Raw genomic sequence first — 56,101 nt, 5'->3', positions numbered from 1 at the left:
AACAGTGCCGCCGGCCGGGTGCACGCAGAATACCGGCGTCCGGCCGCCGCCGGCTTCCAGTGTCAGCAGCGGCGTCCATTCGTCCTGCGGCGCGCGCATGGAGTCGAGATGCTTCGAGATCTGCCGGACGGTGGGCCCGGACAACATGGTGGCCAGGGGCAGTCCGGTTCCGAGCCGAGTCCTGAGCGCCGCGATCAGGCGGACGGCGGCAAGCGAGTGGCCGCCCAGCCTGAAGAAGTCCGCGTCGATATCGTCCACGTCATGGCCCAGCACCTCCTTCCAGACTTCCGCGACATGCTTTTCGGTGCTGGTGCTCGGCGCACTGACCTTTGCTTTCTTCGGCATTGCGCGGAAATCGGGTAACGGCAAGGCACGGCTATCGATCTTTCCTGTCACCGTAAGCGGGAACTCGCGCAGGACGACGATGGCGGAAGGCACCATGTAGCGCGGAAGCCGCGCCTCGAGCGATGCGAGCAGCGCATCGGTATCGAGCGGCATCCCGTTGGGCGACAGCACGTAGGCCAACAAGGTTTCGCCGCGCTGAGGGACGTCGCGAACGGCCACGCGGCTGTCGACGACGCCGTCGAGGCCGTCGAGCGCCGCTTCGATCTCGCCGAGCTCGACCCGTTGCCCGCGAATTTTGACCTGGCCGTCCTTGCGGCCGACGAATGCGATCCGGCCGTCCGCAAGGCGGCGCACCATGTCGCCGGTTTTATACAAGCGGCCGGCCGGATCGAGCGGATCGGCGACGAAGCTCGCCGCGGTCAGATCGGGGCGTTGCCAGTAGCCGGCCGCCACGCCTGCTCCGCCGATATACAGCTCGCCGATCACACCGGGAGGGACCGGCATGCGGTTCGCGTCGAACACATGGCACTCGACGTTGTCGAGCGGGCGGCCGATCGTGATCTGCCGGTCGCCCGGCGCGCAGAGCGCCGCGGTCGCGGTGACCGTGGCCTCGGTCGGCCCATAGCAGTTCAGGAAGCGCCGTCCGCGCCCCCAGCGCTCCACGAGCGCCGGCGTGCAGCGCTCCCCGCCCGAGATGACGCAGCGCAGCTCGGGCAGGCCCTCGTGCGGCATGAGCGTCAACGCCGACGGAGTCAGGTTGGCGTGCGTGATCGCATGATCGCGGATGAACGCCGAGAGATCGGAGCCCGGCACGACGTCATGCGTGGAGACCGGGAACACGGTGCCTCCGTGGCACAGCGTGGTCACGATTTGCTCGATCGATGGGTCGAAGCTGAACGACGTGAACTGCAATACACGGCTGCGCGAATCGATGGCATGCGTCGCCGCCGCGGCGAATGCCAGGTTGGTCACGCTTCGATGCCTGACCATCACGCCTTTGGGTTTGCCGGTGGTGCCCGAGGTGTAGAGGATATAGGCGAGCGATTCCGTCGTTCGCGGCAGCGGATGCGCGTACAGCGGCGACTGGGCTTCGATGGCGGCCCACGATTCGTCCAGCACGATCGTCCGGGTCTTCTCGCCGGCCAGCGCGGCGGCCGACGGCGAGCCGGTCAGCAGGACGGTCATCCCGGTATCGTCGATCAAGTAGCGCACGCGTTCGTCCGGCAACGCGGGATCGATCGGCACGTAGACGGCGCCGGCCTTCCAGATGGCGAACAGCGCCATCACCGCGAGCGCCGATTTCTCCAGGTGCAGCCCGACCCGGGCGCCGGGTTCCAGCCCGGTCTGCGCGAGGAAGTTGGCGATCCTGTTGATCGTCGCCAGGGCATCGCCGTACGACACCCGCTGCTCCTTGCAGACGATCGCTTCGTGTGCCGGTGCGCGCGCCGCCTGGCGCTCGAACAAGTCGAATACGAATTCGTGCTGCGGATGGTTCACGCGGTGCGCCGCCATCATGGCGGACCGCTCGCGCTCGCTTGTCAGCGGCAGTGCGCCGATCACTTCGTCGGGGCGCTCCACGATGGACTGCAGCAGCGCAACGTATTGCGAGACGAAGCGCTTGATCGTGGCTGCCTCGTACAGGTCGGCGTCGTATTCGCAGTGGCCGGACAGTGCGCCGTTCGCGCAGCGGGTCATCGAAAGCGTCAGGTCGAACTTGGCGTACCCCAGGTGCCTGGGGCCGCGCACCTCGGCTTCGAGGCCGGCGAGCGCGAGACGCCGCGTGGCGGGCTGCATCACGAACATGACCTGCGTCAGGGGCATGGCCAGGCCGACCCGCTCGGGCTTGATGCGCTCGACGATCTGGTCGAACGGAACGTGCTGGTGCTCGAATGCCTCGAGTATCGAATGCCTGACGACTCCGAGCACTTGGCGAAAGCTGCCTGCCGCCTCCAGCTCCGACCGGATCACGAGCGTATTCGCAAACAGGCCGAACACGCGTTCGAGGTCCGGATGCGGCCGGTTGGCGACGGGCGTGGCGACTGCCAGATCCGTTTCGTCCGTATACCTGGTAAGCAGTATCTTGAACGCAGCAAACAGCGCCATGTACAGCGTCGCGCCTTCCGAGCCCGCGAGCTGCGAAAGCTGCCGGCCCAACTGCGGCGGCACTTCGAAATGTTCGACGCCGCCTCGAAAGCCCGGCGTTTCCTGGCGCTCGTGGTCCGGCGGCACCGTCTTGCGTCCGCTCAAGCCGGCTAGCTTTGCTTCCCAGACATCGAGCGACTTGCTGCAATTGCCGCTGCGCTGCCAGCGCGCCAGGCAGCGCGCGTAGTCGAGGTAGCCGATCGGCTGCGGCGGCAGCTGCGCAGGCGCGCCGCTCACCCGCCCGTTGTAGAGCGTGGTGAGCTCGTCGTAAAGAATCGCCATCGACGACCCGTCCATCACGATGTGATGAAGTGTCATCAGCAGCAGATGGTTCTCCGGCGCGAGCCGGAGCAGCCGGAGCCGGACCAGCGGCTCGCGCGCGAGCTCGAAACGCCGGCGCCCCTCTTCCAGCGACACGGCGTCCACGGCCTGCGCGAGGTCGCCGCCGGTGTACGTCGACAGGTCTTCCAGCACGATCGGCACGGTGGCGGCTTGCGCCGTTTCCAGGACGACAAGGCCCTCCGCATCCTGCACGAAGCGCGATCGCAATGCCTGATGGCGCGACACGAGCGCGTCGAACGCCCGCTGCAGCGCATCGGTGTCGAGCGCACCATGCAGCGCGATTTCCAGCTGCTCGTTGTACGGGCAGCGCTCGCCCAGCACCTGCTCCAGATACCAGAGGCGTGCCTGCGTGCTCGATGCGGCCCCGGAGGGCGCATCCGAAGGGAGCGCCGCATCGATGAGCGCGGATAGCGTGCTGTCGCCGCGAGCCTCTCGTTCGAGCCACTCCAGGAGTGCTGCCTTGTGGTCGGACAGAATCGTGCGGAACTCGCCGTCCAGACGTTGGCTGCCGGTGGGCTTCGCAAACAGGCGTCCCTCTTTGGCCGATAGCGCGATGCCGCGCGCCTCGGCCAGCGCCAGGATTTCCCGCAGCTTCATCAGAGGATCTCCTCCTCGATGCCGAAGTCTTCGTCCACCTGGGGCGTGCCGCCGGGCGGCCCGGCGTGCTCGACTCGATGTGCGAGCGGGCTGCGGGCAGCGGTCAGCACATCGGCGATGCGGACGTCGGCCGGCCCCGAAACCAGTGCTGCAAGCGCGCCTTCAAAGGCGCTCAGCAGATGCTCGGGCGCTTGCGCCGAGTGGTCCGAGAGGCGGCACGAACAGTCGACGGCAAACCGGTCCGCGTATTCGGTCACGTGGAACTCGAGGCCGTACCATTGGCGGCGTCTCCGGTTCAGCGTGTATTCCGCCTGCAGCCCCGCGAATGCGTAATCGGCGGGCCTGAGCCGTTTGGTATGGACGAACGCGGCATCGGGGGCGGCCTTGGGGCCGCTTGCAGGCCGGCGTGGCGCGAAGCAGCTTTCCTGCGCATCGAGCAAGGCCCGCTGCAGTTTCCGCAGAAAGGCACGGACCCCTTCGCTCGCGTCGAGCGGCTGGCTGACGGTGACCCAGTTCGTGCACTGTCCGACTAGGGTGGGCAGATTGTGCAAGCTTTGCCCGGCGATCGGAATGTCGATGGCGGACGGCTGGCGATCGCGCCACGAAGCCAGTGCGAGCTGGGCCGCGGCCAGCAGCAGCGTAAAGGGGCTGCATTGATGCTTTGTGCTGGCCGCGCGGATCTGCTGGGCCTGTGGCGGTGAAATGCCGATGGTTCGATGAATCGACTCGAATGCATCGGCGGCCGGGCCGGCATTGTCATGCGTCGCGGCTGCGCCGATATCGGACGAAGGCGGCTCGCGCCGCGCGTGCGCCGCTTGCGCTCCGTCCGCATCCGCCGCGAGCCGTTGCGCCATGTAGTCCCGCCATTGCGATGGCGTCGCGGCGGTATCCGGTTTCGCAGACAGATTGGCGTTGTAGCGTTTGGCGAGCTGTTCGATCAAGACGTCGAGCGACCAGCCATCGCATACCGCGGCGTGAGCGGCAATCAGGACCGCCAGCCGGGCATCGCCCAGTGTCACGACGCTGAAGCGGACCAAGGGTCCCGCGTCGAGGGAAAACGGCGTTCGCGCGTCTTCCTCGACGATGGCGTCGAGTGCTTGGCCGCGTCCCTCGATCCATCGGATGGCGGCGGATGTCGCCGGCTCGGCGGCGATCGACATCCGCGCCGGATCGCCCCCGAACGTTGCGCGCAGCGCGTCGTGCCGGACAGGTAGATCGTGAATCGCCCGAACCAGTGCGTCCTTGTCGACGGGGCCGGTCAACATGACGGTCGCGGATTCATGATGCGCCAGCGAAGCAGCCGTTGACCGCATCGAGCGCTCGAAGACGATGCGCTGCGCGGGTTGCAGCTCGAGCCCGTCCGCGTCGCTGTTTCCGGACGATCCGCTGGAAGCGGATGGCTGGTTCGCATCGGCCGGCTTCACCGCAGCGTGTTCGCCGATATGGTCGACGATCGATTCCAGCGTCGACAAGTCGCTCAGCAGCTGCCGGAACGTGACGGTCACGCCGAACATTTCCTTGAGCTTGTAGGTGAGGGGTGTCAGCAGCAGGGAATCCAGGCCGAGTTCGAACAGCGATGCCGCCGGAGATACATCGTCATAGCTTTCGCCGGAAATGCTCTCCAGGATCCGCTTGAGCTCGCCGAGCAGGCCGGCTTTCGATGTTGCTGGCCGTTTGCCGGGCGTCTCGCGGATTGCGGGCGGCAAGCACGCTTCTGCATCGGCTGCGCTCGGCGTGGGCTGTCCGGCGTGCCGCTCGCCGGCTGGACGCGTTTGCGCCGGATCGATCCAATAGCGCTTGCGCTCGAACGGATACGCCGGAAGCTCGACGCGGCGGCTCGCGCGGCCGTAGTAAGCCTGCCAATCGAGTTCGAAGCCGGCGAGCCACAGATGGCCGAGCGCGCGTGCGAGCGAGAGCGCCTCCTCGTCATCCCGTGCCGAATCGTTCAACGTGGAGATCGCAAACTGCCGCGATTCGCGCTTGAACTGCATCGATGCCAGCGAGCACAGCGTGGTCCTCGGCCCGACTTCGAGCAGCACGACGTTGTCTTCCATGCACAGCGTGCCGACGGCTTCGGCAAAGCGCACGGGCAGGCGCAAATGGTTTGCCCAATAGAGCGGACTCGTTGCATCGTGATCGGTCATCGGCTGGCCGGTCGCCGTCGACACGATCGGAATGCGGGGCGCGTGCAGTTCCATGCGGCGCACGATCTCGAGAAACGGTTCGACAGCCGCATCCATCATCGACGAATGGAATGCGTGCGAGGTGTGCAGCAGCTGCGAACGCACGCCGCGTTCATCGAGCGTCTGCTTGAGCGCGTCGATCCGGTCGCGAGGGCCGGCTGCCACGCACAGGCCAGGGCCGTTGATCGCCGCAATCGAGAGGGACGCGTCGAGATCGCCTGCCAGCTGCTCATGCGGCAACCGCACGGACAGCATGCCGCCTTCAGGCAGCTCGCTCATCAGCCGTCCGCGCGCGGCAATCAGCTCGAGCGCATCCGGCAGCGAGAACACGCCGGCCAGCGTGGCGGCGACGAATTCGCCGATGCTGTGGCCCACGAACGATTCCGCTTCCAGCCCCCAGCTCATCAACGTTTTGGCGAGTGCGTATTCGACGCAGAAAACAGCGGGCTGCGTGAAGCGGGTGTTGTTCAGCCTCGCCTGGAACGCGTCGGGATCGACGCCCGCGGACGGAAACAGCACGCTGCGAATGTCTTCGCCGAGATGTTTTCGCAGGATGGCTGCGCATTCGTCGAGGGCTGCGCGGAACGCGGGTTCTTGCCGGTAGAGGTTCGAGCCCATGTCGACGTACTGCGACCCTTGGCCCGGGAAAGCGAATACCAGCTTCGGTTTGGCAGTGCGGTTGGCGCCGCGCCGGATGACGTATTGGGTATCCGGCGTAAAGCGCTCATCCGCATGTCGGTTTTCCCGATCCAGGATGCCGAAGCCCCGGTGCCTGAGCCGCCTGCGCCCGACCGCAAGCGTGTAGCCGATGTCGGCCGCGGCGTGCGCTGCCTGCGCTTGGACGCGCGACGCCAGTGCTTTGAGCGCGCTTTCGCTGCTGGCCGAATAGGGCAGCAGCGTGTAGGGACGGTTGCACGGCTCCTCGGCCGCTATCGGGCGAGAGGGGGCTTCCTCGACGATGAGGTGCGCGTTCGTGCCGCAAAAGCCGAACGAGCTGATGGCGGCCCGTCGAGGCGCGGGGCCGGCTGGCCAGTCGCGCAGATCGGTATTCACATAGAACGGACTGTTCTCGATGTCGATGTTCGGATTGATGCGGCTGAAATTGACCAGCGGCGGGATTTTCCGGTTGGTCAATGCAAGGCAGACCTTGATCAGCCCGACCACGCCCGCCGCGGTCGTCGGGTGGCCGAGGTTGCCCTTGACGGATCCCAGCGCGCAGAAGTTCTTTTTGGCGGTGCCGGCCTCGAACACGTTTTTCAGCGCTTCGAACTCGATGGGATCGCCGACGGGCGTCGCCGTGCCGTGCGCTTCCATGTACGTGATCGACTCGGGCGAAATCTCCGCGCGCTCCTGCGCTGTCGCGATCACGTCCATCTGGCCTTGGATGCTCGGCGCGAGATAGCTCTTCTTGTGCATGCCGTCGTGATTGACCGCGGACCCGATGATGACGCCGTGTATGACGTCGCCATCCGCGATCGCGTCGCTCAGGCGCTTGAGCACCACTGCGCCCGCGCCGTCCGAGAACATGGTCCCGCTTGCATCGTCCGAGAACGGACGGCACTTGCCGTCGCGCGTGAAGATGCCGCCCGGCTCGTGGACTTGTCCGCTCATTTGCGGCGTGCGCAATTCGATCGCGCCGGCCAGCGCCATGTCGCACTGGTGGCTCAAGAGGCTGTGTACCGCGCTGTCGATGGCAACCAGGCCTGTCGAGCAGGCGGTATTGATGCTGAGGCTCGGCCCCGTCAGATTCAGCTTGTGCGAGACGAGCGTGGCGATGTGATCCTTCTCGCGGCCGACTTCGACCTGGACCTCGCCGACCATCTCGATCAGGTCGGGATGGGTCGACACGTTGTAGTGGTAGTAGAAGTTGTTGCCCATGCCGGCGTACACGCCCACCAGGCCGTCGAATCGATCGGCATCGTAACCGGCCGATTCCATCGCCTCCCACGCCACTTCGAGGAATACGCGTTGCTGCGGGTCCATCACGATCGCGTCGTTCGGGCTGATGCCGAAATGCGAAGCATCGAAGAGGTCCGCGCCCTTGATCATCCCGCGGGCGCGCACGTAGTTCTCGTTATTGGCGATGTCGCCGGTGATGCCCGGATCGTCTTCGGCGCGCGAGAAACGCGTGATGGTGTCGCGTCCGGATGCGAGGATGTCCCACAATTGGCCGACTGAGTCCGCGCCCGGGAACCGTCCCGCCATCCCGATCACGGCAATTCGCTCGTCGTCCGCGCCAGCGCGCCGCTTGCGCCGGCGAGGCGCGGACTTCGGCGCAGCCGCGCCGGAGGCGTCGGCGGCCGCACGCTGCTCGACGTAGGCGTGAAATCCATCCAGAGTCGGATGCTCGAAGAGCGCCGCGACGCTGACCTTGATGCCGGAATGCTTGGCCAGCATCGCGACGAGGCGATTGGCCTGGAGCGAATCGAGGCCGAGATCGAAGAGGCTGACATCGGTGGCCACCGTTTTCTCGCCGAGCAGGTGTTGAACGATCTTGACGATCAGTTCCTTGCGCGTCTCGTAGACCAGCGTATCGGGATCGCCCGCGGTGTCGTCTTCCAGACGAAGGGCCTTGAGCGACGCGCGGTCGATCTTGCCGTTCGGGGTCAGCGGCAGCGAACGCACGAGCAGCAGCTTTGCCGGAATCATGTATTCCGGCACGCGAGCAGCGAGCGCCGCCTTGATCGACTCCGGTGTGACATGCCGATCGCGGGATGGGACCACGAAGCCAGCCAGGCTCGTTACGCCATCCGCGTTCGTCGCTGCGATGACGGCGGCCTGCTCCACCCCGGCTATCTGCAGCAGGTTTTCCTGCACGTCGTTGAGCTCGATGCGAAAGCCTTTGACCTTCACCTGGTCGTCCGCACGTCCTTTCAGTACGAGCGTGCCATCTGCCGTGCGATACGCCAGGTCGCCGGTCCGGTACAGGCGCGCTTGCGGATCGTGGGAGAAGGGGTCCTTCAGGAAGCGCGCCCGGGTCAGCGCGTCGTCGGTGTATCCCAGCGCCACCCCTGCGCCGCCGATATACAGCTCGCCGGTTTCGCCATCCTCGACCGGATCGAGCTGCGGGCCGAGAACATGCAAGGTCGTGTTATCGATGGGAGCGCCGGCCGGAATCGGCTGCTCGCCGGGAGCGACGCGATGGCACGTCGACCAGACGGTCGTTTCAGTGGGGCCGTACATGTTCCACAGGCTGCCCGTCGCCTGCAAGAGTTGATTCGCAAGCGCGGTGTCCAGCGCTTCCCCGCCGCACAATGCCTTGAGGCCCGGCGCCCCCCGCCAGCCCGCAATGAACAGCATTCGCCAGGTGGCGGGCGTCGCCTGCATGACGGTGACCGCATGCTGCTCGATCAACTCCGCGAGCCGGCCGCCGTCGGCGACTTCATCACGCGATGCCAGGACGATCTTGCCGCCGACGAGCAGCGGAAGGAACAGCTCCAGCACGGAGATATCGAACGACGGCGTGGTCACGGCCAGCAAGGTGTCCGATGCGCCCATGCCGGGCCGGGCGCGCATGCTGTGCAGAAAATTGGCGACCGCGCCGTGATGGACCTTCACCCCTTTGGGCCGCCCCGTCGACCCCGAGGTGTAGATCACATAAGCGACATCCTCATAGGCAACCGGCACCGCCTCGACGGGCTCCACCGCATCGCTTGCGCGGAACCATGCGCCGCTCAAGTCGATGCAGTGCCTTACGGGCTCGTCGATATTCAATACCTGGTCGTAGACCAGGCATTGCAAGCCGGAGTCGCGGACGATGTAGTTCTGCCGCTCGCGTGGATAAGCCGGATCGAGCGGCACGTACGCTGCGCCGACGCGGTGAATGGCCAGCATCGCCACCAGCATGTTCACCGAGCGCTCGACGTGCAATGCGACGAGATCGCCGCGCCGCATGCCGGCTTCAATGAGTTTCGCCGCAATGCGGTTTACGTCTCGATCTATATCGAGGTAAGTAAAATCGACTTCCTTGAAGGTAATGGCAGTCCGATTCGGAAATTGTTTCCGAGTGGCTTGAACGAGAATTGGGAGTGAGTCGAATTGGGCCGGTTTCATGGAAATGCTCATATTCTCAAGCGTCGCGTTCGGATTGTCGGCTTCAGGAGTGAGTGTCAAGTCTTGCGGCGAATCTATGCGTAGCGGCCCGGCGTCCTGCGCGATCTGCCGGACTGTCTGCGCGTGCCGTTGCCTTCCCGTGGAGAGTCGGCTTGAAGAAACGCGTTTCGGAATTCTCGCAGGCTGCGGGTATTGGCTTTTGCCGTGCTCTTACTAATTCTTTCTCTTTCGCTCGAAAAAGTTAGCTGCGGCTGATTAGAGATTTAGCGCAGTTTGGATATCGAACGTAATTTCGAATACGGCAGAGAGATTATCGATAGTGAGTAACGACGAAAAGCGATTAATATGCTAGGGTATCGAGGAGTTAAAGTATCCGGTTGATTGACTGATGCAAATCCCGTCTTTGCGTAATCTTCAAGTCTTCGAGGCCGCGGCTCGCCATGAGAGTTTCCGGGAAGCAGCCGAGTCGCTGTTCCTGACTCCCGGAGCCGTCGGGCGGCAGGTAAGAGCGCTCGAAGCCGAACTGGGCGTCGTGCTGTTCGCTCGCGTAGGGCGGCGTGTCGTGCTGACGCCGCAGGGCCGGGAGTTGCAGGAGGCAATGACCGGAGCCCTGAAGTTGCTCGCCGATTCGACTACCCGGCTGCGGCGCCAGCCAATCCAGCAAGCAGGCCGCATTTCGGTGACGGTGGTTCCGTCTTTCTCGTCGCGTTGGTTGGGGCCGCGCCTGAAAGGCTTTCAGGCGTCGCATCCGGATATCGGCGTGGACGTGATCGCGACGATCGCGACGCTCAATTTGGTGGCCAAGCGAATTTCGCTGGGGATCCGCTTCGGGAACGGGAAGTGGGAAGGGCTCGTTGCGGAATTGCTGGCCGACGAGACGCTTTTCCCGGTTGCTGCGGCCAAGGGCGTCAACGGGTGCTCGGGGTTGCCGTCTTCCCCGCACCATATTTTGCGGTACCCGCTGCTCAACCCCTACGACGAATGGGGAGAGTGGTTCAAGCGCGCGGGTGTCGTCGGCCGCATTCCCGACGAAGGCGTGACCTGCGAGGATTCGCTGGCGTTGCTTCAGGCCGCGGAACGGGGCGACGGCATCGCGTTGGCGCGTGGATGGCTCGTCGGCGATGCATTGAAGTCCGGAGCGCTCGTCCGTCTTCCGGGTCCGGCGATTAGCGCGCGTCGCGGCTACTACCTTGTGTACCCGGAAGGCCAGTCTTTATCCGTGTCGGCCAGCAAGTTTATTTCCTGGTTGAAGAAAGAAATTCGCGCCGCCCAGGCGGAACAAACGAGCTAGCTGCCGTTCGGGCCGGTTGAACACAAACGATTTCAGCGCCAGCTGCTGCGCCGTTTCAAGCGCAGTTGGATTGCGCTGTTTTTGTCGAGTAAGTGAGCAGTAAGCCTACCGCTCCTACAGTCGGTTCCGTTTTCCCCGCCCCCCCAGGAACCCCACTGTGAAGAACACTCGCCACCGCGAACGCCAGTTGTTGCTCATCCTTGCTCCGGTCCTGCTCTCTTCCGGCACCGCCTGGGCAGACGGAGCCAATGCCGATCAGCCGTACGCCGACGCATCAGGTCTAACCATCTTGAGCAATGCCACGAACGTGACGCATTGGGGCCTTGGCGCGGGAGTCAGTGTCGAGGGGTCGCCATACAAGCACTACGGCTCCAAGGTGTCGCCGGTTCCGCTTGTCTCTTTCGACGACAAGTGGGTGCGCCTGTTCGGCACGACGGTTGATCTGAAGATTGGCAACTGGAGCGGGCTGAGCGTCGCGCTGCGCGGACAGTTTGCGCTGTTCGACGGATACAAGGGCTCGGACGCAGCGATCCTGAACGGGATGCAGAACCGCAAGGGCGCATTCTGGTACGGCCCGGCGCTCGCGTGGCGCACGGCATTCGGCACGCTGTCGGGCGACTACCTGCTGGGCGGCAACAAGGGCGAGCGAGCCAAGATCGAATACGGCAAGTCCTTCGAGCTGGCGGCATTCTCGATCGAACCGCACATCGGTGCGCAATGGCTGAGCAATAAATACGTCGACTACTATTACGGCGTCAGACCTTCGGAAGTGCGCGCCGGCCGCCCCCAGTACAACGGCACGTCGACCTGGAACGAGTCGGTCGGCGCGCGCGTCACCTACAAGTTCACTGAACATCAGCGGATCATTTTCGACGCCGGCGTATCGCATCTTGGCAGCGGCATTACCGATAGCCCGCTGGTCGGCAAGCGATACATTCCCGAGGCCATGATCGTCTATTTCTATCAATTCAAGTGAGCGCTGGGCCATGTCGCGAGTTGCCATTGTCGAAGACCACGAACGCCTTGCAGGCATGGTGCGCCAAGCGCTCGCGGGCGCCGGAATCGAGGCCGATCTCTTTCGCAGCATCTCGGAGGCGACCTATGGCGTGAGCCGGGGGCGCTATGCGGTGCTCATCGTCGACCGTGGCCTGCCCGACGGCGATGGGCTGACTTTCCTGCGCGCGTTGCGCGCGGCGGGGCAGACGGCGCCGTGCCTGATGCTCACCGCTCGCGACGCGCTGCACGACCGCGTGGATGGACTCGAAAGCGGCGCGGACGACTATGTGACCAAGCCGTTCGCGATGAGCGAGCTGATCGCCCGCGTGCGCACGCTGATGCGGCGGCCCGTCGTGCTGACCACGCTCGCCGCGTCGTTTGCGGACGTCACGATCGATCCCGAAGCGCGTGCGATGTGTTGCGGCACTCAGTCGGTCACGCTCGCGCCGGCTGAGTTGCAGATCATGCTGTGCCTCATCGAGGCCGCCGGCCGAACGGTCCGGCACGCGGCCCTCGAGCATGCCGCCTGGGGCCTCGGTGATGCCGTGACCCCCAATGCGCTGGAAGTGACCGTTCATCGCTTGCGCAAGAAGCTCGCAGCGATCAGCGCCACGACGCGCCTGACGAATGTGCGGGGCGCAGGCTTCGCGCTGCAAGAGGCTCAGGAGAAGGACGGTGCGGCGGCACGGCGAGGGAGGGATGCATGAACATGAAGCCGTTGATTCTGATCGTCCATGCCGAGCCCGCCAGCCGCGACGCGTTGCGCACGGTTCTGCAGGGCAGCGGCTTCGACGTAGCGGTCCTGTACGAGCCGGGCAAGGTGTTGCTGCGGCTCGAAAAAGAACGTCCGGACCTCATCGTCATGGCGTGCGGAGCAGACGCCGACATCGCATTCGCGGTACTGAATGCGCTTCGGCGCCGACGCGACGAATTGCCGATGATCATGCTCGGCGAACGGAACGACGTCACGGAGCGAGTCGTCGCGCTGGATAGCGGCGCGGACGATTTCGTTTCAAAGCCGTTCCACGTGCTTGAAGTGCTGGCACGAATCAGGCGCGTGCTGGCGCGGGTCAAGGCCATGCATTTGCGCGAGCCGGACACGAGGCCGCCGTTCCATTTCAGGGGCTTCGAGCTGAACTATACGGCGCGCGCGCTCATGTTCCAGGGAAAACCGGTGCCGCTGTCCGAAACCGACTACGCGATGCTGAATCTGTTCACGACTGCGCCCGGCCAGGTGCTATCGAGAGAGACCATTGCCAGGCGCGTCTGGCCCGATGTTCCGCATAGCCTCGTGGGCGTGGGTGTCGGCGTGCACCGGCTGCGGCGGATGCTGGCCTGCCGCGTGGCGGGCGAAGAACTGATCCGGACAATCCGCTCGAGGGGGTACGTGTTCTGTCCTGAGCCAGCCGGGTTCGCTGCCGGGAACGGGCGCAGGTCCCGCGAATTCGCTTTGTCCGCTGCGGGGCCGGCTTAGGCCGGATCGCCGCATCGAGCGGCGATCCGAGCGAGTGATGGTATCGATCGAGACCAGGGTTTCAACATGCTCAACCATTGGATTCGAAGCCTGTCGACGCGGCTATGGGCGACCAATATGGCTGCGTTTGCGGTCAGCCTGGTCGTGCTTGCAACGATCGTCATCTATGTGTTCAGCCAGTTTCCGGAGCAGTCGCTGGGGCGGCGGGAGCAGACGGAAATGGTCGGGCGGATCGCTGCCGGGCTGGACTTCGACGACGCGGGCCGCCCGGTTTCGGTACGCCTGCCCGGCGAACTCGCCTGGGTGTTTCAGGTGCTTCCTGCCGATCTCCAGTACCGCGTATATGACGGCCAAGGACGCCTGCTGCTCGCATCCACGGGCGCCCGGGACAGTGCGCCCTGGCTCCCGGACAGCCTTGGCGCCGCCGCAGGTTCGATCGTCCATGTGACGATCGACGGGAAACGCTTTGCGATCGCCACGCGGCAGGTCTCGCGGGGGCAGGCGGCATTCTATGTGCAGACTGCAACCAGCGCGCAATTCACCGGCGCGCTCGTGCGTCTGAAGATCCAGCCGATTCCCCGCACCGTCGAGACCGTCGTGTTCATTGCGACGATCATTTTCGGGTTGACGCTGCCGCTTACCATTCGCCGTGTGTTGCGGCCGCTGCGGGAAGTCTCGCAGGCAGCCGCGCAGATCACGCCGCGCAATCTGAAGACGCGTCTCTCGACGAAAGGCATCCCGACCGAGCTCACGCCGCTCATCAATGCGTTCAACGAAGCGCTCGCCAGGCTGGAGAACGGCTTCAAGGTCCAGCAACAGTTTCTCGCGGCAGCGGCGCATGAGCTTCAGACACCGCTCACGCTGATCCGGGGGCAAATCGAGTTGCAACCGGAGATCGAGGAAAAGGAGCAGCTGTTTCGTGAAATCGACCTGATGGCGCGGCAGGTTCGGCAACTGCTGCATCTGGCCGAAGTCAGCGAGGCGCAGAATTTCACGTTCGGCGAGGTCCGCATTGTAGATGTGGCGCAGGACGTGGTCGGATATCTGGCCCGCAAGGCAGACGCGAAGCAGGTCAAGCTTCAACTGAAAGAGTCGAGGGCGCTTTCGCCGATCTGGGCCGACAGGAGCGCGCTGTTCATCTTGCTCAAGAATATTGTCGAGAATGCCATCAACGTTTCCCCGGCCAATGGCGTCGTCACGCTGATGATCGATGAGGTATCGATCCAGGTTGAGGACGACGGGCCGGGCATCCCGCAGGAATATGTTCCTTTCCTCTTCAAGCGGTTCTGGCGCGCACCGGAATCAAGGCACGATGGCGCCGGGCTGGGGCTCGCCATTTGCAAGGAGATCGCGTTGGCGCATGAGTGGCGGTTGACGGTCAGCAGCCTTTCCACTGGGACGCGGTTTGTGGTGTGGCTTTGAGTACCGTCAACGCCCGCCCGTCCAATACTCCGCATCCTCCTGCCGGTCGAACACAAACGATTTCAGCGCCAGCTGCTGCGCCGTTTCGAGCGCTTCGAATTCGAGGCCATGCGTCACGGCGGCTTCGCCTTTCGCCGCGCTGTGCACGTTGCGAATCACCGCAGCGATATCGACCCGCGCATCGAGCTCTTTCGAGCGCAATTGAAACGACACGTGCAAGCGCTCGCCGATCGTCCCCAGCGCGCGCGGCGCCATCAGCGACATCCCCGACGCGCTGATCCCCGTTGCGAGCCCGAGGCCGCCGTTCGAGTCGCCGGCCTCGATCGCGGCATAGCGCACCGGCAGCCGCGCGCGAATGCGGATGGCTTTGCGCTCGCGCAGCCTGCGCATCGCGCCGGGCGCGGAGAGCACCACGTAATCGAACGGATGGTTGCAGAGCGCTTCCACGGTGCACGCGAAGCGAAACACGGCCTGGCTCGCGATCGCCACGATATCGACCGTTTCGCCGACCATCAGCTTCACTGGATTGCCGTTCACGAGCGGAGGCGTGACGAAGAGCGTGTGATTCGGCGAGAAGCCGATGAGCCGGCTCGGCTGCATTGCGCTGCTGCCCGCGCGCGAGCGCACGCCGAGCAGGCTGCCGATCGTCAGATGCATCTCGTCGAGCGTCGCGGGACGCGTCGGGCCGGGTTCCGCCGGCTCGTCGCCTTGCGCGGGCTGCTGCGCTTTTGGATCCTCCGGCTCCTGTCTGCGCGGCCGGAAATGGGCAAACAGAAAATCGGCGTCTTCCGTGCTGGCGATGGTGGTGCCGCTGTCGAGGAGCAGCGTGCCGGTCTCGTCGACGATCGGCCATTCGAGCGCCGTGCCGACCGGCACGTCGTTCCTGCTCAAGTCCTTTGCTGATCTTTCCATGCTGGATGCTCCCATGTTGTCGCGGCTGCCGGACCCGGCCCTGGCGGCGGCCTTTTAAGGGGATGCTGAGCTATTGACGTTTTACGTCAGGATGTCAGGAAAGTTTAGGGGGTTGGTGCTAGGAGTGTCCCTAATCAGCACGGAAACGCCGACTGAAGCGTGCGCAAGATCGCCAGGCCGATCGGAAAGCTGTCGGGAAGGTCGGGGTGGTTCGCGAAGAACTGGTCCAGAAGCGGATACACGTACTGATTGCTGACCACCATGTCCTTCGGCTGGCAATAGAGCGGCGGATGCTTCTTCGCGATCGAGTCGCCGTTGGCCCAGCCGAACGCGTTGATCGTGCCGGTGATGTAGGCGGCATAGACCGAGTTGTTGTCGGCGTGCGCCCATTGCTTGTATTGCGCGGCTGTCATCTCAGCATGTGCGCCGGCGGTGAAGCAAGCCGTCGCCAAAGCCAGCGCGATGGTCCGTATCTGCATGGTCTGCCCTTGTGTGGTTGTCGGGGAGCATTGTAGGGCAGGCCGTTTGCGGCCTGCAGTTGCCGGGACCGCTTAGAGCGCACAATGGCGAGCCGGGAGCAACGGCACTCGCGTCATTCGCAGACAAAAGAGGAGCAGTGCATCATGGATCGGCTGGCCGCGATGGAAACGTTTGTCTGCGTAGTGGAGTCGGGGTCGTTCTCGGCCGCGGCGCGACTCTTGAATGTCGGGCAGCCTGCCGTTTCCAAGTCCATCGCGCTGCTCGAAGAGCGGCTCGCGGTGCGGCTGCTGTTGCGCTCCACGCGCGGCCTCACGCCTACCGAGGCCGGCCTTGCGTTTTACGAACGCGCGAAACGCGCGATCGAAGAAGCGGACGAGGCCGAGCTCGCGGCACGCGGCGCGGGAGCCAAGCTGGCCGGCAGGCTGCGCGTCTGTGCGGCTGTCACGTTCGCAAGGCTGCATATCGTGCCGGCCATGGGCCGGTTTCTCGACAGGTACCCGGAACTGAGCCTCGACGTCGTGCTCGATGATCGCACTGTGGATCTGCTCGAGGAAGGTATCGACGTGGCGCTGCGCATGGGCACGCTCGACGATTCGAGCATGACCGCACGCAAGCTCGGACAAGCGCGCCGGCTGGTCGTCGGCACGCCGGCCTACTTCGAGCGCGCGGGCGTGCCGGCAGCGCCGGCGGAGCTCTCGTCGCATCAGGCCATTGTCTACAGCCAGCACGCCGAGGCCGGGACGTGGGCGTTTCGGCGAGATAGCGCGGAAGTCTCCGTTGCCGTGTCGGGGCGCATGCGCGTGAGCGCCGCCGAAGGCGTGCGCGCAGCGGTCCTCGCCGATCTCGGCGTGACGGCGGTATCCGAGTGGATGTTTGCCGACGAGTTGCGAAGCGGCAAGGTCCGGGCGGTGCTGGAAGAGTGGAGCTTGCCGCCGGTCGAATTGTGGGCCGTGTTTCCCGCCGGCCGCATGGTCAGCGCCAAGGCGCGCGCCTTTGTCAGCTTCGTCGAAGAGACCATGGATTCGAAGCGCGAAAGCTGAACGGCCCGCCAATCGCGCTCATCGCTCGACGCCCGCTTGCCTGTGCGCAGCGAGCGTCGAGCATGCCGCCTCAAGCGCAGGCGCCTACGGTCGTGCGGCGTGCATCCGTTGCCGCGCGCCCGAACGGCGAGCAGTTTCTTGCATGCGCCACGAGCTTGTCGATGGTGGCTCGCGCAGTCGCGCGCCGGATCCGCAGGCCGACATGCGGCAAGCGCCGTTCGCCCGACGGCGAGCGCGCCGCCTTCAACGCCGCGAACCAGCCGACGATCGTCCAGCCGAGCAACACGTTGACCATCGTGATCGCGAGCGCGTTGTCACGCTCGCGCGCATCCGCTTCCATTGCCGGAATCAAGTACAAAACGAACCCGCCGATCAACATCGCACCTTCGAACAGCTTCAACATGGCATCACCTTTTCTTTGAACCACGGGTTAGCGCCGTGCGCCGCCGCGTGGTTGGATCGATGGCCGACAGCCGCAAACGGCTGCGCCGGTAGAGAGCAATGTAAGGCGCAATCCCGCCAATATCGATGCCGGCCTGGCGAAAAGACTGTCGCCGATTCGCGAACAATCGCGACCCATTCCCGGCGGGAATGACAGTTACGCGCACGAGCCGCCTACTGGGCGCGGCCGTTTTGAACGAACCTTGGTTCCGTGATGGCTGACATCGCGAAGCAAATTCACCTACCCAAGGAGCAACATCATGTCACTGCAAGACAAGCTCGACGCGTTCAAGGCGGACTTCAAGGCAGGTAAGGCGCCGTATTTCGCGCCGCCCGAGATTCATCCCATCATGGAGCGGGCCACCGCCGAACTGATCGCGTCCGGGCAGGCCCAGCGCGCGCTGAAAGCCGGCGACAAGGCGCCGCTCTTCACGCTCACCGATCCGAATGGCGTGCCGGTTTCGTCGGAAGCCTTGCTCGCCAAAGGGCCGCTCGTCATCAGCTTCTACCGCGGCGTCTGGTGTCCTTACTGCAACCTGGAACTGCAGGCCTTGCAGGAGGCGCTGCCGTCGTTCGAGGCGCTCGGCGCGAGCCTCGTGGCGATCTCGCCGCAGAACGCGGTGAACAGCCGCAAATCGGTGCGCACGAACCAGTTGGGCTTCCCGATCCTGAGCGATGCGCACAACGAGGTTGCGGCGGCATTCGGCTTGCGCTTTGCGCTGCCCGATTACCTCGTCGATCTTTACAAGCAGCTTAAGAACGACCTGCCTGCCTTCAACGGCGATCCGGGCTGGACGCTGCCGATGCCGGCCCGCTATGTGATCGGCCAGGACGGCACGATCCTCTACGCGGAAGTGAATCCCGACTACACGCACCGCCCGGACCCGGCCGACATGCTGCCGGCGCTGCGCAGCGCGACGGCGCGCGTGGCCTGACGCAGCCGGAAGCCGGCGATCGAATGGCGGACGCCTTCGATCGCCGGGCTCGATCGTGAATCGCCATCGGGGCCGGCTAGCGAAACAGCGCCCACGCGATCGACAAGGAGAACGTGGCCAGCACGATCGACGCGCCGCGCTGCACGTGCGCGGGGCTGAGCCACTTCAGCCGGCCACGGCCGAGCTCGACGCCGAAGGCGACCCACATGAGGCCGATCGGAATCAGCAGGGCGGCGAATATCGACATCGCCTCGAAATAGGCGGGCCAGCTCGCGAATGCGGCAGCCGGAAAGATCGTGCCCGCGAACAGGATGGCTTTCGGATTGAGCAGCGTCGCGACAAACAGCGTGCGCGTGCCGATGGGCCCATGCGCCGCCGAATCGAACACGCCGGCGGCGCGCCACATGCGGACCGCGAGGTAGGCGATATACAGGCTGCTTGCGATGCGCACGAGCATCGGCAGCCACGCCATCGAGACCGCCAGGTGCGCGAGGCAATACCCCCAGACCGTGATCGACACGAGGTAGCCGGCGAGCTCGGCGCCGGTGAGGCGGGCGGCGCGCCTGATGCCGTGCCGCAACCCGGCCGCGGCGAGCAGCGTATTGGTCGGGCCGGGCATGATGAGGACGATCCCGCTGCCGAGCGCGAGCAGCGCGGCGCTTGTCATTGAGAGCATGAGTCGACGGATGGACGGACAGTAATGAGGCCGTTTTTACCACGGACAGATTTCAGTGCGGCATCATGCCTTGCATGATTCGAAATTTTTCCAGCCGGCGACAATATTTCTCTCTGTGAATCGTCATCACAGGCATGGAAACGCCGCACACCCCGAAACGGATGATCGATCGAGACCGCGATATCGCCGCAACCGTCTTGCGCGAGCGCACGAGGCTCGGCGCTTTCATTCGGCGTCGCGTGCGCGATCCGGGCGACGCGGAAGACATCCTGCAGGATGTCTTCTACGAGTTCGTGCAGGCTTACCGGCTTCCCGAGCCGATCGAGCAAGCGGGCGCATGGCTCTATCGCGTGGCGCGCAATCGCATCGTCGACCGCTTTCGCAAGAAGAAAGAAGAGCCCCTGCCCGAGCCCGCGGACGACGACGGCGACCACCGGTTGGATCTCGCGCTGCCGGCCGCCGATGCCGGGCCCGAGGCGGCTTATGCGAGGTCCGTGCTGCTCGCGGCGTTGCAAGAAGCTCTCGACGGCCTGCCGGCGAACCAGCGCGACGTCTTCGTCGCCCACGAACTCGAGGGACGCAGCTTTAAAGACCTGGCAGCCGAAAGCGGCCTGAGCGTCAACACATTGCTCGCGCGCAAGCGCTACGCGGTGCTGCATTTGCGCGCCAGCCTGCAGGCCGTCTATGACGAACTGGATTTATAAAGGAGCGGATGGATGAATTTCAAACTGAGGTGCTTCGGCAAGGCTCTGCTGATTCTGGCGGGCATTGCGGTGCTGGGATGGATGGTGATGGCGCTCTGGAATTGGGTCGTCCCGGCGCTGTTTATCGGCGGCCGATCGATTGACTATCCGCACGCGCTTGGGCTGCTCGTGCTGAGCCGCATCTTGTTCGGCGGATTCCGCGGACATGGCGGCTGGCGCGGACACCGCCACTGGCGCCGCTGGGAGCGGATGACGCCGGAGGAGCGCGAGCGCTTTCAGAAGGGCGCGCTGCCGCCTGCCGACAAGCCGCAGGGGGATGGCGCATGAGCCGGCCGCCGCGGAGCTCCGCATGCAAGCAGGACGCCGGCGTGTTTGCGCCGCAGGTGAAACTGACGCGCTGCGAAGGTAAAGGCGATTGCGTGGCCGTATGCCCCGAGCATGTTTTCGAAGTCCGCCGGATCGACGCGGCGGACTACGAGCCGCTGGGGCCGCTGCAGAAATTCAAGCTGCGCGTGCACGGGATGAAAGTGGCTTATACGCCGAATGCCGAGGCGTGCAAGGCGTGCGGGTTATGCGTGACGGCGTGCCCTGAGCATGCCATTACGCTGGCGCGGGTGGCCTGAATCGCACAAGCTCTCCCCAACATCGGGGAGAGCTCAGCCAACTCGCTACGGCGAAGTCAAAACTTATGGCGTATGCCCGCGACCACCAGATTCTGGCTCTTGCTGGTCGACGGGGCATTGAGGAAAATATCCGCCGCGGCGTGCGGGCCGCTGACACGCTGGTAGTCGTCGAACACGTAGACATCGGTGCGCTTCGACAATGCGTAGTCCACCGTGATCTGCCCCGTGTTCCAGTGGGGGTTGGCTTCGAGCCCGCCGTACGTGCCGTGTGTATAAACGTAAGACGCCGCCACCGACAACGCCGGCGTCAGCAAGTACGAAAACGAGACGTCGTAGTTGTTGAGGTGCAGGCTGGAGTGGTCGAGATAGTCATACCGGATGTCGTCCACAAACGCGCTTAGCGTGGCCTTGTCGGTAACGCGGTAATTTCCGCCCGCACCGATATTGCGCTGCCGCTGAACACCCACCGCGCTGTTGAGCGGGCTCGTGCGGAACAGCCAGAACGGCGCGCCCGAATAATCGTTCGTTACCGCGCCGTTGGCGTTGGTCGTGCCGGGACGCTGGATCTCCACATAGGCCGCCGCGACGCTGAATCGATTTCCCGTGTACCGCACGCCCGTGCTCCATGCTCTGTTGAGGGCGAAGTCGGTCGAATTGCTCATGGCGTAAAGCGCTTCCGCGGAGAAGCCGTTCCAGACCGGCGTCGCGTATTTGATGCTGTTGTTATAGCGCCAGCTTCCCATCAGGTTGTCCGAGTCCCCAGGATGCGCTGCAAGCCCGCCCGAAGCATAGGGTGCCGAGAACTGGGCGATATAGTCGAAAAACGCATCGTACTGCCGGCCGAACGTCACGGTTCCCAAGGTGTTGCTTTGCAGTCCAACCCAGGCCTGCCGGCCGAACATGCGGCCGTTCTGGCCCAGGTTGCCCGTGGTAATGTCAAAGCCGCTTTCGAGTTGAGCCACCGCAGCAAGACCGCCGCCGAGGTCTTCCCTGACCCTGAAGCCCCATCGATTGTTCTGGTTCGTCCCGGAGTAAAGGGCATATTCCTTGGCGCCCCCGGCGTTACTCACATAGCCGACCCCCGTACTGATGAGGCCGTACATCGTTACGCTTGACTGCGCATGTGCCGGGAGCACGCCGCAAACGCCCATCGCTGCGACGGCAGCGGAAATGAAGGTCTTTTTCATCACGATTTCCAAACCAAGAGAAAGTACGAATTTGTAATTAGGACGACGATGCGGGCGTCACACTTGCAACACTCATATCAGGCGGCGCTGTTGCCGATAGTGGCGCTTCGCGTTCGAGACTTGCGCGATAGTGGCGGCATCCGACGTAGAGCAGTGCGAAGGCGAGTACCGTCGCGATCGCATTGATCACGGCCATCGAATTTCCCACCGCGAGCGGAGAACCGAAAATCTTGTCGGTCACGAGGGCGACGAGCGTGGTTCCCAAGCCGAGTCCGATCAGATTGGAAACGAGCAGGAAGATGGCTGAGACCTGAGCGCGCATCTGGTTGGGTGCGAGATTCTGCATCGCGGCGGCGGACGTGGGGAGCGGGAAGGAGGCGAAGAACATCGCGAGCACGAGCCACACCAGCGAGCCGCCGGCATCTCCCGCCTGCGTCATCGCGACCGATGGGACGATCAGGAAAAGCGCCCCCAGCCACGCGGCGCGCATCGGCGCATCCCGATAGCCGCGACGCAGAAACCAGTCATTGAGCCAGCCGCCGCAAAAAACCCCGGCCGTATTGGCGACGAGCAAGACGGCCCCGAGCTTGTAGCCGGCCTCGACCGGCGACAGCCCAAAGTGGCGCATGTAGAACGCGGGCGACCATGACATGAGGCAATAGAGCGTCATCGCGTAAAACGAAAACCCGACGAAGTGGCAGAAGAACGTCGCTCGATGTTTTCCGATGAAGCGGAAGGTATCCGGCAACGACACCTTCATGGCTTGACCATGGATATCGCTGGCGAGACCCTTGCGCTGCGGATCGCGGACAGTTGCGAAAAACAAAAGCGCTATCAGGAGACCCGGCAACCCCACGATGAAGAACGTGATCTGCCAGGCATGCACTTCGCCCAGGACGGGGAGCGAGAAACTGGTCGCGTGCTTCAGCAGAGCGATGACGTAGCCGCCGACCAGAAAGGCCATCCCGCCTCCGATGAACGATCCCAGAGAGTAAATGCCGAGCGCACGTCCGAGCTTTTCCTTGGGGAAGTAATCGGAAAGCATCGAGTACGTGCTTGGGGATAAGGCAGCCTCTCCGACGCCGACGCTCAAGCGGGCGGCGAACATCTGCACAAACGTTTGAGCGGTGCCGCACCCTGCTGTGGCGATGCTCCATAACGCGATGCCGATCGCGATGATTCGCGGGCGAGCGAAGCGATCCGCGAGGTAGGCGATCGGCATTCCCATGATTGCGTAGAACAACGAGAAGGCGAACCCCTGCAGCAGGCTGAACTGCGTATCGCTGAGCTGAAGATCGTGCTTGATGGGCTCGATCATCAATGCCAGCACTTGCCGGTCGACGAAAGAAAATACGTACGCAAGCATGCACACGATGACCACATACCATTCATATGTGTACCGCTTGACCGACTTGGGTTTTGTCGACGAAGACATCTTAGGTCTCCAATTCCGATGGATATTAATGTTGCGATTACTGAGCGCGCTGCCAATCGCGATGTGAGGCGGAAAATTTACTAAGGTATCCGCACGATGGAGTGTCGAGGTGTCATATATCCACGTCAAATCTGCCTAAAAGGGGTAGACATATCAGCGTCGTAAATTTTGGAGATAAGTCGCGCTGAGTTGTCAGGAAATCCTGATGTGGACGTTGAATTAAGCTAAGCGACCAAGCATCCATTAGGCTGACCAATCGGGAGGCGTGGAAGTAGATATGGACTGCGATGGGTTATGGGGGATTGCCGATCACGCGGCTAGCCCGCGTGATCGGAGATGGTCGATGCACGGAACCGGTGGACGGTATGTGCTCGCCGGAAGAAGGGATCAGATGTGAGAACGCCCAGGCGGGCGCAGACGACGTGCACCCTGCTGGATTGCGATTTGCCTATCGATGTCTTCGACTAGCAAAGACTGGATTCACGCCGCAAGCGCGGCGGGCAAGCGATGAAAATGCCTGTTGAAGTAGATCAGGCTATCACCTCCGTTTTGAACGCGGATTCTGGTGGCCTCGACAAACATGACCGAGTGCGAGCCTACATTCTTGAGGTCGACGATCGCCCCTTCCAGGCTTGCGAGCGCGTCCTGCAGAACGGGGACGCCGTGCTCGCCATCGTCCCATGCGTTTAATTCAAAGCGCTTCTGCATGGGCATTTCGGTGAACCCCGCGAAATGCCGAGCCAGCGGTTCGTGATGCCCGGTGAGCACGTTGATGCAGACATTCCGGTTCTTCTCGAAGACCGCGTGCAAGGCGCTCGATCGGTTGAGGCAGACCAGCAAGGTCGGCGGCGCATCGGTTACGGAGCAGACTGCGCTTGCAGTGATCCCGCAGCGTCCTGAAGACCCCGATGTGGTGATGATGTTCACCGCGGCGCCCAGGTGAGCCATGGCGTTCCGAAACAGGCGGCGCGCTTCATCGTTCGTTGCATAGGGGGGGGTGTTGTTGGCCATGGTAGTGAAGCTCCGACGCTGGATGTGACGTTAGGATGTAGCGTAGTCCACGGTATCGGCGGACGAAATCGGCATCAACGCCACAAACGTTGAAGCAGTTCCCTACGCATCTAAAGGTTTCCCCAGGCCGCCTGCCTGAAATCAATTTATTTGCGGTTGCGAGTCGACCGCGATGCGCTCAAACTTGAGCCAACGCATCAAGAACAGATACGAATTGGACTGGAAATGACCTCGCCATCTGCCATCGTTTATATCGTCGACGACGACAATGGTCTGCGTACGTCGCTGTCCTGGCTGCTCGAGTCGGTCGGAATTGCCTCGAAAGGATTCGCGACCGCGTCCGCTTTCCTCGATGCATTCGATGAAAAGAATCCGGCGTGCCTCGTCCTGGATGTCCGAATGCCGGAAACGAGCGGTTTTGAAGTGCAGGCGGAATTGAACAAGCGTGGATCGACGCTGCCGATTATTTTCGTCAGCGGGCATGGGGACATTCCGATGTCCGTCCGTGCGCTGCAGAATGGCGCGATCGATTTTGTGGAAAAACCGTACAACTCTCAACAGATGCTCGAACGCATCCAGCGCGCTTTGAAGCTGGCTACGCAGCGCCATGCCGCCGGCATGCGGCGCAGGGAGCTTCAGCAGCGGATCGAATCGCTTACCACGCGCGAAAGGGAAGTGCTGATGCAGGTGCTCGACGGGAAGGGAAGCAAGAAGATCGCGTCAGACCTTGGGATCAGCGTCAAGACCGTGGATGTCCATCGGGCAAGCATCAAGGAAAAGCTCGGGGTAACGTCGATCGCCGAACTGGTCCGGGACGCCGGCATGATTCTGGGTAACGAAAGGGACGGCAGGGAATAGACTGCGGCTGACGCATCCGGGCGCGCACGAAAATCGAAAACGGCCGTCGTGGGCCGCTCAATGCATGGGCACGCCAGGGGGCGAAGCAAAAAACTGCATGGTGCGCGCAAGCCTCGCGGCATCGTCGCGCAGCGAGGCTGCAGCCGCGGACGCTTGCTCCACGAGGGCCGCATTCCGTTGAGTGGTTTGCTCGATCTGGTCGAGCGCGGATTGGGTACGGACGATGTCGCTGTTCTGAGCCGACGACACTTCCGCAATGTCTCGCATGATCCCGCTCGTTTCACGTACCGCGTCGGAAATCTGCGCCATCTTCAGCCCGGCAGCCTGAACCCGCTGACTACCGCGATCAATCTCGTTTGACGAGCTGCGGATCAACTCACCGATCTCTCGCGCGGCGACCGCCGACCTTTGCGCGAGACTGCGCACCTCGGCGGCCACGACGGCAAAGCCCCTGCCGTGCTCACCCGCACGAGCGGATTCGACCGCCGCATTGAGCGCCAGAATATTGGTCTGAAACGAGAGCGATTCGATCGTTCCGATGATTTCGTTCATCCGCTGCGAACTCTTTACGATGAGATCCATCGTCGAGACGACGGCATCCATCTCCGAGCGACCTTCAATCGCAATGCCTTCCACGTCGGATGCAAAGCGCAACGCTTTGGTAGCTTCGAGCGAATTCCTCTGCGCTCTTTCGGCGAACTCGTTGAGGTCGGCCACGATGGCTTCTATCGACGCCGCTTGCTCTTCCGTGCGCTGCGAGAGGTCGGCGTTGCCGGCGGCGATCTGGGCCGTGGCGCTGGCAACCGATTCGCTGCCGCTGCGAACATCGCCGACAATGTCGCGCAAGATCGACTGCATGTGCCCGAATGCGTCGAACAGCCGTCCAATTTCTCCGCTATGGCTTTCTTGTGGCCGCACGGTCTCGAGATTGCCGGCCGCAATCCGCTCGCAATCTTCGGCGGCGGTTGTGAGCGGAACGATGACCTTGCGCGTGAGGGATACGTAACTGACAAGTGCCACGATCATGCTGCACAGCCCTAGCGCGGCAAGCAGGACGATGTGGTGTTGGATCTCTGTCTTGCTGTCGTTGAAGCGTTGGTTTGCATCGCGTTTTTGATCGTCGATCAGCGTTTCGAGCGATTGATGAAAAGCGTTGTATGCCGCCTTTCCTTGGCTCATCTTTTGCGCTCGCGACGCCGGATCCGCTGTCGCCTGAATGGTTTGCAGATCGTCGAGAAATGCGCGAAACCGGTCGAGACGATCGGAAAACACGGTGGCCTGCCCCCTTCTTTGCGAACCATTTGCGATCGCAAGATATTGGTCACGGTTCCGGTCGATAGCCTTCAAGACGACCGCTACCTTGCGGAGCCGCTCAGGCCGCTCCGACTCCGCGAACGTTGCCAGCGAGGTCAGGATCGCAATCACGTCGAGAGAATCGGCTTTGATCTGCAGTAACAGTTCGGTTCCTGATGCGTCGGTCAGGTAGATATTCTCCATGGCGGTCAGGTCGCGATACTCTCCCCAGATGCCAAGCATGCTGCCGCAGAGCATGAGGAACGACAGCGATGCAAGAGTCTGCAGCAAGCGGCCTCGTACTGTTTTCCTGGCGATCATTTTGGGTTTCCTGTGGAGGATGTCTATAGGAATATCGGCGCTGCCGCGATGGACTTGATTAAAGCGATTCCCACCCGTTCTAGTGATTTTCTTTAGAGGGGTATTGGGAATGCGAACAAACGGAGGGAGCGGGGCGCTTGCGGTAGCCGCGCCCGGTGACGAGACGGTATTCGGATTGGACGCGACTGCGTTGAAGCCTGGTGAAGGTGAAGAACCTCAGCGCATATACAAGCCGCCATTCACGTCCCAGCATGCGCCGTTCGCGAAGTATGCGTCCGGCGACGCCAGCAATACGGCGACGTCGGCGACATATTGCGCGGAGCCCAGGCGGCCGACCGGGATGCCCGCTATCACCGTTTTCAGCTTATCGGCCGGGACGCTCTCGTGGACGATCGGAAGATCGAGCGGCCCCGGGGAAATGGCGTTGACCGTCACGCCGCGCGCGGCGAGGTCGCGAGCGAAGACCTTGGTCAGCGTGATGGCGCCACCCTTGGCCGCCGCATAGTGCGCCCCCGTCGCAGAGCCGCCGTTCTGTCCGGCCAGCGATGCCACATTGACGATGCGTCCTTCGCCGCGGTCCGCGAAGTATTGGCCGAACACTTGACAGCCGAATAGCACGCTCCGCAGGTTCACATCGATGACCAGGTCGAACTGCTCGGCGGTAATGTCCATGACCGGCACGACTTTCGATGCGCCGGCGTTGTTCACCAGCACGTCCACGCCGCCCCATCGCTGGACGAGCGTATCGAGCGCCGCGGCGAAGTCGGCTTTCGAGGTGACGTCGAGGCGGATCGCGCAGGCCGTGTCGCCGCTTGCGTCGAGTTCACGCGCGACGCCTTGCACTTCGTCGAATGCAATGTCCGCCAAGCCCACGCGGTAGCCCGCTTGGTGAAATCTGCGTGCGACTACTGCGCCGAGGCCCCGGGCCGCGCCAGTTACCAGAACGATTCTCTTCGACATGTTCATGCTCCTCGTTGTTATCGCGCGAGCGCTTCTTCAAAGTGTGCGGCGAAGGCGCATACGGTTTCATCGGCGCCTTTCCTGCCGACAATCTGCAGCCCCGCTTTTATTTTCGATCCCTGGATCGGCAGCGGCAAACTCAAGGCAGGATGACCGCTCAGATTGAACGGCCTGATCAACGACGACATGGCAATCACGGACTCGCCTGCACGTGCCGCTTCCAACGTGATGGGCAGTGACGGAAGCGTCGGCAAGACGAGGACTGCGGCACTCTCGAGAGCATGGTCCACTGCTTTCGTGAACGCGCTGCGGACCCGTTCAGCCGCTTCGACTTGCTCCTGCGTCGTGTTGGCGGCCGTGCGCAGGCGCTTGTCGAGATCGGCGCCGAGCTTGCCGGTTTCGACCAGGTGACCGAAGGCAGCCGACGTTTCCCTGTTGATGATGGCGAGGCCGGCCTCGAACGCTTCCCGCATCGCGTGCAGCTCGACAATCGTCTCGACAAATCCCGCACGCTTCACGGCGTGCCGGACAGCGGTGTCGATCGAAGCGTCAGCGTCTGTTCTGACGATGGCTACGCGCGCCCGATTCACATCGCGGCGTGCCGCGGCGGCATCGAAGGTCGGATCGATGACGGCCATCGTCGCGATGAGGATGCGCATATCGCGTGCGAAGGGGCCGACGCAATCCAGGGTAGTGCGTTCGGGCAAGACGCCGGCACGCGCTACGCGGCCGAACGTCGGCTTGAGCCCGATCACTCCGCAACAGGCGGCCGGGCCGCGGACGGAGCCGCCGGTATCGGTTCCGAGCGCCGCGTCCACGAGCCCGAGTCCGACTGCCGATGCCGATCCGCTCGACGAGCCCCCTGGGATGCGCAAGGGATCTTGGGGATTGAGCGGCGTTCCCGTGAAGTCGTTGATGCCTGTCATGCCGAAGGCGAGCTCGTGCATGTTCGCCTTCCCCTGAATCCGCCATCCGGCGTCGAGCAGGCGCTGCACGACTTCGGCGTGCGCCGTTGCGGGCGCCGTGCCGGATAGCGCCGCGCTCGCGCCAGTCGTCGGGTAGCCCGCAATATCGATTGAATCCTTGATCGCGATGGCCGGGCCATTTGCACTAGCGCTTGCACGTAGCGCGATTTCATCGATGAACGCGGGATTCATGCGGTCGTGTCCTTGCGAGGATTGACTTGCCATGGTGCATCGAAGAGACGCTCGGTGCGGAAATGACGAATCAGCCAGGCGCCGCCGTCGGGGGCGGGCGAGAAATCGATCTCCAGCCGTGCTGCAATGAGCTCGGCCTTCGAATCGACATAGCCGGAGGCTTGCAGCATGATCCAGCGTCCTTTGGCATGGCCGCCGTTCACTTCGATATGCTCGGACGTCACGAAATGAACGTTGGTCGTGAAGTGAGGCGTTGGCGGGAGATATCGCTGCAACATCTCAAGAATAGGGCCACGGCCCTGCAGGCGGCCGAATTTTTCCGCGTATTGCAGACCGATGCCCTCCCAGACGGCGTCGCCGGTAAAGAGCGCGGCGAGCGATTCGCCGGCGAGCGGGCGGCACGGCACGTCGCATAGCGCCATATAGCGCGCGATGGTCTTGCGGATCGCATTCTCCGCTTCGAGTGCGGCGAGCCGTGTCTCGAGCGCGGAGAGCGGGGGTGATTGCGTGCCGGAATCTCTCATGACGGGCTCGTTATCGGCCAAGCGCGCGGGCGGTTTGGCCGCCAATGCCGAAGTCGGTATTGGGGATGTCCTTGATCACTACGCGCGTAGCCTGCAGGGGGACCGCCAGCACTTGCGAGGCCGTGTCGGACAGCGCGCCGATCAAAGCGACTTTCTGCGCCTCGGTCCGTCCGGCGATCAGGATTGCCACGATCACCGGGAGCATCGGCAAGGCTCCGTTAGCGGCGGACTTGCCGCCGATGCCGAAGTTCGCAGGCGGCAGTTCGCTCAATAGAATGCGGATCGAATCCGCTGGCGCTCCGATGCTTTCGACGGTTGCGCGCGTGAGACCGCCGATCAAATCCGCTTTGACGGACGCATCGTGGCCACTCGGCAAATAGACTTCAAGGGTTGGCATGGAGCCTCGCGTGTGCGGTCTAGAGCAAAAAGCCGATCGCGCTCAGCGCTTCGGTCGAATCGATCAGGCGGATCACCTTTTCGACGAGCTTCAGCTCGCCGTTCGTGAAGGCGAGCTGGTGCGTGAGATCAGCGGCAAAGAGGGTCGCCACGCCGCGCTTGTACGCGACCAGCACCTGCGCCGACTTCACCACCACCCTGTCCGGCGCGTCGCTCGACAGCGTGAAGCGGGACACGGTGCGAACCGTGCGCGCGGCATCGGACGCCGAAGCCGAAAACCCGGACGTCATGCGCTGCACGCGCTTCTCGCGCATGTCGTGATCGTCATAGGCGTAGTTCAGCGACGCGGCGTAGTCGGTGGTATTTGGATCGATCGGCACCACGTAGTGACCGGCGCGATCCCACAGGTCGAGCCATGCCTGATAGTCGCGACGGTCGAGCAACTCTGCTTCCTGCCAGATGAACTCGATCGCACGGGCGAAAGTGGATTGCGAAAAGAGTGCGTTGCGATCGTTCATCATGCCTGCTCCATCATTGCACGCCATTGCTTGTACGCTTCACGCATGCCGGTTTCGTCGGTTGCATGCGCCGTTTTTTCACCGTTAGCCGCGGTGCTTTCGCGGTTCAGGCCGCGATTCACCAGAATCGGGACGTCCGGCCCGGCATGAGAACCGCGCTGGACCCGCTCCCACGCTTCCGCATCGTCAGGGCTGCCGAATCCGAACGGACCTTGGAAATGCTCGTGCATGCGAAGACGCTCGCGGTTGGCTTCCTCGGGGCCGCCGTCCATCGCCAGCGCGACGTGGCGGATTTCCGTTTCTTCCGCTGAAATCGGCCGCAGCACACGGAAGAACGCCATCGACAGCGCGAGGTTGGGAAACAGGTTCAGATTGAAGCCGACGCCCATCAGCGACCGCACGATGCGCCGCACGTCTTCCGGCGAATGCTTCTCTGCGAGCTTGGCGGCGAGCGTGTCGAAACGCTCGGGCAGCGGCTTGCCGTCGTCGCGGTCGAGATCGACGAGCTCGGGCATCAGCACGGCAAGACTGTGGCCGTTGCCGAGCGAGCGGCAGAAGGCATCGTCGCTGGTCATGAAACCGGTGATTACTTGAGCCGTCTCGTCGTCGACGGATTTCAGCCAGGACTTGTGCACCACCGGGAAGTGATAGAGGTCGGTGGTGTTTTCGAGCTGGATCTTCCAGTTGCCTTTGAATTTGAACTTGTGCTCGCCGTTGGTGCGAACCGGATAGCCCGCGCCCTGCTTCATGAAGAGGTCGATCCACGGCTTGGCGCCGCCGAGAAAATCGTCGAGCGATTCGATCGACTCGTCGAAGCTCGCGAAGATCAGGCCTTGATAGATGCCGACACGCAGCTTCTTCAGCGGCAGGTCGCCTTTCTCGCACACGCCTTCATAGCCGTCTCCATAGGGCAGCGCGCGGAGCGTGCCGTCGAGCGCATACGACCAGCTGTGATAGGGACAAGTGAATCCCTTGGCGTTGCCTTTGTGCTCTTCGCACACGCTCGCGCCGCGATGGCGGCAACGGTTTTGCAGCACGTTCACCGTTCCTGTCTTGTCGCGAACCACGATCACCGGCTGTCGGCCGATGGTCGTCGTGACGAAATCACCGGGCTTGGGCAATTCGCTTTCGTGGGCGACCCAGATCCACGTCTTGTAGAAGATGTGTTCGAGCTCGGCTTCGAACAACGCCGGGTCGTAGTAAAGCGAGGGCGCGATGCGGTCGGCCTCCGCGCGCGTATGCAGCGCACTCGTGTCGATAGGCTGGTAGGAAATATCGCTCATCTGAATCTCGAAGGTGGGGCGTGATGGGTATGGCGTTGAGGACTAAGTACGTGACGACAGTCTCGCGGCCTTGACCTAAATCAGTCAAATCCATCTAAAATGCCTATGTCGATAAACCCCGCAAATAAGAGAAGGCAGATGACGTCGCTCGATAACATTGATCTCAATCTGCTGCGGGTCTTTCATGCCATCGTGGAGGAGCGGAGCCTGACGCGCGCGGGGGAAAGGCTTGCGCTATCGCAGCCGGCAGTCAGCTATGCGCTGGGCCGCCTGCGGGCTCTGTTCGACGATCCGCTGTTTGTTCGTACGCGTTCAGGCATGCAGCCGACGCCGGTCGCCCTGGAGCTGGCGGAGATCGTGGGGCGGGCGCTCGATACGGTGCGCGAGGCGCTTCGGTACGCTGAATCGTTCGAGCCCGCGGTGAGCACGCGCACGTTCCGGCTGTCGTTGTCCGATGCAGGGGAAATGGCGTACTTGCCCGCTATTTGCGCGGCGCTGCATGAGCAGGCGCCGCGCATTCGTCTGAGTGTTCGGCCCATGCCAGTCGAGGCCATCGAGGACGCGCTGCGTTCCAGCCGCCTCGACTTCGCGATTGGCAATCACCCCGAGCTTCTAGCCTCGACCAAGCATTGTCTTCTGTTCGAGGAAGACTATGTGTGCATGACGCGGTGGCGAGCCGATCTGCCGCCCGGCGAAAAACTGGGCCTCGACGATTTCCTGAAGGCTTCGCACATCAAGGTGCAGTCGCAGGAGCACAGCCATCACGCGCTCGACGACGCGCTGCGCGCGCAGGGCGTCGGCCGCGACATTGCATTGGAAGTGCCGCATTTCGTCGCCTTGCCCAGCATTCTCACGGTGACGGATCTATACGCGACGTTGCCGCGGCGGCTTGCGAATATTCTCAATCGCGCGGGCGCCTTCCGCATCTATGACCTCCCGGTAAAGCTGCCGCCTGCACCTGTCACGATGCATTGGCACGAGCACTTCCACAAGGAGGACGGCATTGTCTGGATGCGCGAGCTGCTCGCCGGCATCGTCGGACGATTCGATCAGATGAAGTGAGCAGGCCCCCGCGCCGAGCCGGGGCCTGCGGCATGTCTGTCGATGTCAAAGATCCAGTACCAGCACCGGCGTGCGCGAACGCGATACACAGCAGCAGATGACCGCGTTGCTCGCGCGTTCGGCTTTGCTCAGGCAGTGATCCCGATGATCCGGCGTTCCTTCCACGACGTCGACCATGCAGGTCCCGCAAACGCCTTCACCGCAGGACGTTTCGATCTCGACACCGATCGCGGCGAGCGCATCGACGATGCTTTGTCCTTTTTCGACGGTTACGTGCTGGCCGGATTGCGAAAGCCGCACCTCGAAGGTTTCGCATGCATCTGCGCTCGGCGCGGATTCGACTGGGGCGCCGAAGCGCTCGAGATGGATGGCGTCTTCGGGCACGAAGCGGCTTGCGATCCGCGTGACGCGGTCCATGAAAGGCGCCGGGCCGCAGGTATAGACGTGCGTGCCTGCGCCGGCAACGGCCAAGCAGCCTTCGAGCTTCGCATCGAGCGCATCGCGCTCGATCTGCAAATGAAGCTGCACGCAACCGGCAAACGGCGGCTCCGATAGCAATGGCGTAAAGGCGGCGTGGTCGCGGCTGCGAGCGAAGTAGTGCAGCACGAAGCTTGCGTTGTTCTGCGCCAGCCGATACGCCATCGACAGAAGCGGCGTGATGCCGATTCCAGCAGCGATCAGGATTGTCCGATCCGCGTCATGAGCGAGCTGAAACAGGTTGCGGGGCGCGCTGACCCAGAGTTCGCTGCCCACTACGACATCGTCGTGCAGTGAACGGGAGCCTCCCCTTGATTCCTTTTCCTTCTTGACCGCAAAGAGCTGAGCGTGCGCATGGTCAGGATTGCCGCACAAAGAGTACTGGCGGGTGACCCCGGCTGGACTCGTCACGTCGATGTGGGCGCCGGGTTCGTACGCGTCGAACGGATGGCCGTCGACGCGCGATATACGGTAGGAGCGGATGTCCACCGCTTCGTCGCGAACGGCATCGACGCGGACTTTGAGAGAAGAGGCGTTCATGATGAGGGTGTTTCTTCAGTCAGACGATTGGGGGCGATTGCAATCCAGGCACCCCACGATACGAAACATGGCCTCATCAATCAAATAGATGAAAATCGATAAGAGAAATTTGTGCGATCTATAAATCAGCCGCTGCTGGTTCCTCCAAGGTACAGCGGTAACGAGAATCGGCAATCCAGGCCGCCTGATCGGGCTTCTTGCGCCCAGATCCGGCCTCCGTGCCTCGATATGATGTTTTTGCAAAGCGACAAGCCAATTCCGTTGCCACCCGCTTTCGACGACGAAAATCCGTCGAAGAGGCGTTCGTGCCTTCCCGCCTCGACGCCCCGCCCGTTATCGATCACGCGCAACTCCGCGCTGTCTTTCTGTCGAACTGCCTCGATCGTCACGCGCCCGCCGGCGATTCCTTCGGCCGCCAGCGCTTCCGCGGCGTTGAACGCCAGATTGAGGATCACCTGCCCGATCAATACGCGTTCGCACACGACGGGCAGTGGCTCGCTGCTCTGGCTGATATGAACGGTGACGCCTGCTTCCGCCGCCCGCAGTTCTATGAAGTATGAAACGTCGGCGAGGATGTCCTTGAGATCGACGTGGGTCGTGGCCTGCTCGCGCTTGACGATGTACTCGCGCACGCTCTTGAGTATCAACGCTGCGTGCTCTGCTTGGCGGTCGGCACTGCGCAATCCCCAGAGCACCGAGTCCATGCCTTCGGATTGATTCAACCGCTGGATTGCGCCTTCGATGAAGTTGCGCACCGCGGCAAGAGGCTGGCTCAACTCGTGCGCGATGGCAGTCGCCATTTCGCCCATCGCGTTGTACCTGCCCGCGTGCTCGAGCATGCGCGCTTCGACGCGTCTCAGTTCTTCGACTTCGACTTCGTCGCTGATATCGCGAAAGTGGACGACGAGACTGTCCGGATCGCCGTCGATATTCACGCGGCGGCACGTTACGCGAAGCCACCGTTCCTCTCCATCGCGACGAACGATCTTGTAACGCTGCGGTTCGGACGTACGCTCCGAATTCGCGCGATCGAGTTGCAGGCTAAGCTGGTTTCGATCGGCGGGCGCACAGTAGTCCTGCATGCTTCCATTGCTCGGCAGATCTTCGAGGCCCAGCACACGTAGTCCCGATTCGCTGATGTATTCGAATGTGCCTTGGCGGGTCAGCAATGCAACCCCTTCGCTGAGGTCATGCATCAGTTCCCTGAGCCGGGTTTCATACCCGCGCAGCCTTTGCCGCATCGATTCCTCGGCGCTGATGTCGCGGAACTGGACCATGACGACCGCGCGCTCCCGCAGCTGAACGAATGTCGCGATCGCTTCAGACAACATGTCGACACCCGTACGCGAGCGATAGCACCATTCGTAGGCCTGCGGACCTTCCGTTTCGGCACGGTCCATGGCGGCAACCGCAATCTCGCGCCGATACTTCGTGTCGGGCCGGGTCATGTCCGCGGCTTTGAGAGGCAGCAGCTCCTCAAGGGAAAACCCTAGCGCCGAACATGCGGCACGGTTTGCCCATACGATCGCTTTCGATTTCGCGTCGTGAACAAGGACGCACAGCGTCAGTGCGTCGAGAAGGCGATGGAAGTCTTCTTCCGCGGGGAAATTCATGGCGTGGAGTGAAGTCAGGCTATGGGCTCTCCGCAACATACCAACTATAGGCCACGTCCGTGAGTAAAGAATTCTTTAGCGGCGCTGGCGTACCTACGTAATGCCGAAGGCAGCGCCCCAATTGATCGCGTTCTTTTGCCTTTCTAGACTGGTATCGCAGTGCATAGCCATGCACAAACAGACAAATCGAGTAACGAGGAGCACATACCATGTCCGACGCGGCAACCGTCATTCAATCCACCAACGCCCCATGTTTGCAAACCGGTGAGGTTGACCGTGATGCAACAGCGTTGGATCGCGTGATAACAGCGTTGGATCACGTGATTGTAGAGATCGCCACGCGAAGAGAAGAGTTCGAGCAAATCTCCCACGTGCCTCGCGACATGATCGCAAAGCTGAAACAAGCAGGCATCTACCGCGCGGCAACGCCGAAGCGCTTTGGCGGCGATGCGCTTCCTCCGGCGAAGTTTCTGTCGATGATCGAAAGAATCGCCGTTGCCGATGGATCCGCCGCGTGGGTGGCCAGCTTCGGCTCGGCAAACATCTATCTGGCCGCGTTGCCGGTCGAAACGCAGGCCATCATCTATGCGGACGGACCCGACCAGGCTTTCGCCGGAGGGTTGTTCCCGATGCAGCCGGCGCAGCAGGCGGAAGGCGGTTTCATCGTCGATGGCACTTGGAAGTTCGCGAGCGGATGCAAGGGCGCGGATTGGCTTGGCGTGGGGATTGGCGTTGCCAAGGAGGGGAGCCATGCCGGCAAGCCACGGACGGCGGTTTTTGCACCGTCCGAGGTTGAAATCGTGGAGAACTGGGATGTCGTCGGGATGCAGGGCACCGGCAGCCACGACCTGCGTGTCGACAGCAAATTCGTCGACGAGGCGTGGACCTTCGTACGCGGTGGAACCCCCACGATCGATGAGCCTCTCTATCGTTACCCCACGATGGCATACGCGTCACAGGTGCTTGCGGTCGTGAATCTCGGCGTCGCGCGTGCCGCGCTCGACGTCGCGAACAACATGTCGGGCGGCCGGAAGACCACCACCGGTGCGCCTCAGCTTGCGGACCGGGCGTATTACCGCATCGAGCTTGCGAAGGCGGAAGCCCAACTGCGATCCGCTCGCGCGTTCTTTTACGACTCGACCGAAAGCGTATGGGAGTCGATCCTGGCGGGCGACGAGGTGACGCCCGAGCAAATCAGCCTGCTGCGTTTGTCTGCGACGCAGGTTGCCCACCAGGGGGCCGATGTCGTCACTCGCGCGTATCGGCTTGCCGGGACAATGGCGATTTATCGCACGCATCCATTGCAGCGCCTGGTTCGCGATTCCATGGTCGTCACCCAGCATGCTTTCCTCGGTCATGGAAACTACGACGGCGCCGGCGCCGTGTTCGTGGGCGTTCCTCCGATTCCCGGATACCTGTAAGCTCACTCGAATCGAATTTCGACCACTACATTTGGAGCGGATATGACGGCGGATACTCGCAATCTTCCTTTGCGTGTGCTTTTTTGCTGCGGCGTGACGCAGAATTTTTTCGATCTGCCTAGGGATCAAACCGGAGAAGTCTGGCAGGCATACGCAAAGATGCTCGATGCGGTACACACCATGGAGACGGTTCGCGTGATCGGCATCATGGATGACGATCGCCTGACCGTCGGGCAGTCGGATGGCGCGCCGTGGACCTTTTACATCATGGCGGATGTTGCCGACCTCGATGCCGCCGTGGCCGTTTGCAACCTGTATCGGACCACCCCGGTGGGCGAATACAACCTCTGGCGCTACGGAAAGATCGAAGCGCGTGTGGGAAGGCCGTTGAAGGTCCCGCCTACAGCTGCTGCCGCCGCCGCGAATACGAACGCTTGACCTTGGCGTACGCAGGGGGATGTGTGTCCGTTTTCCGACAAGCGTATCTTGTCGGTTGACGGGTCGGTACTTCGCCGATATTGTTTCGGTCCATGGCCGATTCAGAATTCCCTCATCCCGGCGTGACAGTTCGGCAGAACTGTCTCGCGCGATTCCATCTAAGCGTCACGGACGGCGCAAAGATCCTGGGCGTCAGCCGTCAGGCGTTGACCAATTTGCTTAGCGGCAAAGCCGGGATTTCGCCTGAAATGGCGTTAAGACTCGATAAGGCTTTTGGCGGCGGCGCTGAAGTGTGGTTGCAAAGGCAACTGCTTCATGATCTTGCCAACGCGCGCGTGCGGTTTCGTGAGCTCGATGTCGTGGCTGTGGTGCCGGCGCAGCAGGGGGCGTTGTTTTAGTTCGAGTCGTCAGCCGCGCTCATATCGGCGCGGCGGGTCCGGACATGCTCCAGTCGTTGTCGGGCATGTAAGCCTGATCGCCGAAATACATCATTCGCCAATTCTGGAGCTTGGAAAAGTCCTTGCGGAATCCGGCGACCGAGTCGTGCACCAGGTAGTCAAAGAAATCCAATAGATCCTGTCTCTGGCTATCCGATCCTGTAATCAGGCTCACATCTTCATAGGCCCGGGCAAGCGTTGCCTCGCGTAGCGTGAGGCGCTTTCCGTCAATCTTCTTGGTTTCCGCTTCGCCACAGGCTTCATTGACCGCGTTGCCGTTCGCCGTAATGATTTGCAGCTCCTGTCTGACGTTGGGCACCAGGTCGCCGTTGTTCGTTGCTTTCAAGACGTTTTCCGCAGCCGGGACACGCGCTTCAGCGGCGCTGTCATTTTGGAGTTTCGACAGATACGATCTTGCCCGGTATAGCTGAAATAGATGGTCCGAGAATGTCTTCTCGATCGGGCCGCTGGCGTCAGCCGTGCTTTGGTAGCGATCGTACAGAGTGGCGAGCCGCGATGAACAGTTGAACGACGTCTTGACCTGATCCGCGAGAACCTCGAGCGCTTGAAGCGGGACGCCGGCTACTCGGGCAACGCGATACATGTGGTTCAACGGAACCTGGCTCAGCTTGTCTTCATCCTTGAGTGCGCGCGTCTGTTCACCAGGTGCATAGCCGCCGCCTACATCCGAGTGGACACCGGGGTAAGGGACTTCGACGGTATTCGATGGATAGTGCTTGCCGTCGCGAACCGAGTCTAGCGGAAAGGAGTCCCGGACTTCGTGTGCCGCGACGTAGTGTACGCACTGCTCGGCCATTGCCGGGATGCGCAAATCCTTTGCCCAGTCGTAGTGGCCGTTCTTCGGCGCGACGGCAAGACCGACTCCCACCAAAGGCATGATGGCGCCGACTGCGCTCGTCACGACCGGGCTGTGATCCAGCACTTTGGCGCCGCCCGCCAATCCCGCGGAAGCAACGGTATCGAACAGCCCCATGAAATACAGGCGAATCGGATATCCCTGGTAAGACCAGCTTCCATTCTTGTTTTTGCATTCGGCTGCAATTCGGATGGCGAACGCACGGGCCAGGGCCGAGCCGCGCGAAAACCCGAACAGCGCGAAATTGATCATGCGGATGGGCTGTGTCGGATTCTTGGCGCGTGCCGCTGCCTTTTTGATGTGGTTGTCGAATTCCATGCGCGCTCGCTGCAGCCGATTCTCGCCGCCTGCGCCGAAGGCCAATCCCATCGTGCTGTTGTCATGCTCCCCGATCTCCGGATATGGGGTGCCTAGGCCAGGGATATAGACCTTGTACGTGCTCGACGAGTCATCATCGACGGCGTGTGCGGCCCACAAGCGCGAGACGTTGCTCTGCTTCTGTCTTGGCGTGTCGTGATAGAGATTGTTGCCGGTGCCGTCGAAGAAAATGGAAATCCAGACATTTTGTGAGCAATCCGGCGTGCCGGGTTTTTTCGCCTGGTCCAGGCACGCCATCGCTTGCGACCGTTGCTTGCGCTCTTCCAGTGTCAAGGGACGCAGGCCGGCCGTGTCGGGGATTTGCGTATCGTCGAGCATATTGTTTTTGCTATCGGTTAGCGAACGAACGGCAAGCGCCGCTCAAGCTTCAGCCTCGGGGGCGATGGGCCGTCTTGTCCGGATATCGCTGCTTCCAGATGTCCGTCGGGGAAGAAATGAATTTCCAGGTAAGAAGCGTCGTCGGGAATGGAGCCTTTGACTTCGACTTTCGCATCGATATAGCCGCCGGCGGGTTCGACGATCTTTCGCGGCGGATAGGATTCGAGGGCGTCTTTGCGATATCGCACCGTTATCCAGAAGGGCGTCTTCGTCGAGCGGGCCAAGGTGACGCAGCAAACGCTTGATCCGCCGCCGTTGGTGGGCGTGCTGAGTTCGAGGTTGCCCGCCCAGGCGTCATTCACAGAAAATTCCGAAATGGCGCGATCGGTATAGTCATAGCCTACGATGGCGAGTTCATGAGGTTCCTTTGCGCGGCTTGAGAGCGCGACAACTGCGCACAATCCCAACCCGACGAATCCGGCGATCCTGGCAAATGTCTTGATTTTCACGCTTGATCCCGTTCGTTCAATTTGGCCAGCAGCTCGAGTCGCGCCCGATCCGCCAGCAGGGTTGTGCTATTGCGTTCTTCGTCCGAGGCGCTGGCCACTGCCGCTTCGACAATCCGGTAGCGAATATGAGGTTCGAATGCCGATGTCAAATCGTCGTCCGTCCTTTCAAGGATATAAAGGACCGAGTCAGGCACGGCCGCGTCGATGAACGCCGCAGCCTGCTGCTCGCTGAGCCGCAGCGGTGCGCGATAGTCGTCACGGGACTCGTCGTTCCCCGTCAGCCGTTGTAGCGCCCGCTCTCGATCGAGAAACCACCATTCGCGCGATATCCGGAAAAAGCTCCGCTGCTGCTCCGCAGTAAGGGCGCTTGCCAAGATCGGCAGCGTGCGGGAATCGAAGAACTTCAGTTGCCATGTTGTCCCGTCTTCGCACTGCAAGGGGAGACGTTCTCGCAATCCCTCCGCCAACCCGTCTATTTCGTGGCGCGAGAATATGAACGACATTCCCCGTGGATCGGCGACACAATGGGTCAATAGCGTCTGGGTCAGCAAGGCGTCCCGATCCGCGGTCAGCTCGACGAGGAAGGGGCCGTACTGCTCGTGTTGAGTTTCACCGCTTGCGTCAAAGATCAACGCAAGCTGACTGGCCGCCTGGGGTTTGATCTGTTCCAGAACGTTTGCGAACAGGGACGGATAGGCGACACCGTAAACCAGGGCGTATGCGTGTCGGTCCGAATGCTCCAGGCGGTATCGAAGAATCGACTCACGAAGGTGTTCCACCAAGGCTTGTTGCTCGGGCATGTTCATACTTTCCCCAGCAGAGAGCCTTGCGAGTATTCAGCGATCAAGCACGGTATGCAGATATTCGACGGCAGCGTCGGCAGGGGGTAAGGAATTTGCGCCGGGCCTGCAAACGCATGCTCCGCACCTTTGATGTCGATATTGCCCGGCGCATGAATTTCGATGTTGCCGTCCTTGACGCGGATATACGCGCCTCCGGCCGTCAGCAAGATCTCTTGCTTGGCTGCCGCCTCGACGGTTTGCGTAGCAGAAAGCACCTTCAACGTTTTCTGTGCGGTCAGCTCGATATTGTCCGAATGCGCTTCGACTTCCACCTTGCCCTTGGCTGCAAACAGCTTCATCCCCGAGTTCTGGACGAACATGCTCAGCTTCTCCGCGACGCTGGCAATCAGCGATTTGCCACTTGCGATATGCGTGCTTTGGCCGCTGATTAGATTCGTATGCGCGTCACTCGAGATATGAGCCGATTGCTGCGTGGACAATGCAATGCCGGACGGACTAGCGAACAGCATCACCGGCTCCGCGAACGCGTTGGCGTTGCCCGTTCCGCCGCCCGCGGTCTTGCCGCCCGACGCCGATCCCGCGACGCTGTTCTGCGTCGCGTCCGTGAACGCCTTCAATGTGTCGTGGCCGTCGTTGAGATTTTCGGCCTGATGCGTGGTGCTCGCGTCGGACATTGCCTCCACGATGCTTTCCGCGTTCACCAGTTGCGAACTCGCTTCACGGACGTCCAACGGCTGGCTGCCCGCGGGATACGTAGTGACGTAAAGCCCCTGACCGGCACGCACCGCGCCATACGCGTCGGACTTCAGATCGAAGCCGCTGCCCAGGTAGGCGCCGCGCGAATTGCCGTTTTGCGCGATCAGGTAGCCCAGATGGAGTTGCGCGTTCGCGCTGGTCGAATACAGATGGATGCGGTTCTGACCGGTCGCATCGTCCATCACCATCTGGTTGTAGCCGCCGCCTTGGAATTCCTTCGACTTGAATCCCGAGAGCAATCCGTTCGAGTGCCATTGCGGCTTGGTCGAGCCGTTATAGACGCGCCCCGTTGCAATCGGCCGGTCGCAATCGCCGCCGATCCAGTCGATCAGCACCTCTTCGCCGACTCGCGGCACATGCACGCTGCCGTATTCGCCGCCCGTATCGGACATGGCGACACGCACCCAGCACGAGGCCTTTTCGTCGCCATCGTTCAGGCGGTCCCAGTGAAAGCGGATTTTGACGCGGTTGAGCGAATCGGTATAGACCTCTTCATCCGCCGGGCCGACGACGATTGCCGTCTGCTTGTGCATCTCGGGCTTGCTGTGCTCGAACGGACTGCGGTACGCCACATTTCGTCGTTGCGCTTCGATCTGGACCAGGAAGAAACCTTCGCCGCCGTCGGCATGTTTGACCGTCGCGGTGCCGGCGAAACCGGAGTGATCGTCTTTGACCGTCGCCAGTTCAGCTTTGAGGCTGTGCGGGAAGTTCGCCGCCCGATTCGGCGCCGGCAGGTTGTTCTCGATAAACCAGGCGGTCTCGATGATCGCGAATTGCCGGTTCTGCGCGCCATCCGCGGCATGCTCGGGATGGTCGTTCAATTCGAACCAGCGGCCGGCGTCGATGCCGCGCACGCCGCCTCCGCCGCAAAAGCGCTTGGCCCGCGACTCCCATTCCTCCATGCGGATCTTCGAGAGCGCATCGCCGCGCGATTGGTCTCCGTACGTGTAAGACCCCGTGTATTCGTAGACCTCGTTTTGTTGCGGCAGATTTCCCTGGTTTGGCATTGCCGGCACGCTGGTGCCCTTGGGATTTGCCGCCGAGCCGGGGGACTTGTAATCGAACGTGCGAGTCGTCAGCGTCGTGCTTTGCAGCGTTCGCGTGCCGGACCACTGCACGAGCGCATCGGTTTCGCTGTTGGCGCCGGCGCGGTAGAACTGGACGGCCTGCGGCGAAAGCGGGGAAAGCGTATCGAGACTATCGGCGACGACCAGCGTATGCGATTTGCCGTCTGCCGCTTGCTCGAAGTAGCCGAATAGCCCCTCGCTTTCCATGATCCGCTGAACGAAGTTCCAATCGTCCTCGTATTGCATGCAGAACGAGCGGGACGGCAAGGCCTTGCCGAGCGCAAAGCGGAATGCCCCCTGCGCTTGCGGATGCTGGTTGAAGACGTCGGTCAGGATCGCATCGGCCGTTTTGTCCTGCCAGACGCGCGCGTCTTTGCGAAAACGCAGGAAGTGCAGCCACGACGCGAAAGCGATCTGGTAGCTCGTCAGGCCGCCGTCGGAGCCCAGCCGCCGGGCGGTATGCACGTAGCCGTGATGAGGTCGATACGAGCTGTCGGTCTGCTGAATCCACAGCGTGACTGGCTGGGCAATCAGCGTTTTTAACTCGATCGCATCGGAGGTGGATACGGTATCGACTGAAAATTCGTAGTCGCGGCCAATACGCGAGCGTGCAATGACTCGCTGAGGCAGCAAAGAATTACCGGGCAGTGGACTGTCCAGTTTCAGCAGCCGATCGCTTTGGATCAGACCGCCACGTAATGTCGAGATTATGTTCTGCGAGCCCACGCTGCCTCTTATTTCCAATTGGCTTCAACGGCATCGTGGGATTCTACAAAATGCTCCTGTTCAAGGCCAGCTGCTTAACTGTTCTTGATAATCGATCGGAATTATTTTCCATATCGCGGCGCGGAGTTTCCTGATTCGGTATTTTTTATAAAGTCGAAACTCGCACGCCGTCGATATTCGGCGATACCTTACCCCGCCAGCTCCCGATGCAAAGCCAGATACTCCTGCGCCAGCTTATGCTTCGGCTCCAGATGAATCATCGGCGTCGCATGCTGATGCGATTCGCGAATCTTTACCGACGACGACAAACGCGAATCCAGCACCGGCAATCCTTCGCTGACCAGTTCGTCGACCAATTGCTGGGGCAGGCTCGCGCGCGGCTGAAACTGGTTGATTACGATTCCCTCGACTTCCAGCGCCGAGTTGTGATCCTGCTGAATCTCTTTGACGTTATCGAGCAGCGTATAAAGCGCGCGACGCGAAAAGTCGTCGCAATCGAACGGAATCAGGCAGCGCTCCACCGCAATCAACGCGGAGCGCGTATAGAAATTCAAAGCGGGCGGCGTATCGATATAAATCGCGTCGTAGATCTCATCGAGCTCGTTCAGCGCATCGCGCAGCTTGTAGATCTTGTAGCGCGACTCGAGCTTGCCGTGCAGCGAGTCGAGATCGGCATGCGCGGGCATCACGTCGAGATTCTCGAACGGCGTCCGGTGAATGAACGACGTCACATCCACCGGCTTGAAGCTGAACGTCAACGACGTTTCGAAGAACGACGCCACGTTCGGGCTCGCTTCGCTCGCGTGTGCGCCGAGCAGGTACTGGCTTGAATTGGCCTGCGCATCGAGGTCGATGACCAGCGTGCGCAGCCCTTCGAACGCGCTGATGGCCGCGAGGTTGCATACGATGGTCGACTTGCCGACACCGCCCTTTTGATTGAATACGACGCGCCGCATCTGTCCCTCTCGCTATGAACTTGGCAAAGGGTGCAGCATACCTTAGCAACCGGGTCGTTCGTGTGGCCAATCGGGCTGCAGCGCGAGGGTCGCATGCGTTGCGGGTTGCGCCGCTAACGATGTGACCCACGATGAATGTAGGAAACGCTTAGCGGAGGGTCGCGATATCGGTCGGCAAGCGCCTGCACGCTGTCGTGTGCGACGGACATCGCCTCGGCGTGCCCCATTAAATGCTTTGCGCTTATCGCCCCGCTGGATTACATTGGCTTTCGCCGTCGAATGGCAGTCGTTGATTCGTTTCTTCCATCTGCAACACGCGTAGTTTTCAAGCGAAGCAAAAGGAGAATCATGAAAGCAACCGATATGTTGAAAGCGCTGGGCGTGGTTGTGTGTATTGCCGTGGCATCGAGCGCCTATGCCCAATCGAGCGACGCCATGTCGAACTCGGGCACGACGTCCGCACAGTCGGCCAAGGCTACCAAGCAGGCCAATCGCAAGCTGGGTCTCGCCGTTCGCAAGGCGCTGGCCAAGGCGCAAGGATTCGATGTTTCGAACGTCTTCGTGCGCGCGCGCGGCGGCGCGGTCACCCTGACCGGCACCGTGCCTGAGAGCGGGCAAATCGCCCAGGCCGAGGAAGTGACGAAGGGCGTGCCCGGCGTGACGTCAGTCTCGAACAAGCTCACGCTCGGAGCGCAAGGCGGCGGCGGGGGCTGATGAGCCTGATTGCAGGCCAACGGGCCTAGTCAAAGGGGACGCCTGGCGTCCCCTTGTCGTTTCGAGCCGCGCTTAATTCGCCTTTACTCATACCAGCGCGGCGTATACACCCACTCGCGTTCCGCATCGCGCCCAAATGCGCGCGTCGTCGACGATCCGACGATCACCATCGTCCGCATATCCACTTGCTCCGAACGCAGCTCGCCGAGCGTCGTCGTCGTGAGCGCGGCGCCTGGACGGCCGATGTCGCGCCCGAGCACGACCTTCGTCGCGGGCGAGCGATATTCGCGGACGATGTCGAGCGCGCGATCGAGTTGCCACGGGCGCGCCCGCGAGACCGGGTTGTAGACAGCCATCACGAGGTCGGCGGTTGCGGCGTGCCGCAGGCGCGTCTCGATGATCGACCACGGCTTCAGGTTGTCCGACAGCGACAGCATGCAGAAGTCGTGGCCAAGCGGTGCGCCCGCTTGCGCGGCGGTCGCCATCGCAGCCGAGACGCCCGGCACGATCTCGAGCTCGACGGCGGCCCATTGTGCGTTGCCCGATGTCTCAAGCGCCTCGAGCACGGCCGCGGCCATGGCGAACACGCCCGGGTCGCCGGACGAGACGACGACGGCCCGGCGTCCCGTGCTCGCGAGCTCGAAGGCGTCGCGCGCACGTTGCAGCTCCTGGCGGTTGTCGGTGCAGTGCAGGCGCTGGCCGGCGCGGAACGGGCCGGCCATCTTGACGTAGGTTTCGTAGCCGAGGATGTCGGACGCCTCGGTCAACGCGGCGCGTGCGGCGGGAACCATCAAGGCCGCGTCGCCCGGGCCAAGGCCGATCACCGTCAGGCGGCCGCGCTTCCGGCCGATGGTTTCGGGATCGAGCGGCGCGTCGGCGATGGCGAGTGCGATGTTTCGATCGGGCGGCGCCGGAGCGTTCAACACGCGATGCGGAGTGCCGATCGCGGCGGCGAGCAGCGCTTCGCCGCTCTGCGCGTCGGCGAAACGCAGCGGCACGCCCAGGGACTCGGCGGCCTTTGCCAGCGAGGCGTCCGTCATCCGGTCGAGCGGCGCGAGCAGCGCTGCGAGCGAAAGCGGCGCGAGCCGCTGAACGTGCAACGCGGCGCGCACGCGCTCGGCGATACGTAGCGCCGCGCCGTCGCCACTGCCGCCATCCTCGACGTGACGAGCGTCATCAAGCAACCCATCCAACCCGGCCGCCGCGACGACACAACGCGGATGAATCACCAGCTGATCGCTGCTGCCATCCCATGCATCGGGACTCACGCGGATTGCGAGCCGCGCCGCCGGCGACTTCGGCAGGCGCACTTCGTCGAGCCACGGTGCGTCGCCTTCGATGCGCATGCTTTCCCCGGCGAGCAGATCGGACACGAAGCGCTTGCCTTGCTCGAGACTCGAAAGCGCGTATCCGTCGGGCGGATTGAGCAGGCAGGCGCCAAAGCGCAGTTCGCCGCTGGTGGTGATGGCGGGCGCGACCGCGAGCGCCTCGCCGATCTCGCGCGCCATGACGTTGACGCCGGCCAGGCCGCCCAAGAGCGGCACGACGGCGCTGCCGTCCTCGGCGACGGCCAGCACGGGCGGCTCGGCGCCCTTGTTGGCGAGGAGCGGCGCCAGCGCGCGGATCACGATGCCCGCTGCACACAGCGCGACGATCGGCGTGCCACGCGCATAGAGATCGCGCAGATGCACGCCGAGCTCGGTGTACGCGACATCGGCGCAATCATCGCCCGCGCTGCCAATGCGGCTCGCCAGGCCATGCACCTGCGCACCCGGATAGCGCGCGGCGATGCGCCGTGCGGTCGCGAGTGCGCCGGGGCCGAGAACGACGACGGCCGGCTCGCGCGCCGCCGCGGGCATGCCTGTATTCACCCCTGCCATTTTTCCCCCGGCACGACGAGCAGTGAGAAATAAGGCGAGGCCATCGGATCGACGTCGGCGAGCGGCACGATGCGCTGGCTCGCCATCGTCGCGCGCTCCACGTACAGCGCGCGCTCGGCGAGCCCGAGTGTGTCGAGCACGCGGCGGACCTTGTCGAAGTTGCGGCCGAGCTTCATCACGACGGCGGCGTCCGCATCGGCGAGACGCCGCTTCAACTCCTCTTCGGGCAGCACGCCCGACAGCACGGAAAGCGTCTGATTCCGGTAGACGAGCGGCGAGCCGAGCACGGCTGCGCCACCCAGCATCGAGCAGACGCCGGGCACGACCTGCGTGTCGAAGCGCGCGGCGAGCCGGTCGTGCAGGTACATGTATGAGCCATAGAAGAACGGATCGCCTTCGCAGATCACGGCCACGTCGCGGCCGGCATCGAGATGTCCCGCGACGACTTCGGCCGCGGTGTCGTAGAAGTCGGCGATCACGGCTTCATACGAAAGCGGCGGCTCGAGCGCTTCGGTCGTCACGGGATAGACGAGCGGCAGGCGCGTTTGCGCCTCGGTCAAATGCGCCTCGATGATGCCGAACGCGTTGCCTTTCTTGCCCTTGGCGACGAAATACGCGACGACCGGCGCGGCCCGCAGCAGGCGCAGCGCTTTCACCGTGATGAGCTCCGGGTCGCCGGGGCCGACGCCGAGGCCGAACAGGCGCCCCGCTTGCGGGCGATCGGGATCGATGCGCGGCATTTATTCGGCCTCCGATGCCAGCGCGTTGACCGCGGCGGCGACCATCGCGCTGCCGCCGCGCCGTCCTTCGACGATCACGTAGGGCACGCCGCGGCTGTCGCCGGCGAGCATCGCCTTCGATTCGGCCGCGCCGACGAAGCCGACCGGGAAGCCGAGGATCAGCGCGGGGCGGGGCGCGCCGGCGTCGAGCATGTCGAGCAGGTGAAAGAGCGCGGTCGGCGCGTTGCCGATCGCGACGATGCTGCCGGCCAGATGCGGCCGCCACAATTCGAGCGCGGCGGCCGAGCGCGTGTTGCCGATCTCGAGCGCGAGATCGGGCACCGACGGCTCGCCTAGCGTGCAGATCACGGGGTTGTTGGCAGGCAGGCGCGCGCGTGTGATGCCTTCGGCGACCATGCGCGCGTCGCAGAGGATCGGCGCGCCGTTCGCGAGCGCGCGGCGCCCGGCTGCGCCGGCGCCTTCGGAAAACCGCAGCGCGTCGACGATGTCGACCATCCCGCAGGCGTGGATCACGCGCACGGCGAGTTTTTCGAGGTCGGCGGGAATGCGGGCGAGGTCGGCCTCCGCGCGGATCGTCGCGAACGATTGGCGGTAGATCTCCTGACCGTCGCGGATGTAGTCAAGCATCAATGGGGCTCCATGGCTGCCGATTCGCGCAGATGGTCGGCGGCCTCGTCGATGGTCAGATGATGCGCGATGCAGCGGCCGAAGCCAGGTTGGCGTGCGTCGCGCTCGTAAAGGTCGTAGCGGCCGGGCGCCGTGGCGAGCAGCGTGTGCGGCGCGACATGGGCCGCGGCGCAGGAGCGCGGGCAGCCGCTCAGATGGACTTGCGCGCCTGCGGGCAGGCGCCCGGCGAGATGCAGGGCGTCTGCCTTCGTGTCGGCGAGGCCCTTCGCGCAGCCGGCCGAGCCTGCGCAGGCGATGAGGCGCGCCAGCGGGTCGTCGGGGCTGCAGGCGAGGCCGAGTGCGGCGAAGCCGGCGAGCGCATCCGGTACATGGTGGCTGGGGACGCCGGGCAGCAGCACGCTTTGCCATGGCGTCATGCGCAGCGTCGCGTTGCCGAGATCGCGCGCGAGGGTCGCGAGACCCCGCAGCGTCGGCGCGTTCAAGCGGCCGAGCGGGGGCTGGCCGCCTGCGTGCCGGAGGCCGGGTTCGCGCTGCGGGTGTGCGCCGAGACGCAATGCGGCGTCGGCCGGGGCGCGGCGCCATGCATCGATGGGCTCGCCGCGCAGGAGCGGGAAAGCGAGGCGTGCCTGCAGGCGCTGCATCACTTCGTCGATCGAATGAACCGCGAGCAGGTCGCGCATGCGCGTGACGCCCGCCGGCCCGGCGAGATCGAGGAAGGTGTGGAGCAGCGCTGCGGTCAACGCGACAGCCTGCGATAGAGGGACTGCTGCGAGTGCTGCGCGAGGCGCGCCGGCGTGTTTGTCTTCGCCGCCTGGGCCGGCAATCGGCGGACACCCCGCCAGCCCGAACGCGATGATCGGTTCGCCGCTGCTCACGCCGGGCATGGCGGCAAGCCAGATGTCGTGCGGATGATCGAGCATCGCCAGGCGCTCGCCACCGTCAAGCAGCAGTGCGAACTTCGCGGATAGCGTGTGAAGGCGCCTATCGGTTCGCAGCCGCTCCAGGATCTCGTGCGCGATCGGGGTGGTGTCGACGAGCGCCTGCGGATCGAGGCCCGCCGCCGGGCTGACCATGACGTTGCGCACGTCGTCGGCTGCCAAGGCGCTGGGGGCGGATTGTGCGGGCTGGCCAAGAGCCGATGGCGAATCCCGCCGCCCGTGCGGTCCGAAGCCGGCATCGACGAGCGCTTGCGTCAGCGCAGTCTCGAGCCCGGCCCGTACGCCGCGCAGCTGCAGGTTCGCGCGATTGGTCGCTTCGATGACGCCCGATGCGTATCGCTCGGCCGCATCCGCAAGTGCGATTGCCTGCCCGGCGTGCAGTTCGCCGCACGGGAGCTTGACCCGGCAGATGCCCCCGTCGAGCGCGGCCGTGATGCGCGCGAGTCCGGGGCAAGCCGTGGGGCGTGGCGCATCGGACTTCGTGGGGGCGGGCATGGCTCGATTCGACAGTGCACTGGGTTGGCTTTGCGCCATACGGTTGCGGGAGGCGGACAGTTGCGCCGTGTTTCCTTCAGGGCCCCGGAAGGGGCGCCGGCGAACGCTGTATTATGCCTTTTTTCCCCGAGCGCAAATCCGCGGCGGCCTCGTCAGGCTTGCCGCGGACGGTTAATCGAGATTGAAAGAGAGGATGGGCGGATGCCGGTGTGGCTGACCGTGGTAGGCATTGGAGATGACGGTTTCGCCGGCTTGGGGCGCTCGGCGCGGCGTGCGCTCGTCGAGGCGTCGGTCGTGTACGGCGGCGAGCGGCATCTCGCGATGCTGCCCACGCGGCTTGCCGCGCGGCGCGAAGCGTGGCCGCGGCCATTCGATCTCGCGCGTCTCCTGGAGCATCGGCATCGCGAGGCGCGGGTCTGCGTGCTCGCGAGCGGCGATCCGATGCTGTTCGGCGTCGGCGCGACGCTCGCTCGCCAGTTGCCTGCGGGCGAGATGCGCGTGCTGCCCGCGCCGTCGTCGCTGTCGCTGGCGGCCGCGCGTCTTGGCTGGCCGCTCCAGGACGTGACGGCGGTGTCGCTCGTCGGCAGGCCGCTTGCCGCGTTGAACGCGCACCTTCGGCATGGCGCACGCCTGTTCGTGCTGAGCAGCGGCGGCGAGACGCCCGCGGCGGTCGCGGAGCTGGCGGCCGCGCGCGGCTTCGGCGCGAGCCGCATGATCGTGCTGGAGCATTTGGGCGGCGCGCAAGAACGCATCGTCGAGGCCAGCGCCGATGAATGGCGCGATCGTTCGAACCGAAACGGAGCCGAGGCCGAAGGAGCGATCGCCGCCTTGAACCTCGTCGCGCTCGAATGCCGCGCCACCTCAGGCGCGCCGGGCCTGCCCCTGACCCCCGGCTTGCCCGACGACGCTTATCTCCACGACGGACAACTGACCAAGCGCGACGTGCGCGCCATGACGCTCGCCCGGCTCGCGCCGCGCCCCGGCGAATTGCTCTGGGATGTCGGCGCGGGATGCGGCTCGATCGGCATCGAATGGATGCGCTCGCATCCGTCCTGCCGCGCCATCGCCATCGAAGCGAACGAGGCGCGCCAGCGTTTCATCGAGCACAACCGCGACGCACTCGGCGTCCCCGCGTTGCAGCTCGTGCCGGGACGCGCACCCGGCGCACTCGACGGCCTTCCCGCGCCCGATGCGGTTTTCATCGGCGGCGGCGTGACCGCGCCGGGCGTGCTCGACGCCTGCTGGCAGCGTCTCGCGGGCGGCGGACGCCTGATCGCGAACGCGGTCACGCTGCAAGGCGAGGCGGTGCTCGTCCAATGGCGCGAGCAGCATGGCGGCACGCTGACGCGCCTCGCCGTGGCCGTTGCGCAACCGTTGGGCGGCTTCGATACCTGGCGGCCGGCGTTGCCGATCACGCTGCTCGAGATCGCCAAGCCGCGCGGCGGATCGTGATGAACCCGTGACGAGCCCGTGATGCGTGACGAAACGCCAGAGCATTCCAGGCCGCTGAGAAGCGGCTACACGACCGGCAGCTGCGCGACGGCTACCTCGCTGGCTGCCGCGCGCCTGCTGCTGACCGGCATCGCCAGCGACGTCGCGGAGATCGTGCTGCCCAAGGGCCAGCATGTGCCGATGCGGCTGACCTTCTGCCGCTTGATCGACGAAGCCGCGGGCGCGGCGGGCGGCGCCGAGGCGGGCACCGTCAAGGACGCCGGCGACGACCCCGACGTCACGCATGGCGCCGTCGTGTTCGCGCGCGTGCATTTGTCTCCGGAGCCCGGTGTGCGTTTCCACGCGGGTCCCGGCGTCGGCACCGTCACGCGTGCGGGGCTGACGCTCGCCGTCGGTGAACCGGCGATCAACCCCGTGCCGCGCCAGATGATGACGGCTCATCTGGCCGAGCTCGCGGCCCGGCACGGCTACGCGGGCGGCTTCGACGTGACGATCGGCGTCGAGGGCGGCGAGGCGCTGGCGTTGAAGACGATGAACCCGCGGCTCGGGATCGTCGGCGGCTTGTCGATTCTCGGCACCACGGGCATCGTGCGGCCGTTCTCGTGCTCGGCGTATATCGCGTCGATTCATCAAGGCATCGACGTGGCGCGCGCCAACGGCTACCGCCACATCGCCGCGTGCACGGGCAACGCGAGCGAAGACGCGATGCGCGCGCACTACGGCCTGCCCGACATCGCGCTGATCGAAATGGGCGACTTCGCCGGCGCGGTGTTCAAGCACCTGCGCCGCGCGCCCGTCGACAAGCTCAGCATGTGCGGCGGCTTCGGCAAGCTGAGCAAGCTCGCTGCGGGGCACCTCGATTTGCACAGCAGCCATTCGAGCATCGATTTGCCGCAGCTCGCCGCATGGGCTGCCGAGCATGGCGCCAGCGCGGCGCTGCAAGCAGCGATTTGCGCGGCCAACACGAGCCAGCAGGCGCTCGCGCTCGCGAGGCAGGAGGGCGTGGCGCTTGGCGATATCGTCTGCACCCACGCGCTGCGCGTCGCGCGCGGCATCGTGCCGCCGGAGGTTGCCGTCGAAATGTTCGCGATCGACCGGCAGGGCAATATCGTCGGAGCCGCGCGATGACGACGGCAACCGCATCGAAGCGCATCCTCCTGCTCGGCGGCACCGGCGATGCGTTGAAGATCGCGCGGCAGCTTTCGCGCGAGCACGTGTACAGCCTCGCCGGTCTTGGCAAGGTGCCGGCCGATCTGGCATGCGCGGTACGCGTGGGCGGCTTCGGCGGCGCGCAAGGGCTCGAGCGTTATCTGGCCGACGAGGGCATCGGGCTCGTGGTCGACGCGACCCATCCCTATGCCGCGCAAATCAGCGCCAACGCGGCGGCTGCGAGCCGGGCCGCGGGCGTGCCGTATTGGGCGCTGCGCCGTGCGGCCTGGGAGCCTCGGGCGGGCGACGACTGGCGGATGGTCGCGGGCTGGGATGGCATCGTCGAAGCGCTCGCGCCGTTTGCGCGTCCGCTCTTCACGCTCGGCCGCGAACCGCTCGCGCATCTCGACGAGATTCCCGAGCATCAGTACTGGTTCGTGCGCTGCCTCGACGCGCATCCGGGCAACGCGCGCTCGCGCGTGATCGATGCGCGCGGGCCGTTCACCGAAGCCGGCGAGCGCGCGCTCTTCGATGCGCAGTCGATCGACGTCATCGTCAGCAAGAACAGCGGTGGCGGCGCGACCGAGGCGAAGCTTGCCGTCGCGCGCGAGCGGGGGCTGCCGGTCGTGATGCTGCGGCGTCGGCCACTGCCCGCCGCCGATCGCGAATTCGATAGCCCGGAGAGCCTGTCGCGAGCGATCGAGACGCTGGCGCAATGACGGCGGCGCGGCCGCCGCGGATCGAGCGTGCGCGCGTTTCACCAAGGAACATCACTGCATCACGGAGCACGGCATGACGGTATTTTTCATCGGCGCGGGCCCTGGCGACCCGGAGCTCATCACGGTCAAAGGACAGCGGCTCGTGCGCAGCTGCCCCGTCATCCTGTACGCGGGGTCGCTCGTCCCTCAGGCCGTGCTCGAAGGCCATCGCGCCGAGCGCGTCGTGAACACGGCCGATCTCGATCTCGACGAGATCGTCGCGCTGCTCGAAGAGGCGCATCACAAAGGGCTGGACGTCGCGCGCGTGCATTCGGGCGACCCGTCGCTATACGGCGCGATCGGCGAGCAGATCCGGCGCTTGCGCGAGTTGCGGATTCCCTACGAGATCGTTCCGGGCGTGACGGCGACGGCCGCTTGCGCGGCCGCGCTCGGCTGCGAGCTGACGCTGCCGGATATTTCGCAGACGCTCATCCTCACGCGCTACGCCACGAAGACATCGATGCCCGAAGGCGAAGCGCTCGCAGACCTGGCGCGCCATCGCGCGACGATGGCGATCCATCTCGGCGTGCGGCACCTCGCGCGCATCGTCGACGAACTGCGACCGCACTACGGCGCCGATTGCCCGATCGCGGTGATCTACCGCGCGAGCTGGCCCGACGAGGAACGCGTGACGGGCTCGCTCGCCGATATCGTCGGCAAGGTGCAGTCGACCAACATCGAGCGGACCGCGCTGATCCTGGTCGGGCGGGTGCTGGCTGCGGAGGGGTTCAGCGACTCGACGCTGTATGCGAAGGCGGACGGTTGACGCGCGAACTGCTTTTCTGCGTCAAAGCCGCTGCGCCTGAGCGAGCGCCAGAATCCGCGTCCAGCGGTCCGCATCGCGCTTGCTCGGCATCGGCAGCTTCCATTCGGCGCGGCCTTTGTCGCGGACCTTCACGATCACGTACCAGCGCCCGTCCACGTCTTTCGCCGCGCAATTGTGCAGGTCCGTGAGCGTGTACTCACCTTCAGCGCCATCGAGCGACAGCCACAGCAGCCCCTTCGTTGCCGACAGGCGGATGCCGCCCCACGCTTGCACGAGCGCATGCGTCCAGCCGCCCTCCTTCGTATTCGGCGCGATCTCGCGGCGGCGCTGAATCCAGCGGGCCGCCAGCGCGGCGACCGCGAGCACGGCGACGATCGAAATCCGGATTGCGGCGGGCTTGCCGAGATCGGCCGCGATAACGTCGAACGAATACACCGCGCCGACGACCAGCGCGCCCAGAACCATTAAAACGATGATGATCGGCATCTTGGCCTCTTGTGTCGATCAGAGTTGGCGCTTTAGCGCCTACTCTGATCCCATGCTGTGGTTGCTTGGAGTTAGCGCTTTAGCGCTTACTCCAAGCCCTCAGCGATCGATCAGAGTTGGCGCTTTTCTCACCTGCTCAAGCGATGCACGTCGTGCGTCACGAAGCCGGAGTCGTTATCCGGCAACTCGAGCCACGATTCGTTCTCGAGCGTCTTGCGGATATCGGCGAGACCGGCCGACCAGTGGTTGCGCATCGTCGATGCGCCGAACTGGTAGTCCTTGTAGTCGTGCTCGTACTTCTGCTGCTGATAGATCAGGTGCAGCACGTTGTAGCGCTTGCCGCACGACAGGTCTTCAGCGAGCTTGCACCACGGGTCGTCCTTGCGAAGCTGCTCCGGCACCCGGCCGAGCACTTCGCGCAGCACGTTGCGAAAGCGCTGCTCGCGCTGCAGCACGTCGGTGACGAAGCGCGTGCGGCTCGAGTACTGGATGTCCTTAGTGCGCTCGGCGACGTCCGACAGGCTGTCCGGCACCGGCCCGCGCGCGCTCCACAAGTCGACCTGGAACGCGAGCGTGTCGCGGCGCGGCGACGCGTGCAGCACTTCCAGCAGCGGCGTGTTCGACACCACGCCGCCGTCCCAGTAGAACTGGCCGTCGATTTCCATCGGCGCGAATGCCGGCGGCAGCGCGCCCGACGCCATGAAGTGCTCGGCGCGCAGCGTGATGCGCGTGTTGTCGAAGTAGGCGAAGTTGCCCGTCGCGACGTTCACCGCACCGACCGACACGCGCGTCTCGCCGGAATTGATCCGGTCGAAATCGCACAACTGCTCGAGCGTGGATTTCAGCGGCGCCGTGTCGTACCAGCTTGCGGTGTCGGGGCTGCTCGACACCCAGGGAAGCGGCGTCGGCTTGCGCGGCTGAAAGAAGCCGTTTTGCCCCTGCAGCACGGCGCTCGCCGCCTGGAAGGCGGTGAGCATCGCGCGCGTCGCCTCGGTGCCGTTGAACAGCGCGTGCTCGAAGGCGCGCGGCAGCGGCGGCGTGGCGGCGGGCCGGCAGATCGTCTCCCAGAACTCATGCAGGCGGTGGACGCGATGCTCCGGCGCGTTGCCCGCGATGACCGCCGTGTTGAGCGCGCCGATCGAGATGCCGGCGATCCAGTTCAGCGGGATGCCGGCTTCGTGCAGGCCCTCGAAGACGCCGGCCTGATAGGCGCCGAGCGCGCCGCCGCCCTGCAGCACGAGCGCGATGGTCTCGTACGGCAGGTGGCGCACGTGGCGTTCGTGATGCGGGTGCGCGTGCGGAACGGCACCCGTCTCGACGTTGACGCCGGCGGGATCGGCCGCCTGCCTTTCCGTTTTGGCGTGCGGCTTCATTGCATGAACCAGCCGTGGCTGACGATGAACGACTGACCCGTGAGCGCCGCGCTCGGGAAGGCCGAGAGGAACAGCACCGTCTGCGCGACGTCCTCGACCGTGGTGAACACGCCGTCCACGGTCTGGCCGAGCATCACCTTCTTGACCACGTCCTCTTCGCTGATGCCGAGCTCCTTGGCCTGCTCGGGAATCTGCTTGTCGACGAGCGGCGTGCGCACGAAGCCGGGGCACACCACATGCGAGCGCACGTTGTGCGCCGCGCCTTCCTTGGCGAGCACGCGCGCGAGACCGAGCAGCGCATGCTTGGCCGCCACATAGGCCGACTTCAGCGGCGACGCCTCGTGCGAATGCACCGAGCCCATGTAGATCACGGTGCCGCCGCGATTGTCCTTGTACATGTGCTTGAGCGCGGCCTTGGTGGTGAGGAACGCGCCGTCGACGTGGATCGCCTGCATCTTCTTCCAGTCGGAGAACGCGTAGTTCTCGATCGGATTGACGATCTGGATGCCGGCGTTCGAGACGAGGATGTCGATCGAGCCGAACTCGGCGGCGACCTTGTCGATGCCCTGGTTGACCGCTTCTTCGTTGGTGACGTCCATCGCCACGCCGATGGCCTTGCCGCCGGCCTGCTTGATCTCGTCGGCCACCGCCTGCGCGCCCGCGAGGTTCAAGTCGGCGATCGCCACCGCGGCGCCCGCCTTCGAGAGCGTGAATGCGATTTCCTTGCCGATGCCGCTTGCGGCGCC

50 protein-coding genes (1 of these 50 cut by a window edge) are annotated in these 56,101 nt (G+C 63.7%); 20 read left to right on the top strand and 30 right to left on the bottom strand.

Going from position 1 to position 56,101, the window contains the following annotated elements; all coding sequences use genetic code 11:
• On the bottom strand, positions 1-3,426 hold the 5' portion of the coding sequence (locus tag FAZ69_RS14215; RefSeq protein ID WP_136895521.1) for a non-ribosomal peptide synthetase. 813 nt of this gene lie to the left of the window's left edge; the window shows 3,426 of its 4,239 coding nt (coding positions 1-3,426); it begins with the start codon at positions 3,424-3,426; its stop codon lies off the left edge, out of view.
• A complete protein-coding gene (locus tag FAZ69_RS14210; protein WP_169708646.1) occupies positions 3,426-9,662 on the bottom strand; it encodes a non-ribosomal peptide synthetase/type I polyketide synthase in 6,237 nt (2,078 codons plus the stop codon). Before FAZ69_RS14210 ends, FAZ69_RS14215 begins: the two co-directional genes overlap by 1 nt.
• Before the next feature lie 388 nt (positions 9,663-10,050).
• Between FAZ69_RS14210 and FAZ69_RS14205 the strand changes: the two genes are divergently transcribed.
• The 5 genes from FAZ69_RS14205 (at position 10,051) to FAZ69_RS14185 (ending at position 14,845) form a co-directional block, all read left to right on the top strand.
• Positions 10,051-10,953, top strand: coding sequence for a LysR substrate-binding domain-containing protein (locus FAZ69_RS14205; RefSeq protein WP_136895517.1), 903 nt, complete (start codon positions 10,051-10,053; stop codon positions 10,951-10,953).
• 157 nt (positions 10,954-11,110) lie between these two features.
• Entirely contained in the window at positions 11,111-11,929 is an 819-nt protein-coding gene (locus FAZ69_RS14200; RefSeq protein ID WP_136895515.1) for a MipA/OmpV family protein, read from the top strand.
• A gap of 10 nt (positions 11,930-11,939) precedes the next feature.
• Complete coding sequence (locus tag FAZ69_RS14195) at positions 11,940-12,656, top strand: response regulator transcription factor (protein WP_136895513.1); 717 nt, start codon at positions 11,940-11,942, stop codon at positions 12,654-12,656.
• Positions 12,653-13,423: a response regulator transcription factor gene (locus tag FAZ69_RS14190; protein WP_136895511.1), complete on the top strand. Its 771-nt coding sequence runs from the start codon at positions 12,653-12,655 to the stop codon at positions 13,421-13,423. Before FAZ69_RS14195 ends, FAZ69_RS14190 begins: the two co-directional genes overlap by 4 nt.
• 66 nt (positions 13,424-13,489) lie before the next feature.
• Positions 13,490-14,845: a sensor histidine kinase gene (locus FAZ69_RS14185; RefSeq protein WP_136895509.1), complete on the top strand. Its 1,356-nt coding sequence runs from the start codon at positions 13,490-13,492 to the stop codon at positions 14,843-14,845.
• Between the two features lie 6 nt (positions 14,846-14,851).
• Here FAZ69_RS14185 and FAZ69_RS14180 read toward each other — a convergent pair whose 3' ends face one another.
• Both FAZ69_RS14180 and FAZ69_RS14175 read right to left on the bottom strand, forming a co-directional pair.
• On the bottom strand, positions 14,852-15,757 hold the full coding sequence (locus tag FAZ69_RS14180) for a flagellar brake protein (protein WP_240702232.1): 906 nt from the start codon (positions 15,755-15,757) through the stop codon (positions 14,852-14,854).
• 134 nt (positions 15,758-15,891) lie between these two features.
• Positions 15,892-16,236, bottom strand: coding sequence for a Rap1a/Tai family immunity protein (locus FAZ69_RS14175; RefSeq protein ID WP_136895505.1), 345 nt, complete (start codon positions 16,234-16,236; stop codon positions 15,892-15,894).
• A 144-nt stretch (positions 16,237-16,380) separates the two neighbouring features.
• Here FAZ69_RS14175 and FAZ69_RS14170 point away from each other — a divergent pair, with 144 nt between their 5' ends.
• The gene (locus tag FAZ69_RS14170; RefSeq protein ID WP_136895503.1) at positions 16,381-17,277 is read left to right on the top strand and encodes a LysR family transcriptional regulator; all 897 of its coding nucleotides are present in this window, start codon (positions 16,381-16,383) and stop codon (positions 17,275-17,277) included.
• Positions 17,278-17,347: 70 nt separating this feature from the next.
• Here FAZ69_RS14170 and FAZ69_RS14165 read toward each other — a convergent pair whose 3' ends face one another.
• A complete protein-coding gene (locus tag FAZ69_RS14165) occupies positions 17,348-17,680 on the bottom strand; it encodes a superinfection immunity protein (protein ID WP_136895501.1) in 333 nt (110 codons plus the stop codon).
• A 298-nt stretch (positions 17,681-17,978) separates the two neighbouring features.
• Here FAZ69_RS14165 and FAZ69_RS14160 point away from each other — a divergent pair, with 298 nt between their 5' ends.
• Positions 17,979-18,653 carry a peroxiredoxin-like family protein gene (locus tag FAZ69_RS14160; protein WP_136895499.1) on the top strand — a complete coding sequence of 225 codons (675 nt, stop codon included), beginning with the start codon at positions 17,979-17,981 and terminating at the stop codon, positions 18,651-18,653.
• 76 nt (positions 18,654-18,729) lie between these two features.
• On the opposite strand, the gene FAZ69_RS14155 is transcribed toward FAZ69_RS14160, so the two are convergent.
• A complete protein-coding gene (locus FAZ69_RS14155) occupies positions 18,730-19,329 on the bottom strand; it encodes a LysE family translocator (RefSeq protein ID WP_136895497.1) in 600 nt (199 codons plus the stop codon).
• A gap of 134 nt (positions 19,330-19,463) precedes the next feature.
• Here FAZ69_RS14155 and FAZ69_RS14150 point away from each other — a divergent pair, with 134 nt between their 5' ends.
• From FAZ69_RS14150 to FAZ69_RS14140, 3 genes are read left to right on the top strand one after another with little or no spacing between them, the layout of a single operon-like run.
• On the top strand, positions 19,464-20,033 hold the full coding sequence (locus FAZ69_RS14150) for an RNA polymerase sigma factor (RefSeq protein ID WP_136895495.1): 570 nt from the start codon (positions 19,464-19,466) through the stop codon (positions 20,031-20,033).
• A gap of 12 nt (positions 20,034-20,045) precedes the next feature.
• Positions 20,046-20,360, top strand: coding sequence for a hypothetical protein (locus tag FAZ69_RS14145; protein WP_136895493.1), 315 nt, complete (start codon positions 20,046-20,048; stop codon positions 20,358-20,360).
• Entirely contained in the window at positions 20,357-20,656 is a 300-nt protein-coding gene (locus FAZ69_RS14140; protein ID WP_136895491.1) for a 4Fe-4S dicluster domain-containing protein, read from the top strand. Before FAZ69_RS14145 ends, FAZ69_RS14140 begins: the two co-directional genes overlap by 4 nt.
• A gap of 56 nt (positions 20,657-20,712) precedes the next feature.
• Here FAZ69_RS14140 and FAZ69_RS14135 read toward each other — a convergent pair whose 3' ends face one another.
• The 3 genes from FAZ69_RS14135 to hpaC all read right to left on the bottom strand — a co-directional run bounded on the left by FAZ69_RS14135 (position 20,713) and on the right by hpaC (position 24,289).
• Complete coding sequence (locus FAZ69_RS14135) at positions 20,713-21,843, bottom strand: porin (protein WP_136895489.1); 1,131 nt, start codon at positions 21,841-21,843, stop codon at positions 20,713-20,715.
• A gap of 37 nt (positions 21,844-21,880) precedes the next feature.
• Entirely contained in the window at positions 21,881-23,278 is a 1,398-nt protein-coding gene (locus FAZ69_RS14130; protein ID WP_136895487.1) for a spinster family MFS transporter, read from the bottom strand.
• Between the two features lie 480 nt (positions 23,279-23,758).
• Complete coding sequence (gene hpaC / locus FAZ69_RS14125) at positions 23,759-24,289, bottom strand: 4-hydroxyphenylacetate 3-monooxygenase, reductase component (RefSeq protein ID WP_136895485.1); 531 nt, start codon at positions 24,287-24,289, stop codon at positions 23,759-23,761.
• A gap of 225 nt (positions 24,290-24,514) precedes the next feature.
• Between hpaC and FAZ69_RS14120 the strand changes: the two genes are divergently transcribed.
• Entirely contained in the window at positions 24,515-25,147 is a 633-nt protein-coding gene (locus tag FAZ69_RS14120; protein WP_136895483.1) for a response regulator transcription factor, read from the top strand.
• Positions 25,148-25,204: 57 nt separating this feature from the next.
• Here the strand turns inward: FAZ69_RS14120 and FAZ69_RS14115 are convergent, their stop codons facing one another.
• The 7 genes from FAZ69_RS14115 to FAZ69_RS14085 form a co-directional block, all read right to left on the bottom strand.
• A complete protein-coding gene (locus FAZ69_RS14115; RefSeq protein ID WP_136895481.1) occupies positions 25,205-26,761 on the bottom strand; it encodes a methyl-accepting chemotaxis protein in 1,557 nt (518 codons plus the stop codon).
• A 216-nt stretch (positions 26,762-26,977) separates the two neighbouring features.
• Entirely contained in the window at positions 26,978-27,721 is a 744-nt protein-coding gene (locus FAZ69_RS14110; RefSeq protein ID WP_136895479.1) for an SDR family NAD(P)-dependent oxidoreductase, read from the bottom strand.
• 17 nt (positions 27,722-27,738) lie between these two features.
• Positions 27,739-28,878, bottom strand: coding sequence for an amidase (locus FAZ69_RS14105; protein ID WP_136895853.1), 1,140 nt, complete (start codon positions 28,876-28,878; stop codon positions 27,739-27,741).
• Positions 28,875-29,402 (bottom strand): nuclear transport factor 2 family protein, encoded by a 528-nt coding sequence (locus FAZ69_RS14100; protein WP_136895477.1) that lies wholly within the window; start codon positions 29,400-29,402, stop codon positions 28,875-28,877. Before FAZ69_RS14100 ends, FAZ69_RS14105 begins: the two co-directional genes overlap by 4 nt.
• 10 nt (positions 29,403-29,412) lie before the next feature.
• Positions 29,413-29,799 carry a tautomerase family protein gene (locus FAZ69_RS14095; protein WP_136895475.1) on the bottom strand — a complete coding sequence of 129 codons (387 nt, stop codon included), beginning with the start codon at positions 29,797-29,799 and terminating at the stop codon, positions 29,413-29,415.
• 19 nt (positions 29,800-29,818) lie between these two features.
• Positions 29,819-30,319 (bottom strand): aromatic-ring-hydroxylating dioxygenase subunit beta, encoded by a 501-nt coding sequence (locus FAZ69_RS14090; RefSeq protein WP_136895473.1) that lies wholly within the window; start codon positions 30,317-30,319, stop codon positions 29,819-29,821.
• Positions 30,316-31,599 (bottom strand): aromatic ring-hydroxylating oxygenase subunit alpha, encoded by a 1,284-nt coding sequence (locus tag FAZ69_RS14085; RefSeq protein WP_136895471.1) that lies wholly within the window; start codon positions 31,597-31,599, stop codon positions 30,316-30,318. Before FAZ69_RS14085 ends, FAZ69_RS14090 begins: the two co-directional genes overlap by 4 nt.
• A 138-nt stretch (positions 31,600-31,737) precedes the next feature.
• Between FAZ69_RS14085 and FAZ69_RS14080 the strand changes: the two genes are divergently transcribed.
• Complete coding sequence (locus tag FAZ69_RS14080; RefSeq protein ID WP_136895468.1) at positions 31,738-32,661, top strand: LysR family transcriptional regulator; 924 nt, start codon at positions 31,738-31,740, stop codon at positions 32,659-32,661.
• 45 nt (positions 32,662-32,706) lie between these two features.
• On the opposite strand, the gene FAZ69_RS14075 is transcribed toward FAZ69_RS14080, so the two are convergent.
• Both FAZ69_RS14075 and FAZ69_RS14070 read right to left on the bottom strand, forming a co-directional pair.
• Positions 32,707-33,678 carry a PDR/VanB family oxidoreductase gene (locus tag FAZ69_RS14075; protein WP_136895466.1) on the bottom strand — a complete coding sequence of 324 codons (972 nt, stop codon included), beginning with the start codon at positions 33,676-33,678 and terminating at the stop codon, positions 32,707-32,709.
• Positions 33,679-33,803: 125 nt separating this feature from the next.
• Positions 33,804-35,291, bottom strand: a complete 1,488-nt coding sequence (locus FAZ69_RS14070; protein WP_136895464.1) for an ATP-binding protein — start codon at positions 35,289-35,291, stop codon at positions 33,804-33,806.
• Positions 35,292-35,500: 209 nt separating this feature from the next.
• Between FAZ69_RS14070 and FAZ69_RS14065 the strand changes: the two genes are divergently transcribed.
• From FAZ69_RS14065 to FAZ69_RS14055, 3 genes are all read left to right on the top strand, one after another.
• On the top strand, positions 35,501-36,712 hold the full coding sequence (locus tag FAZ69_RS14065; RefSeq protein WP_136895462.1) for an acyl-CoA dehydrogenase family protein: 1,212 nt from the start codon (positions 35,501-35,503) through the stop codon (positions 36,710-36,712).
• Between the two features lie 42 nt (positions 36,713-36,754).
• Entirely contained in the window at positions 36,755-37,150 is a 396-nt protein-coding gene (locus FAZ69_RS14060) for a hypothetical protein (protein WP_136895460.1), read from the top strand.
• A gap of 92 nt (positions 37,151-37,242) precedes the next feature.
• Complete coding sequence (locus FAZ69_RS14055) at positions 37,243-37,548, top strand: HigA family addiction module antitoxin (protein ID WP_136895458.1); 306 nt, start codon at positions 37,243-37,245, stop codon at positions 37,546-37,548.
• Positions 37,549-37,567: 19 nt separating this feature from the next.
• Here the strand turns inward: FAZ69_RS14055 and FAZ69_RS14050 are convergent, their stop codons facing one another.
• The 5 genes from FAZ69_RS14050 to FAZ69_RS14030 form a co-directional block, all read right to left on the bottom strand.
• The gene (locus FAZ69_RS14050) at positions 37,568-39,160 is read right to left on the bottom strand and encodes a T6SS phospholipase effector Tle1-like catalytic domain-containing protein (protein WP_136895456.1); all 1,593 of its coding nucleotides are present in this window, start codon (positions 39,158-39,160) and stop codon (positions 37,568-37,570) included.
• Between the two features lie 17 nt (positions 39,161-39,177).
• On the bottom strand, positions 39,178-39,669 hold the full coding sequence (locus FAZ69_RS14045) for a DUF3304 domain-containing protein (protein ID WP_169708645.1): 492 nt from the start codon (positions 39,667-39,669) through the stop codon (positions 39,178-39,180).
• Positions 39,666-40,469 (bottom strand): DUF4123 domain-containing protein, encoded by an 804-nt coding sequence (locus FAZ69_RS14040; RefSeq protein ID WP_169708644.1) that lies wholly within the window; start codon positions 40,467-40,469, stop codon positions 39,666-39,668. The genes FAZ69_RS14045 and FAZ69_RS14040 overlap by 4 nt, the downstream gene beginning before the upstream one ends.
• Before the next feature lie 2 nt (positions 40,470-40,471).
• Positions 40,472-43,021, bottom strand: a complete 2,550-nt coding sequence (locus FAZ69_RS14035; RefSeq protein ID WP_136895450.1) for a type VI secretion system Vgr family protein — start codon at positions 43,019-43,021, stop codon at positions 40,472-40,474.
• Positions 43,022-43,209: 188 nt separating this feature from the next.
• Entirely contained in the window at positions 43,210-43,977 is a 768-nt protein-coding gene (locus tag FAZ69_RS14030; protein WP_136895448.1) for a ParA family protein, read from the bottom strand.
• 348 nt (positions 43,978-44,325) lie between these two features.
• Between FAZ69_RS14030 and FAZ69_RS14025 the strand changes: the two genes are divergently transcribed.
• On the top strand, positions 44,326-44,691 hold the full coding sequence (locus FAZ69_RS14025; protein ID WP_136895446.1) for a BON domain-containing protein: 366 nt from the start codon (positions 44,326-44,328) through the stop codon (positions 44,689-44,691).
• A gap of 83 nt (positions 44,692-44,774) precedes the next feature.
• On the opposite strand, the gene cobJ is transcribed toward FAZ69_RS14025, so the two are convergent.
• The 4 genes from cobJ to cobG are packed head-to-tail and all read right to left on the bottom strand — an operon-like array spanning position 44,775 to position 49,371.
• Positions 44,775-46,571 (bottom strand): precorrin-3B C(17)-methyltransferase, encoded by a 1,797-nt coding sequence (gene cobJ / locus FAZ69_RS14020; RefSeq protein ID WP_240702231.1) that lies wholly within the window; start codon positions 46,569-46,571, stop codon positions 44,775-44,777.
• A complete protein-coding gene (locus tag FAZ69_RS14015) occupies positions 46,559-47,311 on the bottom strand; it encodes a precorrin-2 C(20)-methyltransferase (protein ID WP_136895445.1) in 753 nt (250 codons plus the stop codon). The genes cobJ and FAZ69_RS14015 overlap by 13 nt, the downstream gene beginning before the upstream one ends.
• Positions 47,312-47,938 carry a precorrin-8X methylmutase gene (locus tag FAZ69_RS14010; protein ID WP_136895443.1) on the bottom strand — a complete coding sequence of 209 codons (627 nt, stop codon included), beginning with the start codon at positions 47,936-47,938 and terminating at the stop codon, positions 47,312-47,314.
• Complete coding sequence (gene cobG, locus FAZ69_RS14005; RefSeq protein WP_240702230.1) at positions 47,938-49,371, bottom strand: precorrin-3B synthase; 1,434 nt, start codon at positions 49,369-49,371, stop codon at positions 47,938-47,940. The genes FAZ69_RS14010 and cobG overlap by 1 nt, the downstream gene beginning before the upstream one ends.
• A gap of 201 nt (positions 49,372-49,572) precedes the next feature.
• Here cobG and cbiE point away from each other — a divergent pair, with 201 nt between their 5' ends.
• From cbiE to cobM, 4 genes are all read left to right on the top strand, one after another.
• Positions 49,573-50,823, top strand: a complete 1,251-nt coding sequence (gene cbiE / locus FAZ69_RS14000; RefSeq protein WP_136895439.1) for a precorrin-6y C5,15-methyltransferase (decarboxylating) subunit CbiE — start codon at positions 49,573-49,575, stop codon at positions 50,821-50,823.
• Positions 50,824-50,844: 21 nt separating this feature from the next.
• Positions 50,845-51,951: a cobalt-precorrin-5B (C(1))-methyltransferase gene (locus tag FAZ69_RS13995; protein ID WP_136895437.1), complete on the top strand. Its 1,107-nt coding sequence runs from the start codon at positions 50,845-50,847 to the stop codon at positions 51,949-51,951.
• Positions 51,948-52,691, top strand: a complete 744-nt coding sequence (locus FAZ69_RS13990) for a cobalt-precorrin-6A reductase (protein ID WP_136895435.1) — start codon at positions 51,948-51,950, stop codon at positions 52,689-52,691. Before FAZ69_RS13995 ends, FAZ69_RS13990 begins: the two co-directional genes overlap by 4 nt.
• 73 nt (positions 52,692-52,764) lie before the next feature.
• Positions 52,765-53,496, top strand: coding sequence for a precorrin-4 C(11)-methyltransferase (cobM, locus tag FAZ69_RS13985; protein WP_136895433.1), 732 nt, complete (start codon positions 52,765-52,767; stop codon positions 53,494-53,496).
• Positions 53,497-53,517: 21 nt separating this feature from the next.
• On the opposite strand, the gene FAZ69_RS13980 is transcribed toward cobM, so the two are convergent.
• The 3 genes from FAZ69_RS13980 to FAZ69_RS13970 all read right to left on the bottom strand — a co-directional run.
• Positions 53,518-53,982, bottom strand: a complete 465-nt coding sequence (locus tag FAZ69_RS13980; RefSeq protein WP_136895431.1) for a hypothetical protein — start codon at positions 53,980-53,982, stop codon at positions 53,518-53,520.
• 128 nt (positions 53,983-54,110) lie between these two features.
• Positions 54,111-55,355: a DUF3734 domain-containing protein gene (locus FAZ69_RS13975; protein WP_136895429.1), complete on the bottom strand. Its 1,245-nt coding sequence runs from the start codon at positions 55,353-55,355 to the stop codon at positions 54,111-54,113.
• The coding region (locus tag FAZ69_RS13970) for a 3-hydroxybutyrate dehydrogenase (protein ID WP_136895427.1) at positions 55,352-56,101 on the bottom strand (750 nt) is incomplete at its 5' end. The genes FAZ69_RS13970 and FAZ69_RS13975, both read right to left, overlap by 4 nt.

The organism is Trinickia terrae (assembly GCF_005144415.1).
Taxonomy (GTDB): Bacteria; Pseudomonadota; Gammaproteobacteria; order Burkholderiales; family Burkholderiaceae; genus Trinickia_A; species Trinickia_A terrae.
Note: the sequence above shows the minus strand (reverse complement) of the source record. Positions and strands in the feature narration are given on the sequence as shown.

Excerpts from the sequence above, each read along its gene's own strand:
- FAZ69_RS14065 (WP_136895462.1), top strand. The coding sequence starts at position 35,501 with ATGTCCGACGCGGCAACCGTCATTCAATCCACCAACGCCCCATGTTTG.
- FAZ69_RS14170 (WP_136895503.1), top strand. The coding sequence starts at position 16,381 with ATGGATCGGCTGGCCGCGATGGAAACGTTTGTCTGCGTAGTGGAGTCG.
- cobM (WP_136895433.1), top strand. The coding sequence starts at position 52,765 with ATGACGGTATTTTTCATCGGCGCGGGCCCTGGCGACCCGGAGCTCATC.
- FAZ69_RS13975 (WP_136895429.1), bottom strand. The coding sequence starts at position 55,355 with ATGAAGCCGCACGCCAAAACGGAAAGGCAGGCGGCCGATCCCGCCGGC.
- FAZ69_RS14070 (WP_136895464.1), bottom strand. The coding sequence starts at position 35,291 with ATGAATTTCCCCGCGGAAGAAGACTTCCATCGCCTTCTCGACGCACTG.
- FAZ69_RS14085 (WP_136895471.1), bottom strand. The coding sequence starts at position 31,599 with ATGAGCGATATTTCCTACCAGCCTATCGACACGAGTGCGCTGCATACG.
- FAZ69_RS14140 (WP_136895491.1), top strand. The coding sequence starts at position 20,357 with ATGAGCCGGCCGCCGCGGAGCTCCGCATGCAAGCAGGACGCCGGCGTG.
- FAZ69_RS14115 (WP_136895481.1), bottom strand. The coding sequence starts at position 26,761 with ATGATCGCCAGGAAAACAGTACGAGGCCGCTTGCTGCAGACTCTTGCA.
- FAZ69_RS14010 (WP_136895443.1), bottom strand. The coding sequence starts at position 47,938 with ATGCTTGACTACATCCGCGACGGTCAGGAGATCTACCGCCAATCGTTC.
- cbiE (WP_136895439.1), top strand. The coding sequence starts at position 49,573 with ATGCCGGTGTGGCTGACCGTGGTAGGCATTGGAGATGACGGTTTCGCC.
- FAZ69_RS14040 (WP_169708644.1), bottom strand. The coding sequence starts at position 40,469 with ATGCCCGAGCAACAAGCCTTGGTGGAACACCTTCGTGAGTCGATTCTT.
- FAZ69_RS14095 (WP_136895475.1), bottom strand. The coding sequence starts at position 29,799 with ATGCCAACCCTTGAAGTCTATTTGCCGAGTGGCCACGATGCGTCCGTC.
- FAZ69_RS14180 (WP_240702232.1), bottom strand. The coding sequence starts at position 15,757 with ATGGAAAGATCAGCAAAGGACTTGAGCAGGAACGACGTGCCGGTCGGC.
- FAZ69_RS13990 (WP_136895435.1), top strand. The coding sequence starts at position 51,948 with ATGACGACGGCAACCGCATCGAAGCGCATCCTCCTGCTCGGCGGCACC.
- FAZ69_RS14190 (WP_136895511.1), top strand. The coding sequence starts at position 12,653 with ATGAACATGAAGCCGTTGATTCTGATCGTCCATGCCGAGCCCGCCAGC.
- FAZ69_RS14135 (WP_136895489.1), bottom strand. The coding sequence starts at position 21,843 with ATGAAAAAGACCTTCATTTCCGCTGCCGTCGCAGCGATGGGCGTTTGC.
- FAZ69_RS14210 (WP_169708646.1), bottom strand. The coding sequence starts at position 9,662 with ATGAAACCGGCCCAATTCGACTCACTCCCAATTCTCGTTCAAGCCACT.
- FAZ69_RS14145 (WP_136895493.1), top strand. The coding sequence starts at position 20,046 with ATGAATTTCAAACTGAGGTGCTTCGGCAAGGCTCTGCTGATTCTGGCG.
- FAZ69_RS14150 (WP_136895495.1), top strand. The coding sequence starts at position 19,464 with ATGGAAACGCCGCACACCCCGAAACGGATGATCGATCGAGACCGCGAT.
- FAZ69_RS14105 (WP_136895853.1), bottom strand. The coding sequence starts at position 28,878 with ATGAATCCCGCGTTCATCGATGAAATCGCGCTACGTGCAAGCGCTAGT.
- FAZ69_RS14155 (WP_136895497.1), bottom strand. The coding sequence starts at position 19,329 with ATGCTCTCAATGACAAGCGCCGCGCTGCTCGCGCTCGGCAGCGGGATC.
- FAZ69_RS14130 (WP_136895487.1), bottom strand. The coding sequence starts at position 23,278 with ATGTCTTCGTCGACAAAACCCAAGTCGGTCAAGCGGTACACATATGAA.
- FAZ69_RS14025 (WP_136895446.1), top strand. The coding sequence starts at position 44,326 with ATGAAAGCAACCGATATGTTGAAAGCGCTGGGCGTGGTTGTGTGTATT.
- FAZ69_RS14100 (WP_136895477.1), bottom strand. The coding sequence starts at position 29,402 with ATGAGAGATTCCGGCACGCAATCACCCCCGCTCTCCGCGCTCGAGACA.
- FAZ69_RS14205 (WP_136895517.1), top strand. The coding sequence starts at position 10,051 with ATGCAAATCCCGTCTTTGCGTAATCTTCAAGTCTTCGAGGCCGCGGCT.
- FAZ69_RS14055 (WP_136895458.1), top strand. The coding sequence starts at position 37,243 with ATGGCCGATTCAGAATTCCCTCATCCCGGCGTGACAGTTCGGCAGAAC.
- FAZ69_RS13980 (WP_136895431.1), bottom strand. The coding sequence starts at position 53,982 with ATGCCGATCATCATCGTTTTAATGGTTCTGGGCGCGCTGGTCGTCGGC.
- FAZ69_RS14050 (WP_136895456.1), bottom strand. The coding sequence starts at position 39,160 with ATGCTCGACGATACGCAAATCCCCGACACGGCCGGCCTGCGTCCCTTG.
- FAZ69_RS14080 (WP_136895468.1), top strand. The coding sequence starts at position 31,738 with ATGACGTCGCTCGATAACATTGATCTCAATCTGCTGCGGGTCTTTCAT.
- cobG (WP_240702230.1), bottom strand. The coding sequence starts at position 49,371 with ATGCCCGCCCCCACGAAGTCCGATGCGCCACGCCCCACGGCTTGCCCC.
- FAZ69_RS14015 (WP_136895445.1), bottom strand. The coding sequence starts at position 47,311 with ATGCCGCGCATCGATCCCGATCGCCCGCAAGCGGGGCGCCTGTTCGGC.
- FAZ69_RS14165 (WP_136895501.1), bottom strand. The coding sequence starts at position 17,680 with ATGTTGAAGCTGTTCGAAGGTGCGATGTTGATCGGCGGGTTCGTTTTG.
- FAZ69_RS14110 (WP_136895479.1), bottom strand. The coding sequence starts at position 27,721 with ATGTCGAAGAGAATCGTTCTGGTAACTGGCGCGGCCCGGGGCCTCGGC.
- FAZ69_RS14060 (WP_136895460.1), top strand. The coding sequence starts at position 36,755 with ATGACGGCGGATACTCGCAATCTTCCTTTGCGTGTGCTTTTTTGCTGC.
- FAZ69_RS14075 (WP_136895466.1), bottom strand. The coding sequence starts at position 33,678 with ATGAACGCCTCTTCTCTCAAAGTCCGCGTCGATGCCGTTCGCGACGAA.
- FAZ69_RS14160 (WP_136895499.1), top strand. The coding sequence starts at position 17,979 with ATGTCACTGCAAGACAAGCTCGACGCGTTCAAGGCGGACTTCAAGGCA.
- FAZ69_RS14185 (WP_136895509.1), top strand. The coding sequence starts at position 13,490 with ATGCTCAACCATTGGATTCGAAGCCTGTCGACGCGGCTATGGGCGACC.
- FAZ69_RS13995 (WP_136895437.1), top strand. The coding sequence starts at position 50,845 with ATGCGTGACGAAACGCCAGAGCATTCCAGGCCGCTGAGAAGCGGCTAC.
- FAZ69_RS14120 (WP_136895483.1), top strand. The coding sequence starts at position 24,515 with ATGACCTCGCCATCTGCCATCGTTTATATCGTCGACGACGACAATGGT.
- FAZ69_RS14030 (WP_136895448.1), bottom strand. The coding sequence starts at position 43,977 with ATGCGGCGCGTCGTATTCAATCAAAAGGGCGGTGTCGGCAAGTCGACC.
- FAZ69_RS14195 (WP_136895513.1), top strand. The coding sequence starts at position 11,940 with ATGTCGCGAGTTGCCATTGTCGAAGACCACGAACGCCTTGCAGGCATG.
- cobJ (WP_240702231.1), bottom strand. The coding sequence starts at position 46,571 with ATGGCAGGGGTGAATACAGGCATGCCCGCGGCGGCGCGCGAGCCGGCC.
- hpaC (WP_136895485.1), bottom strand. The coding sequence starts at position 24,289 with ATGGCCAACAACACCCCCCCCTATGCAACGAACGATGAAGCGCGCCGC.
- FAZ69_RS14090 (WP_136895473.1), bottom strand. The coding sequence starts at position 30,319 with ATGATGAACGATCGCAACGCACTCTTTTCGCAATCCACTTTCGCCCGT.
- FAZ69_RS14175 (WP_136895505.1), bottom strand. The coding sequence starts at position 16,236 with ATGCAGATACGGACCATCGCGCTGGCTTTGGCGACGGCTTGCTTCACC.